The sequence below is a fragment of the Segatella maculosa DSM 19339 = JCM 15638 genome (assembly GCF_000382385.1).
GTDB lineage: Bacteria > Bacteroidota > Bacteroidia > Bacteroidales > Bacteroidaceae > Prevotella > Prevotella maculosa.
Genome location: NZ_KB908320.1, coordinates 230,686 through 288,356 on the forward strand (window position 1 = coordinate 230,686; position 57,671 = coordinate 288,356).

A 57,671-nucleotide genomic window follows, 5' to 3' on the forward strand; every position below is an offset into this window, starting at 1 on the left:
CTTCTTCCTCCTCGTCCCACAAACTGTTATGCTGCTTTGCCGGTGCCACCGTACTCTGGTCTCCAAAGAGTGCGGTTCCCACGTCGTGCTCTCCCTTGTCTTCGTAACCTGTCTCTACAGTAGAGGCATTGCCGTTGGGAAGGACGGAATTGCAGATAAAGTTGTCCTCTTCCATAGGAATAACCTTGCAGTGCGGAGCAACATAAGGTAATCTTTCTTTCTCTTCTTTGTTCATAATCTCTAATTTATAGGGTAAATATTCTTTTGCTTTGTTTTCTTTGTCTCGTTGCGTGCATGGTGCATGTAGGGACGCACGGCTCGTGCGTCCGCTCCAATAACCCACTAACTGCCAACTCGTCAACCGTGGTGAGCGGACGCACGAGCCGTGCGTCCCTACATTTTGCTCCCTTATTTCGTTCATTTTTTGCTCATAAAGGGACACGAATATGCGAACAAAGGGAACTCCGAGAAGCCCTTTGTTTATTAGTGTTACACGCGCTTCGCGCGCGCGTACGTGAAGACGTTTAAACGCCAGGTGCGCTAAGTGTGTGTGTGTGTGTGTGTGTGTGTGTGTGTGTTAGCAAATTATTTGGATTAACCAAATAATAAGCGTTAAAAGATGCAGAGAAATCAAAGTTTCTTTGCATCAAGCTCACACCTTTATAATATATATGATTACTTTTTATCATCGCGTGCAAAGGTAAGGCTAATTCTGCAAATTACCAAACTTTTCTTTGACTTTTGAACATTGAGCATTGAAGTTTGACCTTTGACCATTGAACTTTGAAGTTTATGATTAGCCCGGTATTAGCCCGCAAGCTCGCGTTCCCTCCTTGGATAATCTGGAGTAAATTCTTTTTCTCTCACGATATACCTTTATCTTTACAACAGGTTATTCGAGTTATGCAAAGCGCGGTCTGCTATTTCGGGCCGGTAATAGGCGTTACAGACGCACGGAACTGTAGTCGCTTAGGTATCTTCACCCATTTCCGGTTCACGGCAATCTTGATGGTGCAACCATCGTTTTGCTGTAATTCAAAACTACCGTCGGGAAGTCTCCTGAGTACAGCCTCAAGGTCTTCACTACCATAGTCGTTGGTAATCGTAAGCTTAGCCGTAATGGAATCTTTTAGTTCTGCGGTAACAAATAACCATTTGCGTCCATCGCGTTTCGAGCCGAAATATCCCGGAAGCTCACCGAAGATTTCTTGTCCCGGCACTTTTATGTTATTCCGATAGAAGTCCATGTTGATATAAACCTGATATTCGTCGTTATACAGATAACCCTTAAAGACGCTCATATGTTGTGCTTCTATTGAAAGGACGACCGAAAGGAGGAATGTCATCACCAAAGTTCTTTTCATCATTCGTTTTGTTTTTGTCGGTTGCAAAGATAAGCTATTTCAAAGAACTAAAAGAAAATATAACTGGTAAACTTTGCTTTTTGGAATATTTATATTATCTTTGCGCCGAATATATATTTTTGTATGGGAAGAGATTTGATTGTTCCGGATTACATTTTTGAATCAAGTTGGGAGGTTTGCAATAAGGTCGGTGGTATTTATACGGTACTGTCATCCCGAGCAAAAACACTACAAAATAATATGAAAGACCGAGTGATTTTTATTGGTCCTAACTGTTGGGAGCAATCCGACTGCCCATACTTCATAGAAGATTTAGCTCTGTTTCCCGATTGGTGTATTAAAGCTGAAAAAGAGGATAACCTCAAGGTGAAGGTCGGACGTTGGAATGTTCCCGGGCAACCGATAGCCATCTTGGTGGACTTCCAACCTTTTTTTGCTATCAAAGATCAAATCTATGGTCGGTTATGGGAAGACTTTAAGGTAGACAGCCTCCATGCCTATGGCGATTACGATGAGGCCAGCATGTTCTCCTATGCTGCTGCCAAAGTTGTCGAGAGTTTCTACCATCACAATATAGACCGTAAGGCCAAGGTTATCTATCATGGTAATGAGTGGATGACATGTTTGGGGTTGCTCTACATTCAGAAAGCAGTTCCGGAGATAGCCACTATTTTTACAACCCATGCAACCAGTATTGGGCGCAGCATTGCCGGCAATAATAAACCACTTTATGAATACCTCTGGGCATACAATGGGGATCAAATGGCCGGCGAACTCAACATGCAAAGCAAGCATTCTGTCGAAAAACAGGCAGCATGGCATGTGGATTGCTTTACGACCGTGAGCGATATAACGGCTCAAGAGTGCAGGGAACTGCTCGACAAACCGGTCGATTATGTTCTGCCCAATGGATTTGAAAATAACTTTGTGCCCAAGGGAGCCTCTTTCACGGCAAAGAGAAAGCAGGCTCGCAAAGCATTGTTGCAGGTGGCTAATGCGCTGACCGGTGACAAGTTTGATGATAATACATTGATTGTTTCGACCAGTGGGCGCTATGAATTCCGTAATAAAGGCATTGATGTCTTTATTGAGGCAATGAACCAGTTGCGCTTCTGTGACAGCTTTCATAAAAAGGTCGTTGCCTTTATCGAGGTGCCCGGGTGGGTGGCAGGCCCGCGTGAAGACCTTCAAGAACGATTAAAGAGCGGTAAGAGTTTTGAAACGTCGCTCTGCAATCCTACTTATACACATTGGCTCCACGATGCAGACCACGACAATGTGTTGTGCATGATGAAATATCTTGGTATGCATAACCTGCCTACCGACCGTGTTAAGGTCATATTCATTCCTTGTTATCTCACGGGGGAAGATGGTATCCTCAATCTTTCATATTATGATATGGTGCTGGGCAATGACCTATGCGTGTATCCTTCTTATTATGAACCATGGGGATACACACCGCTTGAGGCCATAGCTTTCAAAGTGCCTTGCATCACGACCGATCTTGCTGGCTTTGGGCTATGGGCCAATACCGTAAAGGGAGCTAATTGTGAGATAGAAGACGGAGTGAAAGTAATTCATCGCACGGATTATAATTATCAAGAGGTGGCAATAGCCATTAAAGAAACCATCTGCAAATATGCCACATTCACTGACAGTCAAGTGAAAGCTTGTCGTAGCAATGCTGATAAATTGTCAAAGAAAGCCTTGTGGAATAAATTTATTATTTATTATCAAGAGGCTTATGATTTTGCTTTGCGTAAAGCAGAAGCAAGAAACAATAAAATGAACTTATGAGATTAAAATAAATTGTGATTTATGAAAATTAAAGCTGATTACGTAAATACTCCTCAATGGAAGGAGTTGACTGTGAAGTCCAGACTTCCCGAACAGTTGAAATGTCTCGATGAGCTGGCACACAATCTTTGGTGGGCTTGGACTTACGAGGCAAGAGATCTGTTCAAGAGTCTTGATGAAAGTCTTTATGAAGAGGTGGGCCACAATCCGGTTGTTCTTCTTGAGCGTTTGAGTTACGAGCGCAAGGAAGCCATCGTGAAGGATAAGACCATTATGAAGAATGTGAAGGACGTCTATGCTAAGTTCCGTGCCTACATGGACGTAAAACCCGACAGCAGTCGTCCTTCCGTTGCCTATTTCTGTATGGAATTTGGACTTAGCCAAGTTCTCAAGATTTATTCGGGCGGTTTGGGTATGCTTGCCGGCGACTATCTGAAAGAGGCATCTGACAGCAATGTCAATATGTGTGCCGTAGGTTTTCTTTATCGCTACGGTTATTTCACGCAAAGTTTAAGCATCGATGGACAGCAAATTGCAAAATACGATGCCCAGAACTTCAACTCGCTTCCCATTGAACACGTGCTCGATGAGAACGGAAATCCTGTCGTTGTTGATGTTCCTTATATGAACTATCAGGTGCATGCCTACGTTTGGCGTGCCAATGTCGGCCGTATCAGTCTTTATCTGCTTGATACCGACAACGACTTGAACTCCGAGTTCGACAGACCTATCACTCATAGTCTCTATGGTGGTGATTGGGAGAATCGGCTGAAGCAGGAAATTCTTCTCGGTATTGGTGGTATTTTGGCATTGAAAAAGCTTGGCATTCAGAAGGACATCTATCATTGCAATGAAGGTCATGCGGCGCTTTGCAATCTTCAACGTCTTTGCGACTATGTCGAGAGCGGGCTTACTTTCAATCAGGCTATGGAACTTGTGCGCGCATCTTCACTCTATACGGTCCATACCCCGGTTCCGGCTGGTCATGACTATTTTGACGAGGCTCTTTTCGGTAAGTACATGGGCGGCTATCCTGCCAAACTCGGCATTTCTTGGGAGGAATTTATCGGCATGGGCCGTGAGAATCCTGACGACCATAATGAGCGTTTCTGTATGAGTACCTTTGCCTGCAACACCTGCCAGGAGGTAAACGGTGTAAGCAAACTCCACGGATGGGTCAGCCAAAAGATGTTTGCTCCGTTGTGGAACGGCTACTTCCCCGAAGAAAACCACGTAGGCTATGTAACCAATGGTGTGCACTTCCCGACATGGGCTGCATCAGAATGGCGCCATATCTATGACAAATATTTCGACAAGAACTTCATGAACGACCAAAGCAACGAGGAAATTTGGCATGCCATCAATACCGTTTCTGATGAGGAAATCTGGGAAACACGCATGACCCTGAAGCAGAAACTCGTTGATTATATCCGCGAGAAGTTCACCGAGTCGTGGCTCCGTAACCAAGGTGACCCCGCACGTGTGGTTTCATTGCTTCAGCGCATCAATCCCAACGCACTGATGATTGGCTTCTGCCGTCGCTTTGCAACCTACAAGCGTGCGCACCTCCTCTTTACGGATATTGAACGTTTGGCAAAGATTGTCAACGATCCTGAGCACCCAGTTTTGTTCTTCTTCTCCGGCAAGGCTCACCCGGCCGATGGTGCCGGCCAGGGACTGATCAAGAAGATTTATGAAATCAGTCAGCGTCCCGAATTCCTTGGAAAGATTATCTTCCTTGAAGACTATGATATGCAGCTTGCACGTCGCTTGGTTTCAGGCGTTGATATTTGGATGAACACGCCGACCCGTCCGCTTGAGGCTTCTGGGACATCCGGTGAGAAAGCAGAGATGAATGGTGTTGTCAACCTTTCCGTACTTGATGGCTGGTGGGTCGAAGGCTATCGTGAAGGTGCCGGCTGGGCATTGCCCGAGAAGCGCACCTATGAGAACCAGTCTTATCAGGACCAACTTGATGCCGCTACGATTTACGGCCTGCTGGAGAACGACATCATCCCATTATATTATAATCGCAACAAGAAAGGCTATAGTGAGGATTGGATAAGAGTGGTCAAGAATTCCATCTCCACCATTGCGCCTCATTATACCATGAAGCGTCAACTTGACGACTACTATGACAAGTTCTATAACAGACAAGCACTTCGTTTCAAGAAGTTGGCAGAGAACGATTGCCGTCTGGCCAAGGAAATAGCACAGTGGAAGGAAGCTGTGGCCGAACGTTGGGATGCGATTCATGTGGTCAGCAAGGATACCTCGTTTATTGACAACGGCGGTGAAACCGGTGTGAAATACACAATGACCTATGTCATCGATGAGCAAGGGTTGAAAGACGCCATCGGACTGGAACTTGTCACGCTGAAGAACAATCTTGGCGGTGACGACCGCGAGGTTTACCGTATCCACCCCTTCAAGATCAAGGCGCACGAAAGCAACCTATATACTTTCGAAGCCATCATCGAGCCTGATGAAGCCGGTGCGTTCCGCAGTTGCGTGCGTATGTATCCAAAGAATGCCAATCTTCCCCACCGTCAGGACTTCTGCTATGTGAAGTGGCTTGATTGACATGTCCTCGTATTTATGATGACACAGATAATAAATGGGAACCGCCTTTTGGTCGGTTCCCATTTTTATAAGCTATTCACTCCCGGCTAATAAACAATTTATTTCATTCCTTAGGGAGGAAAAGATATTTTCATACCACGCTACGGAAGCATATTTGTAAAAGAAACATCAAGGGCATCAAACAGATGTTTATCATCAATTATCGATACGTCAGTTCGGGATAAGAATATTTAGACGGAAACCTCGAAGAGGCGGCAGAACACAGGCGAGGGCGAGTGATGTGGGTAGCTCCCACTGTCGTGACCGGAGCGGCAGGAACCTTGAAGAGGTGACGGAACGAAGCAGGAGTTGTTTCCGCTGGTCCGTCACCCCATCGGAGGTCCCGCCGACACATTTTTTAACTTTTGACGGCGGATGGTGTATTCCATACGCAAGTGCAAAGTTAGGCAATTTTGTCGTTAATCATATCTGCTGACTTTGAAAATCCATTTTTCTTTCTGGGTCTGTTGTTGAGTTTCTCTACGATTTTCCTGACGTACCCCCTTGAAATCTCCCTGAAGTTTGTCCTTTTAGGGATGTACTGCCTGACAAGCCCGTTCATCTTCTCTATGGCTCCCTTTTCCCAAGAGCAATATGGATGTGCAAAGTAAACCGTGGCGCCCAATTCCCTTGCGATGATTTCATGTGCTGCAAACTCCGTCCCGTTGTCCATGGTTATGGTCCTTACGGGCAGCCCACTCCCTTTGAGTAGCCTTGCGACACCTGGCTTTCAACGTTGCCAGACGGCCGTCATACACTCCCTGCACATTGGAGTTGCGCCTTTTCTCCCGCGAAACCGTGCTTACACAAACACCGATGGTCTTGGCAATGAAACTAAGTGAGCATTTCTTTTGCAGCAACACACTAATTGTGTACCTTTGCTCCGAGGTTAATTGTTTATACATATGCAATACAAAATTAATTAATCTTAGGGAGGGGGACGAATGTTCTCCTCCTTTTTGCATTGCTTAGGTCTTTCGCCGGGCTCTTCGGGGGCTTCAGGCCCCCGGCCGCAAGGCAAGTCCCCGTGGTGTTTTTCATGGTGTCAAACACCACCAAGATTTTGCACTTCTATTTGAAAAGAGCCAGATGAATGTTTTCTGTTTCTTTTTTAATGTCTTCCATGGAAGACAAGGGGTATTTCTTGTTTTTTGTATCGTCATCCATGGAAGAAAAAAGGTGATTGTTAAAAAATCCTTCGTATTCTATGGAAGACGAACATTCTTTTTACATTTTTTTATTTCTTCCATGGAAGAAAATGTCTTCCGTTAAAATATCCTTCGTCGCCCATGGGCGACGAGCTTCTTTTTTACATTTTTTAGCTTCGCCCGCGGGCGACAGGCGTTCTTTTTTTTGTTTTACTATCTTCCGAGCCGTCGGACGGGCTTTCTTTTTTTGTTTTCCATTAATCCGATGCTTCAGAGACGCAGTTTTTCTTGTTTTTTCTCCATGGGGCTCATATCGAACTCGCATAGGGTAGAGCGCAGCACGAACTTCCTCATCATGGAAAAGTGCAAGTCATACTGCCGACCAAGACCGTGTGGAGGCTACTCATGCCCTGCATGGGAGAGCATCGCAAGACAAAGGCTGCGAATTTGCCGAGTGATTGCACGCAGGTTGGCACTGGATAGCTTCAGGCTAAAATCAACAGGAGACCAGGGGAAAAATTGAACTTCGCAACACCAAAACAGGAGTTTTACAAATATTATTCGTGATATTGCACTTGATGGTTGCCTCTTTAGTTGTCAGAATTCTATCATAAAATCAAAAAACAAAGAAAAAAATTTGGCAATATCAGAAAATGTTCATACCTTTGCCCCGCATTTAAGAACAATGCTTGGCAAGACTGAAACAAGCCATCTGAAGGAAGGATGGGTGAGTGGCTGAAACCAGCAGTTTGCTAAACTGCCGTGCGAATTTTCGTACCGGGGGTTCGAATCCCCCTCCTTCCGCAGGCAATGTTCATTCAAATGCAAGCTAATCGGTCGGTTCATCTAACGGTTAGGATACAAGATTCTCAATCTTGGCATACGAGTTCGATTCTCGTACCGACTACATCGGCATCCCGCAAATCATTGATTTGTGGGATTTTTTTATAGCCGGACGGAAATTCCGACGAGAGCTAAAAGTTGACATGAGACCTCTGCAAAACCTACCACCTCTCAATTTTCACCCATATACTCTTAGAAGAATGAATATTTTTAACCAAAAGATGCCGTTGGAGGTAATTTTTGAGTAGATAATAATCTTTTATCGGTGTATTTTCATGTTATCTGATACAATTTGACACAATAATCCCAGGTGTTCGGTATAAGTTGTAGGCAATGGATTCCATAATATGCTGCGCATGTGTTTTTGAAAGTCCGACGTATCTTGCTATTCCAGCACCAAACCATCTATGCATAGAACCAAAGGTACGTTCTACTTTGTAGCGTATCTTACTTATAGCAACATTGATACGCTGCTGCCTTTCTGTAATTTCATGTCCTCTTGCTCCCTTATGCATGATACGACTTTTAAGTTTCATACGTTTGAGGGTTTCTTTGTTCTCCATCGAGTCATATCCTTTATCGGCATAGACAAGTGCTTTCCGTGGCAATTCAGCTTTCTTCAGGGGTGTTTCTAAGTGTTTCATATCACTTTCATTGGCAGCTGTCGTTTCCTCGGCAAGCACCATTCCGTTTTCATCCGTTACCGTGTGACGCTTGCAACGCCGTTGCATTTAACTTTCCTTTTGGTTTGACATTTGCAACGCCGTTGCATTTAACTTTCCTTTTGGTTTGGCGTTTGCAACGCCGTTACATTTAACTTTCCTTTTGGTTTGATGTTTGCAACGCCGGTACATTTAACTTTCCTTTTGGTTTGATGTTTGCAACGCCGGTACATTTAACTTTCCTTTTGGTTTAGCGTTTGCAACGCCGGTGCATTTAACTTTCCTTTTGGTTTGACGTTTGCAACGCCGGTGCAAGCCTCCCGCCAGTTGTCGTGGCGTCCGACTAAGCGAAAAAAAAAGTATCTACGTTAGGCTTGACAACTTCTTTGAGCATGGCTTTCTCCGAAGCCTCTATGTGCTCATCCTCTTTTCTATCCTCAACGACCTCATAGCTCTTACCTCCGCGGGGGCGGCGGGGCGTATTCGTAATACTGGCATCAATAATGGCACCACGCTTAACAATGATTCCTTTAGCTTCCAATTGCCGATTAAACTCCGCAAGAAGCGTATCATACAAATCCGCTTCAACAAGAATATTGCGAAAACGGCACACGGTAGTACTATCAGGAACGATATCTTCCATGCCAAGACCTGCAAAGCGACTAAAAGACAGACGGTCGTTAACCTGCTCTTCAACTTCTCCGTCACTCAGACCATACCAGGTACGGAGTAATTCAATCTTGAATAAAACAAGGCTGTCATAGCTGGGCCGACCGGTAGACTTATAGCCTTTTGTATAAGCCACCTCTATTATAGCACGAATAGGTGCCCAGTCAAATGACGGTGTTTATTTGTGAAAAGAATGTCTGCTTGACCTTTCTTTGTCCAAGGAACAGGTCAGCAAAACTGGGAGAGGATAACTTCTGTTTCATGCTATAAAGGTACAAAAAATATTTAAGAAAGACAACTTATAGGAGGAGTTTTGCAGAGGTCTCGAAATGGTTATCGGCGGGGAAACCCGAAAGGCATACGGGAAGAAATCCTAAGGCTCGCAGAAGAAAAAAACCTCGGCAGACTTTACCACTTATTATATCCTATCGTCAATCGCTTGAGGTCGTAGAAGCTCCCATTGTAGATATTGAAATCTACATAACCTTTTATGCCCGGCAAACGCCCGGCATCTGTGTGCTGCCAAAACTTCCATGGGCCCTTATACTCTATTTTGTCTACGTAATAATGGGCTATCCAATAAGGATAATCATCAAAGACTGGAGCTGAAAGATAACTTTGTTTGAACTTATAATAGGTGTAAATGATGGGCTTCACGTGATACTTGTCCTCGACGATATGTAACCAAGTCAGCACATCGCGTTGAAAATCTTCCAAGCTTTGGTCTTTAGGTTTGTGTTCCACGTCAAGCACGGGAGGTAAGTCGCCTTCATTCAGATGCACTTTATCCAGAAAATAATAGGCCTGTTCGCGAGCCGAAGACTTCGTACTCCAGAAATGATAAGCGCCGCGAATGAAACCGTAATCGCCGGCACTCTGGTAATTCTCGTAGAATGCCTCGTCAAGTTTCCCTACCCCTTCCGTACTCTTCATGATGATGAAGCGGACGGGGCAGCCTTTAATCATTGCATTGGACAATTGCCCCCAATCAATGTCTGCCTGATAATGGGATATGTCTATGCCATGGATTTCATAGCCTTCCGGATATTTAGCATCCCCGTAAAGCGCGCGCCATCTGAAGCCCGTCGGACTTACAAAAAAATAATAGAAACACCAAATATAGAGCACAATCATGACAACAGCACCCAAGGCAACGGCCCAACGCGGATAGCGGTGCAGGAAAGAACGGCGCGAACGAACAGCCTTCCGCTTACGCTTTGTATGCGAAGTATGTGAGACTTTCTTAGCTATCGTTCGTTTCGTATTCGTCATATTATAGCGAAGAACATATAGGGATATGAGAATTATCGAATGATAAATCCATCTCCCTATATGTCTTATGTGTCGTTGAAAAATAGGTTGAGAAATCGTGCAGCCTATTCTTGCTCGAGTATCAAGGTCTTAGTCGGCTGGTCGCACACCTCCGTCGGTCCCCAATATTGGATAGGTCCGGGGTAGATATATTCCGTGTTCTTGGCCCACCCGTCACGCTTTGCAGCAAAACTTTTGAAAGGTTTTCCGTCTAGTTCTACAAGCGCCTTGCGAATAACAGGTTTCATCTCGCCGTTACGTCTCTCCATATTCATCATCATTGTGATTGGAACACCGCCTGCCCTCCACTCATCGGTTTTAGCAGTGGTATTCTTGACGATGGCCATATAACCCGTCTTGCCATTCGCAACAAGTTGAGCTGCACTTGTACCCAAAGCGTAGCAATAGTCTGCATCAAAATTAGAAGGAGCCGCACAACGGCCTTCGTAGCCAAAGAAATGGTGTTGAGCGGCAAAGTTTCCTTTAAACTTTCCTTCCTTAGCCCATTGTTCGAGTTTGGCAGCAACCATTTCAGAAAGTAATTTCTCGGTTTCAATCAATGAAACCTGCACATTTCCGTGAGGATCGCGGTCGAGACTCAATTGGCGTGCAACTCCTTCGGGCAATGTCTCAAATGTTGCGGCATTCTCTTTTGAAAGATGCGCAAGAATATATTTGTGCTGTGCCTCTTTGTCCAAATCTTTATAATCAGTACCATGAGCTGCAAGAAGATCGTTTAATTCCTGTATCAGACGTCCTATGGCAGGAATGAACTCAATCAATCCTTCGGGAATTAAGACAACACCAAAGTTGTTTCCTTGTGCTGCCCGATAGGCTACGGCTTCGGCAATGTTCTCGACAACCTCGTTCAAAGTCATATCCTTGGCTTCTATTTCCTCTGAGATAAGACAAATGTTTGGCTGTGTCTGGAGAGCACATTCGAGCGCGATGTGAGAAGCGGAACGCCCCATCAGCTTAACAAAGTGCCAATACTTGCGGGCAGAATTGCAGTCACGCTCGATATTTCCAATCAGTTCAGAGTAGGTTTTGGTAGCCGTGTCGAAGCCGAACGAAGTCTCAATCTGGTCGTTCTTCAAGTCGCCGTCGATAGTCTTTGGACAACCGATGACTTGAACGCCATACTTCTTTGCAGCATAGTATTCAGCCAGCACACAGGCATTGGTGTTGGAGTCGTCTCCCCCGATGATGACAACTGCAGAGATATTCAACTCGCGGATAATCTGAAGCCCTTTCTCAAACTGATCTTCTTTCTCCAGCTTCGTACGGCCCGAGCCAATCATATCGAAACCGCCCGTATTACGGTATTGATCGATAAAATCGGCCGTAATTTCTATGTAGTTGTGATCGACAAGACCTCCGGGGCCCATAAGGAAACCGTAAAGACGGTTCTCCGAGTTCAACTTCTTCACTGCATCAAACAAGCCACTGATGACATTGTGGCCACCGGGAGCCTGCCCACCTGAAAGGATTACGCCGATATTGATTTTCTTGTTGTTAGCTTCCTCTCCGGGAATAAACTCTATCAAAGGCATACCATAAGTATTAGGGAAGAGCATCTTGATTTCCTCCTGATTGTCAACACTCTTTGTGGGAGCACCTTCTGCGACTTTTACCGCACCTTGAAGAGCCTTTGGCAGCTTTGGCTGATAGGCGGCTCTTGCCTTCTGCAATGCACTGATTTCCATAAATTTTATTTGTTTTATTTTTGAATGACTATATTTCCTCCATAAAAGCAATTGCAAAAGTACGTCTTTTCAATGAAATATGGAAATAAATAAAGAGAGAATACAAGAATTATAGAAACTTTTTCCCTCAATATGCATCACTTCTCTTATTTTTTCCTATCTTTGGCATGTAGAACTAACATCCAATCATCAATATTATGGCAAATAAACGAGAATTAAAACGGTCTATCAACTACATTTGTAGTGATTTGTTTGCAGAGACTGTAGCTGCGTCCTTATATGACAAAAAGGCAAGCAAAGAAAACTTAGAGGCTTTATTGGCCTCTATCCTGATTATCCACGACGACTTTATCCGACGTGTATCGCATCCTGAACCGGGGCTGGCTCCTAAAGCATATTATAAAGCCATCATTGAGGACTTCAACAAGCAGGTAAGTGAAATCATAGACCACATACAGAATTTATAATGGTAAGGACTATCTGCAGTTGGCTTCTTTATAAAAAGATGGGTTGGAGCAAGAATGTCACAGTGCCCCACCCCGACAAGTTCATTATTTGTCTTGCACCACACACAAGTAACTGGGATTTCATCATCGGGCAGCTCTATACACAGGCTGAAGGACTGAAAACCAATTTCCTGATGAAGAAGGAGTGGTTCTTTTGGCCAATAGGAGTAATCTTCAAGAAGTTAGGAGGCATTCCTATTTGGCGTTCCAAGCATACCAGCATGACCGACATTCTTGCAGAAACAGCTGCAAGCAGAGCGTCTTTCAAGCTCTGCATCACTCCGGAAGGAACACGTTCGCCTAATGCCGATTGGAAAAAAGGCTTCTATTTCATTGCCTTGAAAGCCGGCATTCCTATCCTTCTATACGGCGTAGACTATGAGAAGAAGGAGATAACATGTACTGAAAGTTTTATGCCCTCGGGCAATGTCGAAGAAGACATGCCTAAAATCAAAGCCTATTTCAAGAACTTCAAGGGGAAAAGGCCCGAGAATTTCGCCTATTAAACCATGTGTTGAGATGAGAAGAAAAATAGTTACCCTCGGATTGACCTTGATACTATTGGCTCCGCTTGTTGCCTTTATGCCATCAGAGAATATGTCAGTCAAGAAGAGCATTGGTAACTATCTGATGAAATATTGTATAGAGAAGAAGTTTCTTTCCGATAAGCTTTATGTGAAAGGCTTGAAGTTCGACCATGATGCTGGGATTATCACTCTTTCCATTAGTAACGACTTTGCTGAATTGGAGTTTATATCAAAAGACATCAAGAAGCTGACCAAAGGTATCAAGAAGCTTATCCCGGCCCCTTACAATAAGTATCAATTATCCATTCTTACATGTGGTATACCCTTGCAATATCTTGCTGAAGACGCCGTCATTCCCGATAACGACGGACATCGTTTTTGGGGCGACATAGAATACAAGGACAAACCTTGGACGGTAAATGCCTCACGCCCATTCAGTATATCTCATGGGTTATGTAACAGACACCTGACCGTGTGGGCCAGTCATGGCAGATACTATGATTGGGATAAAGGACAGTGGAAGTGGCAACGTCCTAACCTCTTTGGAACGACAGAAGATTTATTCACACAGACAATTGTCGTCCCCTACCTCATACCGATGTTGCAGAATGCTGGTGCAGTAGTCTTTACGCCACGCGAAAGAGATTGGCAGACCGATGAGCAAATCGTAGACAATGATGTTTCTCCATGCCCTGCATATCTTGAAGAGAATATAAAAGGGGACTGGGAAAAGGCTCCGGAAAAAGGATTTGCCTTTCATGCCGGAACGTATGAGAATGGCGATAACCCGTTCATGGCAGGCACGGCACGAATGACAAAAACGACAAAAAGCAAGAACTATTCGTTCATATCGTATCAGCCGACGCTTGCCAACGAAGGCAAACATGCCGTTTACGTCAGCTATCAATCATTGGATAACAGCGTGCCCGACGCAGAATACGTCGTCTATCACAAGGGAAAAGCAACGCGTTTCACGGTCAATCAGACCATGGGAGGTAGCACGTGGGTCTATTTAGGGACATTTGACTTTGACAAAGGTTCAAGCCGAGAGAACCGTGTGGTGATAACCAACCGCTCCAAATATAACGGTGTCGTCACGGCCGATGCCGTCAGGTTTGGTGGAGGTATGGGAAACATCGAGCGCGGAGGGGCTGTCAGTGGCTATCCGCGCTGCCTTGAGGGAGCACGCTACTATGCGCAGTGGGCCGGCGCACCGGCGAGCGTCTACAACGGCAGACTGGGGCAGAACGATTATGCCGACGACATTAATGCACGCCCCAACATGAGCAATTGGCTGGGCGGCGGTTCTTGCTTTGCACCAAGTATCGAGGGGAAGAAGGTGCCTATTGAACTTGCACTGGCCGTGCATAGCGACGCTGGCTTCGACCAAGGCGGCGGACTCGTCGGCTCGTTGGCCATTTGCACGACGGACTTCAACGAAGGGAAACTGAACTCAGGCATCTCCCGCCTGACCTCAAAGGAATTCGCCCAAAGGCTCTTGGACGGTTTGGACAGGGACCTGCCTGCCACGGTCGGCAAGTGGGCAAGGCGATATCTATGGGATAAGAATTATTCCGAGACTCGTACACCCGAAGTGCCATCGGCCATCATCGAGACTCTGTCCCACCAAAACTTCCCAGACATGCTCTTGGGACAAGACCCCAATTTCAAGTTTGCAATGGCACGCTCACTCTATAAGACCATCGCCCGATTTGTCAATGAGGGGCATGGCAGGCCAACTTTCATACAACCGCTTACCCCTCATGCCTTCAGCCTCGGTTTCACTGCAGAGAACACCGTCCGACTGAAATGGCAGGCAACGGAAGACGCACTCGAACCGACGGCCCACCCCACAGCCTATGTGGTGTACACCGCTATGGGAAATTCGGGCTACGACAACGGGACCGTCGTCCATCAGCCTTCTTATGATATCAGCATCACCCCCGGCGTGCAGTACAACTTCAAGGTCACGGCTATCAACCGCGGCGGAGAGAGCTTCCCCACGGAGGAACTGTCGGCTTACAGGCAGGAGGGTGCAACGAAGACCGTCCTCGTTGTCAACGGCTTTGAACGCCTGTCGGGGCCGGCCGTCATCAACGACGAAATACAGCAAGGCTTCGACCTTGACAAAGATCCCGGTGTTTCTTACGGACTGACGGCTGGTTGGAACGGGCGGCAACAAAACTTCGACACTGCCCAAATGGGTATCGAAGGACCGGCTGGGCTGGGATACGGCGGAGACGAACTCGCCGGGCACTTCATCATGGGCAACGACTTCTCTGCCGTGAAGACGCACACGGAAGCCATTGCAAGCGCACGAAAGTACAATGTCGTCAGCTGTTCGTTACAAGCCATTGAGGCAGACCGCATAGACCTGCCAGCCTATCAGGCCGTTGACATCGTCCTCGGGCTGCAGAAAGACGACGTCCATGCACTGCAACATCACAAGACCTTCACGAAAGCACTGCAGCGTCGGCTCCGCGACTATGCCCGAAGGCAGGGTAGTCTTATCGTCAGCGGTAGCTACGTGGGCAGCGACATGCAGAACGACGACGAGCGACGGTTCCTGAAGGACGTGCTCAAACTCAGATACGAGCCGTCGGACTCGACCGTCAAGGGAGACACCATCAATGGCCTCGGCATGTCGTTCGACATCTGCCGACACCTCAACCCACGTCACTACGCCGCCACGTCTGTAGACCGGCTCGTGCCCACGGCAGGGGCCATCTGCGCCATGCTGTATGCCGACGGGACGAGCGCAGCAGTGGGCTATCAAGGCGATTACAATGCTTTCACCATGGGCTTCCCCCTGGAATGTATTACCTCGCCCGAAATACGCAATACCATTATGCGCGGTATTCTCAATTATATCATCAAATAATTCAATACAGACAACTATGTATAAAATTCAAGCAAACCCTTCCGGCACACGCACCATCATGGTCAGCGAACAGCATTTAGAAACGATTGAAAAGTATCAATTGATGCGCAATCTGGTAGATAGTAACGGTATCGTCGACGAGTCCGTACTGGACAAATTGAAGTTCAATGTCCGTTCACTTTTAGAGAGCGGGACAGGTAATGATAAGCAACTGCTCGACCTCTGCTTGGACGTGATTTACAATCCCAACATGAAGGCCTTCGGGCTGCAGCATCTCGTCGTGCTCTATGCCGATTGGAAGGACCGGAAACACACGAGAGAAACGCCTGAAGGCCCTGCAGAATAGCCCGCCACACGCCGTCTTTATCCCTGCACCATGAGCCTGAACGCCCCGTCGCATAGACGCGAACGAACAGTCTCATAGCAGGAGCACGTGTTGAGCTATAGCGTCTCAAGATTGTTCCAATGCTTGAAACACACAGTTCCTCCCTATGGAACGCACAGTTCCATATACTGGAACTCACAGTTCCATGTACTGGAACTCTGAGTACCAAGCCATGAAACGCTCGGTTTCATCTGATGGACACATGGCGCAACAGTTAGGAAGCGGGCGGCAACATGGTCATAACGCAATCACAAACCCTTATCAGATTGGAGACAGAAGCATATAAACTGACGGATTTCCTCCCTACGACGAAGAAGGAATGCGCATTGAGGGGGTGGGACGAGCTCGATGTCATCTTGTTCTCGGGCGATGCCTACGTCGACCACCCTTCGTTCGGCGTGGCCGTCGTGGGGCGTAGCCTCGAAGCCGCAGGCTATCGCGTGGCTATCGTGCCGCAACCCGACTGGCACGGCGACCACCGCGACTTCAAGAAGCTGGGGCGTCCGCGGCTCTTCTTCGGCATATCCCCGGGCTGCATGGACTCGATGGTAAACAAGTACACGGCCAACCGACGCCTGCGGTCTATCGATGAATACAGCCCTGACGGCCGGCATGACTGTCGGCCCGAATACCCCACGGTGGTCTATTCGCAAATTCTCAAACGGCTCTATCCCGACGTTCCGGTAGTGCTGGGCGGTATTGAGGCTTCAATGCGCCGGCTCACCCACTATGACTATTGGCAGGACAGGCTGCGGCGTTGCATACTGTGTGACAGTGGCGCCGACCTTATCTTATATGGGTCGGGCACGAAGTCGATTCTTGCGCTGTGTAAGCAACTCGAGGCCGGAAAGCCCGTCGGCGAGGTCAGGGACATACCGCAGACGGTGTACCTTGCCAAGGAGGAAGACGTGGAGGGAGGCATTGGGGCCGACGACATCGTGCTGCATTCGCACGAGGAATGCCTGCGCAATAAGCGGGCCGAGGCGGAGAACTACCGCCACATTGAGGAGGAGTCAAACAAGATACACGCCTGTCGCCTGTTGCAAAAGGTGGGCAATGTCTATGCGGTGGTCAACCCACCCTACCCCGTGATGACTACGGCCGAGTTGGACGCGACGTTCGATTTGCCCTACACACGGCTGCCACACCCGAAGTACAAGGGAAAGAAACTGCCGGCCTACGAGATGATCAAGTTCTCCATTAACATGCATCAGGGTTGCTTCGGGGGATGCGCGTTCTGCACCATATCGGCACATCAAGGTAAGTTCGTGGTGTGCAGAAGCAAGGAAAGCATCGTCAATGAGGCCAAGCGCGTCATTGCGATGCCTGATTTCAAGGGCTATATATCCGACCTTGGGGGGCCGTCAGCTAACATGTACGGCATGCGTGGGCACAATCTCAAGGCCTGCGAGCGTTGCAAACGTCCATCGTGTATTCATCCGGCAGTCTGCCCGAATCTTGATACGGACCACACAAAGCTGCTTGATGTCTATCATGCTGTAGATGCACTGCCGGGCTTAAAGAAGAGCTTCATCGGTAGCGGTATCCGTTACGACCTGCTGCTGCATGAAGGAAAGGACGAACGGGTCAATGCTTCGGCCCGGCAATACACGCGAGAACTAATTATGCGGCATGTCAGTGGCAGGCTAAAGATTGCGCCCGAACACACGCAGGACGACGTGCTAAGACTGATGCGCAAGCCGTCGTTCGCACAGTTCCATGCGTTCAAACGTCTTTTCGACCGGATTAACAAGGAAGCCGGACTCAAACAACAACTTATACCTTATTTTATTAGTTCGCACCCAGGCTGCCGCGAAGAGGATATGGCCGAGCTTGCTGTCATCACGAAAGCACTCGACTTTCATCTTGAGCAGGTACAGGACTTCACACCCACGCCGATGACCATCTCTACTGAAGCATGGTATACGGGCTACGACCCCTATACGCTTGAACCCGTGTATAGTGCGAAGACACCAAGGGAGAAGCTCGCCCAGCGGCAGTTTTTCTTCTGGTATAAGCCCGAGGAGCGCAGGAATATAGCGCGGGAACTCAGGCGCATCGGACGCGAAGACCTCATCACCCGCCTCTTTCCGAAAGGCGAGAGCACCGACGAGGCCCGGCGGCATGAGGTTCGCTATAGCGACAGGCCCGTGGGAAGCACTTTCGACATCAAGGGCAAAGGCAGGAAGAGTTTCAATCCCAACTTCGGCAAAAGCAACCGCAAGCACCGATGACACATCATTATTTGTAGGTATTTATGCCCGTCATGTACGGACAAAGGTTGATGCATTCCCCTACTATTTATACCTTTGCAGGAGATAGGTTAAACGACAAAAACATGAGATTATCAGATTTACACACCGGCGAACATGGCATCATCGTCAAAGTAACGGGACACGGAGGCTTCAGGAAGCGGATCGTGGAGATGGGCTTCATTAAAGGGAAAAAGGTAGAGGTGCTTTTGAATGCACCACTGATGGACCCTGTGAAGTATAAGATCATGGGGTATGAGGTCTCGCTCCGCAGGACCGAAGCCGAAATGATAGAGATTGTCTCTGAAGCAGAGGCAAAGGAAATCAACAAGCGGGCAAGCCATACAGAAAAGGGTTCCGAGATAACTCCTGTTGATGACCGTCCATTGACAGATAAGCAGCTGAAAGAAGCGGCTAAGATACGCCATCGCGTCATTAATGTGGCTTTGGTGGGTAATCCCAACTGCGGTAAGACCTCGCTGTTCAATTTCGCTTCGGGAGCTCACGAGCGCGTCGGCAACTACTCTGGCGTTACGGTCGATGCCAAGGAAGGATATGCCGAATTCGAAGGCTACACGTTCAACCTTGTTGACCTGCCCGGTACCTACAGTCTCTCGGCCTACTCGCCTGAAGAGCTGTATGTGCGCAAGCAAATCATTGAGAAGACGCCCGACGTGGTCATCAACGTGATTGATGCCAGTAACTTGGAGCGTAACCTCTATCTTACGACGCAACTTATCGACATGAACCTTCGCATGGTCTGTGCGCTTAATATGTTTGACGAGACCCAGAAACGTGGAGACAAGATTGATTACGCCAAGCTGTCGGAACTCTTCGGTGTCCCGATGATACCGACCGTCTTTAAGAACGGTACCGGCGTGAAAGAACTCTTTCACCAAATCATAGAACGCTATGAGAGCAATGAGGAAGAACTGCCTTACGCCCGCCATATCCATATCTATCACGGTCACGAGATAGAAGACGGCATCAGGCACATTCAGGAATATCTGAAGAAAGATGAGAGTGTGCGACGGTTATATTCCACCCGTTATCTGGCTATCAAGCTGTTGGAATATGATGCTGCTACGATGGAGTACATAGAGACCTTGCCAAACTCCGCAGAGATATTCAGGGTTAGAGACGTTGCGGCCCGACGCGTGAAAGAGGAGACCGGAGAGGACTGCGAAACGGCTATCATGGATGCCAAATACGGCTTCATCCACGGTGCACTCCAAGAGTCACAATATCAAACGGGAAAGAATAAGGACACGTATTTGATGACACATTATATAGATTATGTCATCACGAATAAATATCTGGGCTTCCCTATCTTTATCCTTATACTGTTCATCATGTTCTTTGCCACCTTTACCGTCGGACAGTATCCTATGGACTGGATAGATGCAGCAGTCGCTTGGTTCGGTAAAGTCATTTCACACAATATGCCCGACGGGCCGGTCAAAGCCATGCTCGTAGATGGCGTGATAGGCGGTGTCGGTGCGGTTATCGTGTTCCTGCCGCAGATACTCATTCTCTATTTCTTCATCAGTTTCATGGAAGACTCCGGCTATATGGCCCGGGCCGCATTCATTATGGACAAGCTGATGCACAAAATGGGGTTGCACGGCAAGTCGTTCATTCCGCTTATCATGGGCTTCGGTTGTAATGTTCCTGCCGTCATGTCCACACGAACCATCGAAAGCAGGCGTTCACGACTTATCACTATGCTTATTCTGCCCTTGATGAGTTGCTCGGCCCGTCTCCCCATCTACATCATGATCACAGGCTCTTTCTTTGCGCTGAAATATCGTTCATTTGTGATGTTGTCTCTTTATGTCATCGGCATTTCCATCGCCGTTATCCTCAGCCGACTTTTCAGTACATTCGTCGTGAAAGGAGAAGATACGCCTTTTGTCATGGAACTTCCTCCCTACCGCTTTCCGACGTGGAAGGCCATGGGGCGCCACACATGGGAAAAGGGAAAGCAATATCTCAAGAAGATGGGAGGTATCATTCTTTTTGCCAGCATCATCGTATGGGCCTTGGGCTACTTCCCACACGACGATGCGCTCGATGCCCGACAACAGCAGGAACAGAGCTACATCGGACGCATCGGAAAGTTCGTGGAGCCCGTGTTCCGTCCACAGGGATTTGACTGGAAGATTGATGTCGGTCTGATTTCGGGCGTGGGCGCAAAGGAAATTGTTGCAAGTACGATGGGCGTACTTTATAGTAACAACGACAGTTTCGGCGAGGACGACAGCTTCAACGACGAAGGCGGAAAATACCGGACACTACACCGACAGATGACAAGTGATCTGGCTCGACTACACGGCATCACCTACAAAGCAGCCGAGTCCGTCGCCACCCTCACCGCCTATTGTTTCCTGCTGTTCGTGCTGCTCTATTTCCCATGCATTGCCACAATCGCTGCTATCAAAGGCGAGACGGGGAGTTGGAAATGGGCCTTGTTTGCCGCCGGCTACACCACACTGCTTGCATGGGGCGTCAGTGCGGCCGTGTTTCAAATCGGACGTCTCTTCCTATAGATAAAACATGATGAACCGCAAAAGACTTCCAACTATTTCATTCCTGCTGTGCATGGCCCTGTCCTGTCTTGCACAGCGAAATGAGATTTTCTCACCCGACATCGCTACGCTGCAAGTAAACAACACGCGGCAAAGGCTGTCCGTGCTACCCGTCATTCAATTGGGCAGTGACGAACGCATTCAGATTTCGTTCGATTGCCTCGGCCATGAATATCGTCGTTTCACTTACAAAATCACACACAGCGAAGCCGATTGGTCACCCTCCACGCAATTGTTCGACAGCGACTATCTGGAAGGCTTCGGAAACAATCTTCTCATCGAAGACATCAAGGAGTCCGTCAACACAAACACGGAATACACCCACTATGCGTTAGCCTTGCCAAACGCCCAATGCCGCATGACCCTAAGCGGCAACTACAAGGTCAGTATCTATGACGAGGCTAATAACCTGCTACTCAACGCCAGTTTCATGGTTGTCGAACCGAGAATGCGCATTGGACTTTCATACATGACGAACACCGACATCGACATCAATCGGGCGCATCAGCAAGTAGAAATGAAACTTGATTACGGCACGCTTACCGTCACCGACCCCGGCCGTCAGATAAAGACCGTCGTTCTGCAAAACGGGAATTGGAACGACGCCCGTGTCAACGTGCAGCCGCAATACACGCGGCGCGACGGCCTACAGTGGCAGCACTGCCGCGGATATATCTTCGAGGCAGGAAACGTCTACCGCAAGTTCGAATGTCTCTCGCTCGATCACCCCACGATGGGCATCGCGTCTATCGATTGGGACGGCCGCAACTATCATGCCTGGCTGTGGCCCGACCTTCCGCGCCGTAACTACATACACGACGAAAGTGCGCAGGGAACCTTCGTCGTTCGCAACAGTGACAACCGTGGGAACGACTATCTCTCCGACTACGTGATGGTGCACTTCACCCTGCAGACCGACCCCACCGACGATAAAATATACGTCAGCGGAGGCTTCACGAACCACCTGCTGCTGCCCCAATATCAGATGCAACGCAATGCCGCTACCGGTAATTACGAACTCACACTACTGCTGAAGCAGGGTTATTATTCTTATACGTATGTGCAGGTCGGTGCCGACGGGTATGTCCGCAACCTTCCCTCCGAAGGCAATTTCTACCAGACCCAAAACCAATATCAGGCACTGATTTATTATAGAGGTCCGGGTGAGCGTACCGACCGTCTCGTGGCCGTGGTGCAATGACGAAACACGGTATAATGGACATTTGGTAGGCTGAAACCGCCATAAGATGAACAGCCCTCCCTGCGCAGGCATGAGGCCCCTGCTCCCCGAGTATCAGAAACAGCATACACGAACGCCCTCAAAGTAGACTGACGGTAGGCGGTTCGGAGATTGAAAGAGATTTCGATTGCCCCAGTTAAAAGATAAAAAACTCGTAGCGTATCAGAGATGAACTTGATTGTCGACAAGGGCGGCAATCAAATCCTCACGATGGTACGCCTTCAGAAGACCTTTTATCGCAAGTAAGGCAAAGGACAGCCATGCCACCCTCACGATGGTAGAGCGTAGCACGGGATAAAAGAACCTACCCGATAGCGCTACGGCGTCGGACGACAGTTCCTTTTAATATTTTTTATCATCGCCCACGGGCGACGAACGTTCTTTTTACATTTTTTAGCTTCGCCCGCGGGCGAAGAGCATTCTTTTTTAATTTTACTATCTTCGCCCGCGGGCGACAAGCGTTCTTTTTTTGTTTTCCGCTAATCTGATGCTTCAGAGACGCAGTTTTTCCTGTTTTTTCTCCGTAGGGCTCATATCGAACTCACATAGGGTAGAGCGCAGCACGAACTTCCTCATCATGGAATCAACAGGAGACCAAGGGAAAAATTGAACTTTGCAACACCGAAGTTGGAGTTTTACAAGTATTATTCGGAATGTTGCAGCTGGTTGACTCTCTACTCTTTTCGCTGGAAAATAAAGCGTCACGAGAAATAAAATGCGGTCTGATGTTTGCATATCCGAAGATTAATTTCTAACTTTGCTTATCTAAATGGAAAATTCAGGCAATAGCATAAAGATTTTTCAACGGTATAACTAAACAACGAGATTAAGTTATGGCTAAAATCAAAACGATTGGAATTCTGACTTCGGGTGGCGATGCACCCGGAATGAACGCGGCTATACGTGCCGTGACACGTGCCGGCATCTATAACGGCTTCCATATAAAGGCCGTCTATCGCGGTTATGACGGGCTTATCAATGACGAAATCGTGGATTTCACGACGGAGAATGTGAGCGGCATCATCAATCAAGGCGGCACAATGCTGAAAACGGTACGCTCGATGGAGTTCATGACCGCGGAGGGCATGCAGAAAGCTTATGACAACATCTTGAAAGAAGGCATCGATGCGTTGGTGGTGATCGGTGGAAACGGCTCTCTGACGGGTGCCATGAAGTTCGCGCAGGAGTATGATATCTGCTGCATCGGTCTACCGGGTACGATTGATAATGACCTTTACGGGACGGACAGTACGATCGGCTATGACACAACGATGAATACTATCGTGGAGTGCGTTGACCGGATCCGCGATACGGCCCAGAGCCATGAGCGTATTTTCTTTGTGGAAGTGATGGGGCGCGATGCTGGTTTCCTTGCACAGAACTCTGCGATTGCATCGGGTGCAGAGGCGGCCATTATCCCAGAAGATAGTACCGACGTGGACCAATTGGCACAATTCATGGAACGTGGCATTCGCAAAAGTAAGAAGAGCTGTATCGTGATTGTCAGCGAGAGTCCCAAGTGTGGTGCCATATACTATGCCGACCGCGTGAAGAAAGAGTTCCCGCAGTATGATGTGCGGATATCAATCCTTGGACATCTGCAGCGTGGAGGCCGTCCTACAGCCCGCGACCGTATCTTGGCAAGTTGTACCGGAGTGGGCGCCGTGGAAGCAATCATGCAAGGTCAGCGTAACATCATGGTTGGCGTGCGTAACAACGAGGTGGTTTATGTCCCCTTGAGCGAAGCTATCAGAAGTGATAAGCCTTTTGACAGAAAGTTGATAACGGTGCTTGATGAACTGAGTATCTAATATTTAAAAGGTATTAAAAGGTAGAAAATCCATAAATAAATCCCAAGGTAAATTTGCATTTTATATAAAATATAGGTACTTTTGCCCAACAGTTTTTGTAAGAATTTAAATACTCAAATAAAATTATGTCACAGATTATAGGACATATCTCGCAGATTATCGGCCCGGTCATTGATGTTTATTTCGACACCAAGGGGCAGGATGCGGAGAAAGTGTTGCCAAAGATTTACGAGGCCCTGAAAGTAAAACGGTCAGACGGTAGCGAACTTGTAATCGAGGCTCAACAGCATATTGGAGAAGACACTGTACGATGTGTAGCTATGGATAATACCGACGGCCTTCAGCGGGGTCTTGAGGTTGCTCCAACAGGAAGTCCGATAACAATGCCTGCTGGTGAGCAAATCAAGGGACGAATGATGAATGTTATCGGAAAGCCTATTGATGGTATGGAGGAATTGGATATGCAGGGTGCTTATCCTATTCATCGAGAAGCTCCAACTTTCGATCAATTATCTACACACAAAGAGATGTTGGCAACGGGTATCAAAGTCATCGACTTACTGGAGCCTTATATGAAAGGTGGAAAAATCGGACTCTTCGGTGGGGCCGGTGTAGGTAAGACAGTACTTATCATGGAGTTGATTAACAATATTGCAAAGGGACACAACGGTTATTCTGTGTTTGCAGGAGTCGGTGAGCGTACCCGTGAAGGTAACGACTTGCTCCGCGATATGCTGGAGAGTGGTGTTATCAAATATGGTGAAGCCTTTAGAAAAGCAATGGAAGAGGGTAAGTGGGATTTATCCTTAGTCGATAAAAAGGAATTGGCCGAAAGTCAGGCAACCCTTGTCTATGGACAGATGAACGAACCTCCCGGGGCACGTGCTTCAGTAGCTTTATCGGGTTTGACCGTGGCTGAAGAGTTCCGTGACCATGGAGGGAAAAATGGAGAGTCGGCCGATATTATGTTCTTTATTGACAATATCTTTCGTTTCACTCAGGCCGGTTCAGAAGTGTCTGCACTCTTAGGGCGTATGCCTTCTGCCGTGGGCTATCAACCAACGTTGGCCAGTGAAATGGGAACCATGCAAGAGCGAATTACCTCAACGAAAAACGGTTCTATCACCTCTGTGCAGGCTGTTTATGTGCCGGCAGATGACTTGACGGATCCGGCTCCTGCTACAACGTTCTCGCACTTGGACGCTACAACAGAACTCTCAAGGAAGATTGCGGAGTTGGGTATCTATCCGGCAGTAGACCCGTTAGGAAGTACTTCACGTATTCTTGATCCATTAATTGTCGGTAAGGCACATTATGACTGTGCACAGCGTGTGAAAGAGCTGCTGCAACGCTATAATGAACTTCAGGACATTATTGCTATTCTTGGTATGGATGAACTTTCAGATGAGGATAAGTTGATTGTGAACCGTGCGCGTCGTGTTCAACGTTTCCTTTCTCAACCGTTTACAGTGGCCGAACAATTTACCGGATTAAAAGGTGTAATGGTACCTATTGAAGATACAATTAAAGGCTTCAATGCAATTCTTGATGGAGAGGTCGATGACCTCCCAGAGCAGGCTTTCATCAATGTAGGAACGATAGAAGATGCAAAAGAAAAGGCAAAGAAACTACTTGAGGCCGCTAATGCTTAATGCACTGCGAGTAAAGTATCTGGTGAAGAATAACTAAACTTTAGAAAGCTTATGTTGAGATTGAAAGTCGTATCTCCGGAGAAAGTGCTCTTTGATGGTGAGGTGACTCGTGTCATTGTTCCCGGAACTGCGGGGGAGTTTGAAATCTTAGAGCATCACGCCCCAATCATCTCTTCGTTGGAAAAGGGATGTGTCAAGTATCAGGCTCAAGCCACTCAAGAGGAGAGACTTGATATTCTTGGCGGATTTGTCGAAGTACAAAAAGACGAGATACGCATGTGCGTCGAACTATAGACTATTTTGATGAAAGAAGTGGTAAATATTCAATCGGCAAGTAAAAGATATATCCAACAGGCTGTACAGATAGTCTTTGCTTTGTTCTTGTTGGAATTGTTGATTTTGCAAATGCTGGGTGCCGGTCTATTGCTGACTCCTATCCTCGTGAGTATGTGCTTTACATTGATTGTAGAATTAAGTGATGCTTTTATTTGGAAACGATTGGAAAATAAGACAGAGGAAACTAAGGCAACTTTCTTTATGGCTGTTTCAGGTTTCAGATTTCTTTTGTCATTATTGATGCTGTTCGTTTATTACTTTATGTCCGACCGTTCCGGAATGATTGCTTTCATTCTGTTGTTTGCACCATATTATTTGGCTGTATTGGTCCATCATTCCATATTTTTCTCACATCTGCGTAGTAAATCGTAGCCATTTATCAAGGGGGTTGATTAAATAAAATGAGACAAATAAAATCATTACTTCGTCTATTCGCACTTGCTATGTTTCCTTTGCAACTGTTTGCAGTTCATAGTACAGGAAAAGGAGAATTGAATATCTCAGAGATAGTGCTTGAACATCTCTCTGATGACTATGAGTGGCACATTGCCTCTTATGGAGGAAAGACCATCAGCATTCCACTTCCTATCATTGTAAAAAGTTCAGTCACGGGACAATGGTCTTTCTGTACACCAAAGACATTACCTTCCAACTTCTTCTTCGATAGCGCACATCATGGGAAGATTTTTGAGAAAATGCCTGACGGAAATAATGTCCGGCCAATAGATTTGAGTATTACGAAGGCTGTGGCGCAAATATGGATAGTCGTCTTTATTTTGCTTGGAATATTTGCCTATTGTGCACGATGGTATAAGCATCGTGACATGAAAAGTTTAGCTCCTGGAGGTTTTGTCGGTGCCATGGAGATGATGGTAATGACAATTAATGATGATGTTGTTAAGTCTTCTATTGGTGAAAAGCATCATAAGACCTATGCTCCTTACTTGCTTACTGTATTCTTTTTCATTCTCACAACTAATCTGATAGGTCTTATCCCCATATTCCCCGGTGGTGCTAATGTGACAGGTAATATCAATATAACTTTATTTCTTGCGGTCTGCACGATGATTGTTGTAAACTTGTTTGGTAATAAAGAATATTGGAAAGATATATTTTGGCCACATGTTCCTTTATTTTTAAAGGCTCCTATCCCTTTGATGCCGCTTATAGAGTTATTCGGTGTGTTTACAAAACCATTTGCATTGATGATTCGTCTCTTTGCCAACATGATGGCTGGACACGCTGTGATATTAAGTTTCACATGCGTAATCTTCCTTGGATGGTCTATGGGGGTAGGCTTTGGCTTGGGCCTGAATACGTTCAGTATTATCATGTTGCTTTTCATGAACTGCCTAGAGCTATTGGTTGCTTTTGTACAGGCCTATGTATTTACATTATTGAGTGCAGTCTTTATTGGATTGGCACATAAGGAGGAAGCGGCGGAATAAAAAAATAGTCCTTTTATAGTAAAGAAATAGAATTAATAGTAATAACAATTAAAAAGTAAAAATTATGATGATTTCAACTTTGTTGGCTGCAACAGGTCTGGCTCAGCTGGGCTGCGGTCTTGGTGCTGGTATTGCAACAATTGGTGCAGGCCTAGGTATTGGGAAAATTGGTGGTAGTGCTATGGATGCTATTGCTCGTCAACCGGAAGCATCTGGTAAGATTATGACCAATATGATTTTGACATCGGCATTTGTCGAAGGTTGTGCTCTGTTTGCTATTGCTGCTTGTGCATTTATCATTAAGTAAAAACAGGATCAATACGAATGGAGAATTTGCCATCAATATTAACGCCTGATCTTGGACTTCTGTTTTGGATGCTCCTTGCGTTTTTGGTGGTCTTCTTTTGTCTTGCCCGTTTTGGTTTTCCGGTCATCATCAAAATGGTTGATGAACGGAAACAATATATTGATGAGAGTTTAGGCAAGGCACATGAAGCTTCTGAACGTTTGGCACATATCAAACAAGAAGGAGAGGCTTTGTTACAAGAGGCTCGAGAGCAACAGGCTAAGATAATGAAAGAGGCGGCTATGACTCGTGATGCTATTGTTGAACAGGCACAAGATAAGGCACATGAAGAAAGTGCTCGTCTCATCTCTGAAGCAAAGAAGCAGATTGAGATTGAGAAACAAGCTGCAATCCGTGATATCCGCTCACAGGTGGCTGAACTTAGTATTCAGGTTGCAGAAAAAATCCTTCAAGAGAAGTTATCAAACGACAAATCTCAGATGGAATTGATAGACCGGCTATTGGATAAGGTTTCTAAAAGAGAGAATAAAGACTAAAAATTGTAGTTTATGGATTTAGGTGTAATATCAGTTCGATATGCTCGTGCCTTATTGAAGGGTGCTGTTGCTAGAAACCAAGAAGATGAGGTTTACAGAGATATGCAAATTCTTCTGCAAAATTATATCGCTGTGCCCGAACTGAGACTTACGATTGAAAACCCTATGCTTGCAAAAGAAAAGAAGCAAGAGGTTCTTGAAATTGCAAGTGGCAAGAATGTAACATTGCTAACGAAGCATTTTATAGCTCTTGTTTTGAAAGAAGATAGGGAGACTGCCCTGCAATTCATGGCTGCATCATACATTACTCTTTACAGAAAGCATAAGAACATCACCTGTGGTAAGCTTATTACAGCCACAGCAGTTACCCAAGAGGTTGAAACTAAGATGAAGCAGATGGTTGAGAATAGGACTCAAGGTTCTGTAGAATTCAATGTGGAAGTTGATGAAGGCCTCATAGGCGGCTTTATCCTTGAATACGATGATTGCCGTATGGATGCAAGTGTAAAAGGCAAACTGCGTAGTATTCTGTCAGAACTAAAGAAATAATAATTCAGTTTAATAAAAAGAAAAGATGTCAGATAAAATTAAACCAAGTGAGGTGTCAGAAGTACTTCTCAAAGAGTTGCAGAGCATCAACAGTGGAGAACAGTTTGACGAGGTAGGTACTGTACTTACTGTGGCAGATGGTGTAGCACGTGTTTATGGCCTCCGAAATGTTGAAGCGAGTGAACTTCTTGAGTTTGAAAACGGTACGATGGCTATCGTGATGAACTTAGAGGAAGACAATATTGGCTGTGTACTTCTTGGTCCGACGGCTGGCATTAAGGAAGGACAGACTGTAAAGCGTACACATCGTATTGCTTCTATCCGTGTGAATGATAACTTTCTCGGACGTGTTGTCAATCCTCTTGGGCAAGCCATTGATGGTCTTGGTGATATAGAACTGACGGATGCCTTTGAGATGCCTTTGGATCGCAAAGCACCGGGAGTTATCTATCGCCAACCGGTGAAAGAACCTTTGCAAACCGGCCTGAAGGCTGTAGACTCGATGATTCCTATTGGTCGTGGACAGCGTGAGCTTATCATCGGTGATCGCCAAACGGGTAAAACCGCTATCGCCATAGATACTATTATCAACCAGAAAAGCTTCTATGAAGCAGGTAGGCCTGTCTATTGTATTTATGTGGCCATAGGGCAAAAAGCCTCTACTGTTGCAGCTTTGGTACAGACACTGAAAGAATATGGTGCTTTGCCATATTCAATTATTGTAAGTGCAACAGCTGCCGACCCTGCAGCCATGCAGTATTATGCGCCTTTTGCTGGTGCAGCCATCGGAGAGTATTTCCGAGATCGCGGCTACAGTGCACTTGTTGTTTATGATGACCTATCGAAACAGGCCGTGGCCTATCGTGAAGTTTCCTTGATCCTTCGTCGCCCTTCAGGACGCGAAGCATATCCCGGCGATGTGTTCTATCTTCACTCTCGTCTGTTGGAACGTGCTGCACGTATCAATAATCAACAAGAGATTGCCGAGCAGATGAACGATCTTCCCGACTGTATGAAAGGCCATGTTCGTGGAGGAGGTTCGTTAACAGCCTTGCCTATTATAGAAACGCAGGCCGGTGATGTCTCTGCTTATATTCCTACGAACGTGATTTCCATCACCGATGGACAGATTTATTTGGAGACAAATCTATTCAACCAAGGTTTTCGTCCGGCAATCAACGTTGGTATATCCGTATCACGTGTGGGTGGTTCTGCGCAAATTAAGAGTATGAAGAAAGTTGCAGGTACGTTGAAATTGGATATGGCACAATACCGTGAGTTGGAGGCTTTCTCAAAGTTCTCCAGTGATATGGATGCCGTGACTGCAATGACTTTGGATCGTGGCCGTAAGAATAACCAATTGCTCATTCAGCCTCAATATCACCCAATGCCGGTAGGTGAACAGATTGCTATTTTGTATTGTGGCGTACATGGTCTGATGCATGACGTGCCCGTGGATCATGTCCGTGATTGTCAAGACCAATTCTTGGATGCCATGCGCTCATCTCATGCAGACATTATCAATGCATTGGCTGAAGGGCAGCTGACAGATGAGGCTGTCAAGGTCATTGAAGATACAATGGCAAATATTGTCGGACAATATAAGTAAAAAACCGTAGCAATGCCTTCATTAAAAGAAATCAAGACACGTATTGCTTCTGTCAAAAACACCCGTAAGATTACGAGTGCAATGAAAATGGTGGCATCAAGCAAACTGCATCATGCGCAGACCGCCATTCAGAACATGTTGCCTTATGAAAATCTGCTTGAGCATATTTTGAAGTCTTTTCTCATCACGGTTCCGGAAGTTCAGAATGAATTTGAAATGAAGCGTGAAATAAAAAGGGTGGCACTTGTTGTTTTCACCAGCAACAGTTCCCTATGTGGCGGTTTTAACAACAATGTGCTCAAGTTGCTTCAGAGCACTGTTGATGATTATACAGCCCAAGGCGTTGAGGACATTCTCATTTATCCGGTCGGGCGTAAAGCCGAAGAGTATGCCATCAAGCGCGGCTTTCGCATAGCAGGTAGTTTCCTTTCATTGGCAGAAAAACCGAAGGCGACAGACTGTGCGTTGATTTCGCAAGAATTGCAGACGAAGTTCGTCGCTCACGAGGTGGATAAGGTCGAACTTATCTATCATCATTTCAAGTCAGTAGGAAGTCAGGTCTTATCGCGAAAGGTTTTTCTTCCGATTGATTTGTCCACAGAGAATATCGGGCTTGAGAATGACCGCGATCTGTCTGGTAATGTAACTACGGCAAAAGCGCAAGAGTATATTAAGAATAAGGCAAAGGCAGAGACGAAAAAGAAGTCTTCGGCAGAGATGCTCAATGATAATTTTATTGTGGAGCCAAATTTGAATATGGTGCTCAGCTCCTTGGTCCCCAAGGAACTGAATCTACAAATCTACACAGCTTTGCTCGATAGCAATGCCAGCGAACATGCCGCACGTATGATTGCAATGCAAACGGCAACAGACAATGCCGACGAATTGCTCCGCGCCCTAAACCTCCAATACAATAAGAGTCGCCAGCAGGCTATCACCAGCGAGTTGCTTGACATCGTGGGCGGCAGCATCAATAACTAAGCGAGTTCGGGATAAATCCCAATGGAGGAAAAATTAAAAAAAGAGCTTCGGTGCCTCCGCCGAGACTTCGAGAAACAAAAAATACGTAGCGGAAACTCCGCCAGAAGCCAGGGGATAAAATACATATCAGTGGAAACTCCGTCGGAACTCAAAAGTTAAAAGACGTATCGGCGGAAGTTCCGCCAGGAGCCAAAAGTTAAAAGATGTGTTTGCGGAAGTTCCGCTATGAGTTAAAAGTTAAAAGATGTATCCGCGGAAATTCCGCCGAAAGTCAAAAGTTAAAAGATGTATTGGCGGGAACCCCGAAGAGGTGACGGACCAGCGGAAACAACTCCTGCTTCGTTCCGTCACCTCTTCAAGGTTCCAGCCGCTCTTGTTACGACAGTAAGGGCTACGCACAAGCCCCTTAATATCTTAGGTCTTTCAACAGTTCTGCCATCTTCTGCTTCGTAGTTATTGTAGTAGGCACAAGGGGAAGGCGCAACACGTTCTCTATCATTCCCATGTCGTTTAACAGCGCTTTGCAGCCCGCAGGGTTCCCATCTACGAAGAGTAACGAATAAAGTTCGGTAAACATGTGATGAATCTTGCGGGCCGGTTCATATTCCCCATTGAATTCCAATCTGATCATGCGGCTGAATTCTTTGGGCAAGGCATTGCCTATTACGGAGATTACGCCGGCAGCACCGCTGGCCACCATTGAAAACGTAAGTGCATCGTCACCGCTGATGACATCAAAGTTATCTGGTTTGTTCTTGATGATTTCATCTATCTGTTCCAAACTTCCGCTTGCTTCTTTCACGGCAACGATGTTGGGAAAGTCTTTCGCCAACCTGACCGTCGTCTCCGCCTTCATGTTGACCCCTGTCCTACCCGGAACATTATAGAGAACTACGGGCAATGGACTCGCTTCCGCAATGGCTTTAAAATGCCGATAAAGTCCTTCTTGCGACGGCTTGTTATAATATGGGCAAATACTCAGTATGCCGTCAATCCCCGACCAATCTGTCGTTTTGATTTCTTCAACGACGGCAGCGGTATTATTTCCACCACAATATTTGAGAATCGGAACCCTACCACCTACCAATTCCTTTATGAACACCGTCATCTCGTCTTTTTCCTGCTTAGACAAACAAGGGGCTTCGCCCGTAGTAGCCAAGATACAGAGAAAATCGGCCCCGTTGGTCAATTGATATTCTATAAGCCGCTTTAACGCCTTGTAGTCAATCTCGCCGTTTAATGTAAAAGGGGTTATCAGGGCTATACCAAGACCTTTAAAGATGTTATGTGCCATAAATGGTTCTTTTTACTTTCAATCTTGACCACAAAGTTACAAGATTTACATCAAATTGCAAAAGTTTTTAATAAAATAATTCCGGAAAGATATATGCATGAAAGCGGACGATAACACCTTGCCCGCCCTCAATCATCTTCTTTTCTTCATCAAAGAGTAAAGCAACAAATCTGAAACTCCATTCATAAGCCCTTTGCTAATATAAAAAGACATTACAAGTATAAAATAACAAAACAGGGTCGGAATGCTAACCATTCCGACCCCATCTTCATTTGATGTCTTATAACTTACAAAACATCTATGCTACGTTGCACTTTCTGTACTTCTTTAACAACTTTCGGCAAGTTTATTTCGAGCACACCGTCCGTCACCTTGGCCGAGATTTTATCTCTGTCTACGTCATCGGGCAGAACATAACTCTGCTGATAATTCGAATAAGAGAATTCACGACGCAAATAATGCTCCTTCTTACGCTCTTCCTTGTGCTCCAATTTGTTCTCGATGGCCACTTCAAGATTGCCGTTATCATCAATATTCACACGGCAAAACTCCTTTTTGATGCCCGGCACTGCAACCTCCATCACGTAAGCCTTCTCGGTATCTTTGACATTGACAGCAGGTGCTGTAGAGTTCATCTTCGACAAAGCAGCGTCACTAAAGAAATCATTAAATGCATTGTCCAACCAATTGTTATTTGTACGCATTACTGGAAACAACATCATAAAAACCTCCTAATTATATTTTAGTTCTACATTAAATTTCTTTTGGATCTTCATGCCTTTCGGTTTCATTATCCACCTCTACATTTGCAACAAACATACCGCCGGGTTGAACATGACAAAATGTCCCTATTGTAAATCAATTTTAACCATATTTGCTGACATAGTAAGTAAAATTGTCAGTAAATCTTAATTATTTTAAGCTTTATAGTCTCTAAGCCTGCAATTCCATTCCGTTGTATCAGGAAATGGAATCCTCAAAAACCGTTTTCTAATCTCAGCTATTTTCCGTTACAAAATCAGCCACTTTACCGCATAATATAGCTGAGATTGCGCGGTAAAATCGCTGAGATGGTTTTGCAGGTCCCTTCACCCCCCACCACTACTCCTTGTTTAATAGGCAAAGAGCGGGTAGTCTTTCATCGTTGCATTGACCTTTTCGCGAACTCGTTTTATCACCACTTCGTTTTCAGGATCATTCAAAACCTCTTCGATAAGACCGGCAATAAGGTGCATCATGTCTTCCTTTGCACCACGAGTTGTTATAGCTGCCGAGCCCAAGCGTATGCCTGAGGTTAGGAATGCACTGCGCGTGTCGAACGGAACCATGTTCTTGTTGACCGTTATATCAGCGGCAACAAGGGCATTTTCGGCTAATTTACCGGTCAAATTGGGATATTTCGCCCGCAAATCAACCAGCATTGAATGATTATCCGTGCCGCCACTGACAATCGTGAAGCCTCGTTGCATCAAATCTTCGGCCAAAACCGCAGCATTTTTCTTTACCTGCATGGCATATTCTTTCCATGATGGATCGAGATTTTCACCGAAACCAACGGCCTTGGCTGCAATGACATGCTCGAGCGGACCGCCTTGTGTACCCGGAAAAACGGCTGAGTTGAGCAACATACTCATCTTCTTCACTTCGCCTTTCTTCGTCGTCAGGCCCCAAGGGTTATCGAAATCCTTACCCATGAGGATAATACCACCACGTGGTCCGCGAAGGGTTTTATGCGTTGTACTGGTGACAATATGTGCATATTTCAGCGGATTGTCAAGCAAACCTGCGGCTATCAATCCGGCCGGATGGGCCATATCGATCAGCAATATGGCTCCAACCTCGTCGGCAATCTTACGCATACGTGCATAATCCCACTCACGACTGTAGGCCGATCCGCCGCCGATTATAAGTTTCGGTTTATGCTCAAGGGCCAATCGTTCCATCTCGTCATAGTCCACACGTCCTGTTTCTCGGTTTAGATTATAACCTACGGGCTTGTAAAGCAGACCCGAAGTGTTGACATGACTACCGTGAGAAAGATGCCCGCCATGGTCGAGATTCAATCCCATAAACGTGTCACCGGGTTGCAAAACGGCCAACAATACGGCGGCATTGGCCTGCGCACCGGAATGAGGTTGCACGTTGGCAAACTCTGCATCAAACAATTTCTTGACACGATTCCGGGCAAGGTCTTCGACCTCGTCAACGACCTGACATCCCCCGTAGTAGCGCTTTCCGGGAAGTCCTTCGGCATATTTGTTGGTAAGACAAGACCCCATGGCAGCCATTACTTCGTCACTAACAAAGTTTTCAGATGCAATCAGCTCCATTCCCTTCAATTGGCGTTGATGCTCTCTTTTAATAAGGTCGAAAATCTCTTGATCTTTTTTCATTGCAAAATGCTATTTTGTAGTTAATAATTCCTTTCTTTGATACTGATTTGCATCAGCAGAGTTTTATTTTATTTATATCTTGCTCTTTGTCGCAGTATCTGCATTTCAAAATGCCATGTGCTTTGTCTACAACATTGAATACGGTCATCATCGGTTCATTGTTGGTGATGCATTTCGGATTGTTACACTTGACAATACCTCTAAGCTCGTCGGGGGTCTCTACCGTCTTTTTTTCGACGACTTCATAGTCTTTGATAAGATTAAGTACAATCTTTGGGGCAACGACACTTAGTCGGCTGATTTCCTCATCAGAGAAGAACTTATCCGTGATTTTGATGATTCCTTTCTTTCCAATCTTCTCTGAAGGAAGGTTATAGCCAATGGTCACAGGCGTGGAAGAACCTCTTAATCCCAACAAATCAACAACCTGATAGGTCTTTTCGGCCGGAATATGGTCGATAACGGTGCCGTTCTCGATTGCAGAAACAAGCATTTCTTTCTTTCCCATGACTTAGAATTTAGAATGGATAATGGTTTTGTCATTCCTGATATCGTCTAATGTGATACCAAGACAATGACAGAAGATGGCCTCGCGTGCATAAAGTCCGTTCCGAGCCTGTTGGATATAATAGGCATGAGGATTGTCATCAACATCATAGGCAATCTCATTTACGCGGGGAAGCGGGTGAAGAATCTTCATATTGGACTTAGCAAGACTCAGCATTTTGTTCCTTAATATATACACATTCTTTACACGTTCATATTCCATCAAGTCGGAGAAGCGTTCCTTTTGTACGCGCGTCATGTACAGAATGTCGGCATCTGCAATCACTTTGTCATTGAATTCCGTATGCTCCTCGAACCTTATGCCATGCTCCTCACAATAGAGTTTGTATTCCTGCGGCATGGCAAGCTCTTCAGGCGCAATGAAATGGAACGTGGGATTGAAGTGACGCATGGCCATGATCAGCGAATGAACAGTCCGACCGTATTTAAGGTCACCGACAAGATAAATATTCAGATTTTCAAGTGTGCCTTGTGTTTGATAAATGGAGTAAAGGTCTAACAAACATTGTGAGGGATGCATGTGTGCTCCGTCTCCTGCATTGATAATCGGAACGGGTGCTATTTCCGAAGCATATTGCGCAGCACCTTCAATGTAATGCCTCATAGCGATGACGTCGGCATAGTTACTGACCATGAGAATTGTGTCTTTAAGCGTTTCACCTTTCGAAACACTGGAAGCCTTTGCATCGCTAAAACCGATGACTTTTGCCCCAAGTCGATTGGCAGCAGTCTCGAAACTAAGTCTCGTTCTGGTTGAAGGTTCATAAAAGAGTGTGGCAACAACCTTTCCTTTTAGCAACTCCCTGTCAGGGTGTTTTTCGAACTCTTGCGCCATTCGGATAAGATAAAGCAACGCATTTTTATCCAAATCGGCAATCGTTACAAAATCATGTCTCTTCATTTGTATATGGTTGATGTTCCGAATTCGTCTCCAAAGTTAAGCATTATTTCTGATTAGTGTGTGCTATTTGATGGAAAAATTGTATTTTTGCACCAAATATTGTCATGCTCGGCAAATGGTAAACGTGTCTACTTTGCACTTGCCGGTAATACTTTTGCTAAAAAATCAAGATGAGAAAGGCTTTTATTCACTTCTTATGGAGTGTGTTGATACTCTCAATATGTGGATCGGCATTAGCTTTCACCGCCATATGGAACGGTTGGATAGGCTACATGCCCCCGATAGAAGATTTGCAAAACCCGATAAATCGTTTTGCTACCCAAGTGTATTCCTCTGATGGAAAGGTTTTGGGAACCTACAATCTGAACAAAGAAAACCGAATAGTAATCCCATATAGCAAGATTTCCAAACATCTGATAGACGCATTGGTAGCAACCGAAGATGAACGTTTCTACGAACATAGTGGAGTTGACTTTATCGCATTGGGTAGAGCGATTGTTAAGCGTGGGCTCTTAGGACAGGCTTCTGCTGGTGGAGGCTCTACAATTACACAGCAATTGGCAAAGCAGTTGTATTCTGAACAAGTGCATAATTCCTTAGAAAGAATATTGCAAAAGCCGATAGAATGGGTTATTGCCGTGAAACTCGAGCGTAATTACACGAAAGAAGAAATCATAGCTTTATACTTGAACTATTTTGATTTCTTGCATAATGCGGTAGGAATAAAGACTGCGGCAAACACTTACTTCAATAAGGAGGCCAAAGACTTGAATATTGCTGAATCGGCCATGCTTATCGGACTCTGTAAGAACCCATCTCTTTTCAATCCCGTCAGGTTTCCTGACAGAGCACGTGACCGTCGTAATATTGTTCTGGGACAGATGCTGAAGGTCGGCTATCTTTCCCAAGCCGAATATGATGAATATAGTGCCATGCCCATAACGCTGCACTTTCATAGGACGGACCATAAAGATGGAAACGCAACCTACTTCCGTGAATTTCTGCGCCAATATATGATGGCCGAGAAACCGGATATCACCGATTATCCTTCGTGGAACAAACAACAATACACACTGGATTCGATTGCATGGGTGAGCGATCCGCTTTATGGCTGGTGTAACAAGAACTTTAAAAAAGATGGTAAGCCTTACAATATCTATACGGATGGACTAAGAATATTCACCACAATAGACAGTCGAATGCAGCTATATGCCGAAGAAGCAGTCTACGGGCATGTCACGAAATTCTTGCAACCAGCCTTCAATAAAGAGAACCGCAGCAAGAAGAATGCGCCATTTACCGGGGCACTCAGTGCATCGCAACTGCGTTCTATCTTGAACCGGAGCATGTATCAAAGCGAACGTTATCGCAATATGAAGTCAACCGGTGCAAGCGAGGAAGAAATCAGGGCTTCATTCAACAAACCTGTCGATATGACGATATTCACTTATCATGGCGATATCGATACCCTTATGACTCCAATGGACTCCATTAAATATTACAAAAGCTTTCTGCGCGCTGGTTTTATGAGTATGGATCCCAAGACTGGTGCCGTTAAGGCCTATGTCGGCGGTTTGGATTATAATCACTTCATGTATGACATGGTAACCGGCGGACATAGGCAGATTGGTTCCACGATTAAGCCGTTCCTCTATGCATTGGCTATGGAGAACGGATATTCTCCATGTGACATGGCCCCCAATGTACAAAAGACTTATATCGTTGCGGGGCAGACTTGGACACCACGTAATGCCTCACACGCACGATATGGACAAATGGTCACTTTAAAGTGGGGACTGGCACATAGTAACAACTGGATATCAGCCTACCTGATGAGCAAACTCAATCCGCAACTGTTTGTATCCACCTTACATGAATTCGGAATCAACAATCCGGACATACATCCCTCCATGTCGTTATGCTTGGGACCTTGTGATGTAAGCGTTGCGGAGATGGTGAGTGCCTATTCCGTATTTGCCAACCATGGTATACGGACAGCCGCAATGTTTGTCAGCCGTATCGAAGATAACGAGGGAAACGTTATCGCTAGTTTCCAACCACGTATGAACGAAGTCATCAGCGCAGAGAGTGCCAACAAGATGCTTGTGTTGCTGCGGGGCGTCGTCGATGGCGGAACTGCAGGAAGACTCCGCTATAAATATCACTTGGAAGGCGAAATCGGAGGAAAGACCGGAACTACCAATAAGAACAGCGACGCATGGTTTATCGGCTTCACGCCACAGTTGGTGACAGGGATATGGGTCGGTGGTGAAGACCGCGATATCCATTTCGACAATATGGCTATGGGGCAAGGTGCGACCATGGCACTGCCCATTTGGGCTTATTATATGAAGAAAGTCTACCGAGACAGGGCATTAGGCTATAATAACAAGGTCTCATTCGGGCTTCCCAAAGGTTTCGATCCCTGCCCGAAGCAGGATGCAGACAACACAGCGTATCAAATCGACGAAGTATATGAATAGGACTTTACTCGCAATTGCCCTTTGTTGCATTCAAGTAATCACAGGATATGCCCAAAAGACAAACCCTCTCCGCGACAGCCTGCACAAGGCCACGGAAGCATTGGCATACCACCCCGACAGCACAGAGCTGCGCTTGAAGAAGGCTTCATGGAACATGCTGCTGCAGGAATGGGAGTATGCCAAGGAAGAATACGACCGCATACTGTCGAGAGACGCAGACAATCCAGCCGCACTTTATTTCCGTGCCTATGTCAACGGCAAACTGTCGAGATACAATTTTGCACGTTTGGACTATCAACACCTGCTGTGTATCGTGCCTGGAAATTTTGAGGCACAGTTGGGACTGGCCCTTCTCAACGAGACCGACAGGCATTTCACCGAGGCGTTCGACGGCATCAACCGCCTGATTTCACAGTTCCCCGACAGTGCCGTTGCGTATGCCGCAAGAGCAAACATGGAACGTGAACGGAATATGCTCGAGCTGGCAGCGTTCGATTATACGGAAGCCATCAAGCGGGAACCCCATAACCGTGATTACCGACTGTCGAGGGCTGACGTCAGACTCATGCTGAAAAAGAAAGAAGAGGCCTTGGAAGACTTGGAATATCTTGTGTCTTCCTTGGGTGTCGCGAGAGCTTCGTTGAAAGAATTCTTCGAAAGAGCAAGAAAATAATTCACCAAAAACTTAACCCATACGTCGATTTTATGAAAATCTTAGAACCGTCATTCGAGATCTGGCAACAAGAAAGCGGCCTTTTAGGCATATACAAACAAATCGAAAAGGCCGGAAGAGTCTGTTACAAAAGTGAACAAAACGTCTCCGAGGGCTCGGCGAAACCCTTCGTGGAACGCATGATTACGGCCGAACATACGGCCATGCTGGAGCATGGCACTGTCTATATGACCGTAAAAGAAGGCGAACGATCGGACTATTACGTGCGTAACCGTTTCTCACATGTGAACATCATCGGCCACACAGCCTATATCACGACCAATCTTAGGGTGCTAGCCGAGAACAAACGCATGGCCGATTTGGAACTTCTCACGGAGCTTTCCGAGCATCATGAGCGGCGCGTCACCGTGCACTTCACCACCCAAGTGGCCGTCACCCGCGAGTTCAACAGGCACCGTGCCAACTCAATGGCCGAGCAGTCCACACGTTATTGCAACTACGGCAAAAACAAATTCGGCGGCGAAATAACCGTCAACCTTCCCGAGTGGGTGAAAAACGAGCCGGATTATTCTCAAATACCGCAAACGACGGGTACCGAGCAATTGAAACGACTATGTAAGGACATGATTACCGCGGGCGAAACCAAGGCATGGAACGCCGTCGATAACTGGCTGTTTGCGAATCTTGCCTGCGAACTTGCCTACCTCAACCTGATTTCGCTGGGCAAAAAGCCCCAAGAGGCACGCGCCGTCCTCCCGCTTGACGTGAACACCGAGCTGGTGCACACGGCTTTCGTCAGCGATTGGAAGCACTTTTTCGACCTGCGAGCTATTGGCACTACCGGCGCACCTCACCCCGATGCAAAGGCCATTGCACAGCCGCTCTACGAGGAGTTCGAGCGATTAGGGCTGCTATAGTATGGCGAACAGATTATTCTTCTGATAAGACGGGTGGAAAATCAGGCACAAAATACAACGAGTTTAACAAGCACCATGACCATGTCCCCTGATGAGTGCCCTTGATGTTTTCATGGTATTAGATTTCGTCCCATGAAAGAAAATCTTAACTTTGCAGCCGACGGGGCCACTTCCAAGTTGCATGTAAAGAAGTTTGACGACGTAAACCCTTTCAGGAAAGTCTCATGCAAACTGTAAACCCTTTCAGGAAGCAAGTAAAAGATGTGGAAACAATATCAGTAACAATAACCAAAAACGTGTAAAGAGAAATCAAGCTTAGTCAATCGGTTTGTCATATCAGCCATTTTGCATGCTAATATCAGCCACTTTACATTGTAATATGGCCCATATTACGCGGTAAAATGGCTGATATTGTAAGTCGAAATGGCCTATATTGGTTTATTTACCTGCCAATAATATACGAAGATTGCCTGAAAGCTTCAGCCCCGTATTCCCTACCCTATTTGATCGGATTTCCCTTCTTGTCTTTTCGTGACAGAGAGGCGACTTTGGTTTCAAAGTCCGTTTTGGTGTTATCATCGTCAACGAACTTCCTTCCATCCCATTTCCGAGTGAGTGCCAAGCCTGAATAGGTGGGCAAGTCGGATTGTTTGATGCTCGAAAAGTCAACGTCCGTGACAGCATTGTAGCCTTTATCGAGTTTACTGGGGCGCATTTGGAAACGGCTTCGTGGGCAAACAGTGATACAATCTATGACGTTGGCAAAGGGAATCTCTATGGCATAGAAGTCGGCAAAGGCACTGCTTGTGACCGTGATGTAATGCAGATAGCCCTTTCGGTCTTTGGTATCAAGATAATTGGCCTTGAAGTCTTCGGGCGTCCACGGCAACCTGATGAGCGCAATTCCGTTGTGTTCGGTAATGTCGGCTATCTGATGCTCCGGTCCTTTCTTTCCTTTCTTATCGGTGACGATGAGTATCGGCTGCATATCTGGTACGTTCGGATTGTTCTTCCCGCCCCATGTGAACTCCTGCTGTGTCCATTCAAAGTCAGCCTTTGAAAGATCAAGGAAGGCATCAAGCCCTTTATACATCGACAAGTCTATCTCTTCTCCATATTCTTTGGCCGAAGCGACAAGGTCATCAATGAATTTTGCCTTGTGATCGATAGCATATTTTGCCACAACGATTTCCTGTCCGGGCCGCACGGGGTGCTCGGTTCCTTTGCCAGGAAAGTAAGATACCGCAGCAGCACCATAGTAGCGACCGACGAAATCGTCCTTTGGAGCGAACTGAATGGAGTTAGTGGGATCGATAGCATTGGTGCAGAGGGCCAATCCGTCAAGGTATTTCACTTCGCTCGTTGGGTTATAAATGATGATATATTGGTCGTCATTATACATTTGATAGAGGTTTTGGAGCCCCCATTTGTGTACGTCGCGCACCCAGTAGTGGCCTGCATAGAAGACTTCTTTGATCATAAGGTGGTCGATTTTCGTCTTCGAGGTAGACCGCTTTTCGGGCAGTTCGTTTCTTACACAGCCCGTCAATAAGGCACAAGCCATGAGCAATAAGCCGTATTTCTGAAAATTTCGAATGTTTGTTTTCATTATATTCATTTGAAAGAGTGATTATAAGAACCAGTTGCCCAAGCCCGAACCACCACCAACACCATGGGTCTGGAGGTTTTGAGAGGCTTCAAGGGCATCAAGGGGAGAGAGTCCTATCTCAAGACCCAAGTAATAATACAGTGGATCGTTGGGGTCAATGGTAGTCGGGTCAGTGTCAAAACTACTGCAAAACACCTTGATTGGGATATTGAAACGAATGACTTCCTTCCACTCTGAGTCTGCGCCATAGTCCTTGGCTTCATCGGGATTGTAGGCTTCGGCACAGATAAAAGGACTCAAGAACTCATAAGTGGAATGCCGCCGTAAGTATTCATCGCGTGGAATAAGTGCTTTCTTACCTTTAGGACACTTCATTACGCGCACCGAGAGATAGAACTTGGGCAACAGATAGGACGGACGCGTGTATTTTCCAGCCTCACCTGTAACAGGATTCACGCGGCGTGTAATTTCAAGTGGCCATTCCGTGTGTCTTGAATCGTTTTCGTCGGCTTCAATATCAAAGTTGAAATGTCCTTTCAGTCCCACACGGTCTTGGTCATAAGGGGCTACTGCCCAGTCGGCATCAGTGCGTCCAAGGGGTGGAAGTAGCCGTTGATTAAAGAGTTCACGGGCACCATCGGCCATGGCATCATGGATCCAAGTGTCGCGATAGGTGTACTCGAAGATGCGGGGCGTAGCATCGGCACGCTGCTTCCATGAAATCTTGTCAGCAAAGAACGGAGACGGAACAGGCTTTGTATCTATTGTTCCGCCCGCTTTCCACTCACCATACTTATCTTTCTTTGGATACCATGTGCCACGGCAGTCGGTAACGGTGTAAGCCTTGCCCTTATCGTCGACATCACTCACGCTGAAGAAAATCTGATATTCATCGGAATGCTCCAAAATATCATCGTTCAACAGCCTCCCATTTCTGTCGAAGAAGTAGAGACAAAGGCCCCAACGTTTCAGTCGCCCACCGATGATTCGGATGTAATCGGGGCCTTTCTTGCCGTCGTTCTGTTCAAGATAGGTGACAGTGCTCTCTCTTTGCACTTCCACCGCAGGCCATTTGTCGTTATTATTATGAATAATGACGAACTCTTCTTGCTTCCAAGGTGCGTTACGATAAACAAAATTACCGTGCATCATGCCATCTCCGTGAGAATGTCCCTCCTTGAACATGGCCAAACAAGTGGCCCAGTTGTTGAAAGCACCTTGAGGGTCTGGGTTCTGCAAGCTGCCTTCGATTTTGATTTTCTTCAGACTGTCCACGTAGCGATCTGCTCCACTATGGGGAATAGGCTTTGCCGACAGCGGATTTTCGTCGTAGTTGATGTTCACGTTGCCGAAAATGAAATCGTCACACGATATGCACAGTGCCGAGAACGCTGTGACAAGCGTCATTATCTTTAGTTTATTACTCATATCTTCTATGTTACTTGGGTATATTTTCCTTGTTTCTCCATACGTATTCCACCTACATCACGACAATATTTCTGCGATATTTCCAAAAATAGTCGCCAGGACGGCTCAGCATCTCCCACAAAGTAGCCGCATCGGCATGGGGATAGAAGCGTTTTACATCGCTCACACATTTCTCCTGACCGTCATTGGTGTTGCCGATGACACGAATTGAAATCGGATAATCAATGTCGAAACTGTCCCAACCGGGCTGTATTTGGTTAAAATCCCACATATAACCATGCTCACTATTATTGGTGTTGCAGTATTTTGCTGGACGTTCCGCCTCACCTGCATGCTGTTGCCCCTTATTAAGAATGTGACAGATTCTTACTTGCAGCTGAAAAGCAAGGTCAGCCTTGTGAAATTGCAGGATACCTTTGAAACCTAACCGGTCATATGGTGTATTTGATTCCAAACTTCTGTTTTGTCGTAACAAGCCAACAGTTTCACCATAGCGTTGACGAGGTGCTTCGGTATCAGGATCTATGAAATCGTCATTGTAGGAATCAACAAAAAGCTTACCTAATTCTTCTTCAACGGGATCGGTATCGCGATAATCATAGGTGAAGATTTCGGGTGTCAGTTCGTTGAGACGCATCATATCGATGACTCGGAAAAGTCTATATCTCTTACCATCCGATGCAACATAGGGCTGTAAAGCCTCGGGTTTGCCAGATATTTCAATAGCTTTCCAAGCCAAGTCTTCATCATAAGGCACTTGGTTCTTACCGAAATTAAAGCCCTCAGGAGCAAAGATATTGGAAGCAGAAAATTTAGTTGCAGGCTCAACACTTCCTCCTTTTTCCCGAAAAGTATAGCGATCATAATAAGTAGAAGGAGTCTGGAGCGAACGCGGATAGGCCAATTGAATGCCTTTCACGGCCGCTTTTCCCGATTGATGAGCCTTATCAAGCGAACCGTTCCCCACACCAAAGAAGTGCTGATGAACTAACAATGTTGCATTATCTTCATCGGGAATATTCGCCCCCTCTTTATCTTTCTTATAAGGATAGCCTGCAAACTGGTGATTGATGATGAGTCCGTTCTGATCGTAATAGAGCAGTTCCAATCCATAATAGATATTATCAGAAGCGATGACGTCGAAATGGTCTCGCTCGGTCGTGATGGTCATCTGGCCGTCATCGTCCTTTGCCATGTCTATTTCTTGCATGATGGGAAGCAAGGTTGAGTCGCCTGCCACATGATACATCGTGTAGCTGTCCACGGAATCAGTACCGTTGGGACCGACACCAATCAGTCCGCCTTTGTACCCCATACGTAGGATGGCATGAACGGCATATATTTGGTCGTGTCCTTTCACATCTCGATCGATGGATGAGGGAGGTGCCTTGATAAATTTCTTAAAGAAGTCGTCTACTTGGTCGTTGCTGCAGCCCACACAGAGCAATGCTGCGCAGAAAAGTATATAGAATTGTCTCATATCGTTATCGTTTATATAGGATTGACATACTAAAACCTGAAGATGGTACGAATGGAATAGTTGGCCCCACGCTCATGTGCATAATATCTAAAGCGGTCGGTATACTCCTTATAAAGCGCGTTAAGAATGTTCTCTCCCACCAACATGACCTTCCATTGTCGGCCGTGGGGCAGTCTAATAGAATAATCTGCCGTACCGTTCAGCAAGAAATAAGCCTCAGGTGAGTCACTGACGAGGTCCTTATCAGGGTCGAATCGAGTCTGTTTAGTAACATACACACCCGAAAGCGAAAGCGAGACCTGATGCTTTTTCGCTGTATCCAAGGGACGAACATAGGTTGCCGAGAGCCCATAACGATCGGATGGCATGAAAGGAAGCCAGTCGTGGCGCGTAATGTTGCGTGCAAACATCCATTCACCTTTCCCGACCAACGTGAGTTCTGCTATCGGATGAACCGTTGCCTCGATGTCCCCGCCATAGAGTTTCACGTCATCTTGGTCGTAGATGAACTTGGGATATTTCCCACTGGGGTGATTGTGGAAGCGGTCTTTACCTGTTCCGATATGATCGTAGATATAACTATCGATACGTTGATAGAAAGCACTCGGCTCAATAGAGAACCATGCATTGCGATAGCGTGCGCCGATGACCGATTTATAGCCGCGTTCACTGGCCAAATGCCGGTTACCGACCACCCAATAGGAGCCGTCTTGGAGCCCGATAGCATAGAGTTCATTGATATCTGGAGGCCGCCACGACCAACCGATATTAGCCCGCACGTCCCAATTCGCATTCAATTGATAATGGGCGGCAAGACTTGTGGTGAAATTGCTGTAGAGTTTGAAGTCATCATAGTAGGTGTAGTTGCTGAGACTCGTGTAACCGTTGACCGACATGACACGGAAGTCATAACGCATGCCCAATGCACATTGCAATTTGCCGAACTGCGCCTTGTGAAGGAAGTAACCTCCCATCGAAAGTGCGGCGAAATTCGGGACGAAAGCGGGCTGTTTGGTACCCGGATAGTTGTAGTTGGTCTGATAAGTATTGGAAAGTCCGGCATCGGTAGTCATATTCCACAGCTTCCATTTCGCATGCCAGAGCACGTCGAACTTATAGGTTTTCAAGATGAGGTCCTGCACAGGAATCCAACTCCATTGCGTTTTCTTTCGGTTTTCGAACTCTTGTCTGAGGTTCTCTTGAAAGGAAAGTGTGAAGTCAAGCCGGTGATTGGCACTGATGTCCCATTTCAATTCACCCTTGAAAGTCACGTGTTGCGACTGCTGGAAAGGTGGTTTGATGCGATAGGAGAACGGGAAGAGCGTCTTAGGGTCGGGCCGACCGTATTCAAAACGCTTGAGCAGCTGGTCCAAATCAGATATCTTGCTGGCATAATAGATGCCACTACGCTGATAATAGATACTCGAAAAAAGAGTTACTGTGAGATTTCTACCTTGCCAACCGGCCTGTCCCGAGAGGCTGATCGTATTATAGCCCGTGTTATTAAGGATATAGTCGGCAGTGCGATAGTCCCCACCTTTGGTGTACATGCCATGCAATCGCAGGCCGAATTGCTTGTAGCCGGCCTCGATACTACCGCTGCCACTGCCACCGCGGGCATTGGTGTCATAGCCCATATTGACATTACCTTTCACATTGACGTGGTGATGTCCATAGGGCAAAGGGGCATCATTGAGCAGCACCACACCGCCCATGGCTCCGAAACCATAGCGGATACACTCGGCTCCTTTCACCACTTCAACCATACTCGAGCCCGTATAATCAAGCTCAGGGGCATGGTCGGCCCCCCAACTCTGGCTTTCGAGTCTCACACCGTTGTTCATCAAAAGGATACGACTACTGTGCATGCCTTGTATGACGGGCTTGGCAATGGTGTTGCCCGTGCTGATGGAACTCACGCCGGGAACGGTCTCAAGCATCTTAGCCAGCGAACTTGCACCGCCTTTCTCCAATTCTTCTGAACCAATCGTAGCCGTTTGTTGCAGTACGGACGTATGCCGTTTCTGTGCCGTAACGACCACGTTGTCGAGCATCTTGGCATCATCAGTCATCAGAATCACGACGGGTTTGTCGGGCGTAACGGCGATTTGCTTTGAAACTTTCTTGTAGCCGATGTAGGAAACCTCCACCCGGACGCTCTTCGCACTACCTTTCAGTTGCAACGTGCACTTGCCTTGCGCGTCGGTAGCAGCTCCCATGACGGCTTTGTCGCATCGCACCGTAGCGCCGATGACGGGCTCTCGGGTGGTTGAAGATAACACAATAAACGCGACTTGCGTCGTTTCTGCTTGTTGATTGTTTTGTGGAAACTCGTCTGTCGAAGCCTTTCCGGGCGGAATTCCGGCGATGAACAGTAGGACCAACATGACTGTTTTGAGTTGTAGGCGGCTGCACCACGCAGCGCTTTCCAACATAATACAGGGTATCTGCATTTCGCTAATAAGTTTGAATATAAAAATTGTTTAACAAGGTTGCCCTACGGGAATTGTCTTTTCTTGTTTTCCGGCAAATGCTCGCAGACAATCATTTTTGTGAGTGCAAAATTAAAACGAACAAATAAAACAGGCAATACCTAAATTTAAGTAATCGAAGCACGCCCGATAAGCGGGGTGATACTGCCCCACTCCCATCTTCGTGCCCCATAAATACTATAGTTCTGTGCGAAAAGTAGTATCGTTTTCATCAAAAGATACTGCCGTTTTATGGAAAGCTATACCCTCCCTTTTAAAAAGGTGCGTACTTTTAACTGAAAAGGTATATACTTTTAATTGGAAAGGTATATACGTTTTAACGAAAAGGTATATACCTTTTTGAGGAAAGATACTGTTGTCTTTTTGATAAGGTGCTATTGTATCATTTAAAAAGTACTATCCCTTCATCAAAAAAGTTTTATCGTTTTACAAAAAACTGTTATCGTTTTCTCCGGCTTCTCCCATCATGTTTGAGAAAACGGTGCATCTTCCCCGGAAAAACAACCTCCGGTTATATATAATAAGGTACTTATAATCCGAAAGCCACACTATTGATTTATGTCAATAAAAGCACCTGTTTGCGCAAACAATCTTATATTTGCTTGCAGATGTTGTGTTTCTGTCATACCTTTGCAACGTCTTAAGGAAACAAAAAGACATTTTAGGATAAACATAAAAAGTATAACAGGACCGAAAAGAAAAGGGTCCACAAACAAAGAAAGGTAAAAAGATTATGAAAAAGATGATTTTGACACTCGTTGCAGTTATGAGTATGACAATGGCTTTTGCCGAGGGTGAGAACACAAAGGCAGCCAACACGGTTGCTGCTTATGACATGACTGTTAACTATGGCAAGCTGGCTCAGGCCCTTGGTCTCTCAAGCGACCAGCTCGAAAGTGTGGAAGATGTACACAAAACTTTCTGCATCGAGATGATGAACGCAGCCAATGCACCCAAGGACGAGCGCAAGGCTATGGTCGACAAGGCCATCGAGAAGAACCTCAAATACATGCACTACATTCTGAACAACAGCCAGTACAGCAAGTATCTTCTTCTTCTGAACACCACAATGAACAACCGTGGTCTCAACATGTAATCTGAATATTGAAGAGAGCATATAACAAAAAGCTGCATATCCATCGTGGATATGCAGCTTTTTCGTTATGTTTCTTCTAACAAACTGCCTGGTGGAACGGCAGAAGAAGGACTTTGTAGCCTTCTCGGTTCCCTGTAGTGATAGATTGGTCCTATCTCGAAACAGAACTTTTAGCGGAGCTACAAATATCTTGCAGAACTTCCCGATTCCATTCTGAACGTTCCTTATCAAAAAACCATCCCCATTTATTGAAATAGCTAATAGCACTTTTAATATGTATCTTAAGGAGTCTCCGGTTTTTATAAGACTCTCTTTTATGATTATGTACGATTGTAACTTTCGGCCAAAAGATTGTTTTTGCGCTCTTATGGATTCTCCTTGTTAAATCAACATCTTCCATATACATAAAGAAAGTCTCGTCAAAGCCTCCTGTTTTTTCTAAACTACAGTTACGAAAAAACATGAAGCATCCCATATGAAATGGAACATTGAGTATAGAATCATGTTTCCAGTCCTTCAAAAGAAACCTGTCATTCTGTTTCTGAAACCACGATTTGGGTAGGAATCTCCTAAAAATCAAAATCATTGGTGTTGGCAATAATCTAACTACATATTGTATATCATCATTGGGATATATCGTGTTTGGTATCAATTGCCCGACATCAGGATGTAAATTCATATAGTTTTCTATTTCATTGATAACATCAGGAGAGAAGTAAACGTCACTATTTAGAACTAAATGGTAATCTGCATTCAGTGCTATTGATTTTCTAATTGCAATGTTATGTGCTGCCCCATATCCTATATTCTTTTGTGGAATATATTCAACATTTGTCTTGGAGAAACAAAATCGCCTAATAGCTTCATCCTTAGAATTATCTATTATAAAAATCACACTTATGCTTCGCGACTCTAAAGCTTTTAAGCATTGGGTGAGCTCATTTAAATCGGTATGAAAGGTAACTATCGATACTGTTATCATAGCTTATATGCATTTTATATATTACTAAAAATTTTTTCTAAGTTCATAAGATATACTTGCATTGAGAAAGTGGGTAACTTTGATGCTTTCATTTTTGTAGCCCAGTCTGATATATCAATCTCTTCGAACTGCTTAATGGTATCTTTTAATTGGACTAGATTCCCCATTTCATAATTTAGTCCATTCACCCCATTTTTAATAAGTTCAGCAGCTCCACAACCTAAAGGCACAATGCATGGCACACCCATCGACAGCATTTCGGCCACGCTCAGCCCAAAAGTCTCATTCACTTTTGACGGAAAGACGAGGCATTTAGCCTGTTTTAAATAGGTCATCTTGTCGTTTCCATTCACCCAACCCGCAAAGGTGATGTTGGGATATTGATGTTTTAAGTCGTCAAGCAAATAGCCATCGCCCAAGACAATACCCTGTAATTGCAGTTCAGTCATCACCTTACAAAAGTCATGGATTCCCTTTTCTTCGGACAACCGCCCAATGTATAAGAAGGCGTTATTGCGAGAAATATCTATGGGGTGGTCTAAAAGGCGTATCACCGGGTTATAGAGCACGCCGCTTTTTGTGGCAAACTGCGTTACATAGGGGCACAACTTTTCTTCGCATAACTTCGAAACAGCGTAGGCATGGATATATTTTTTCGCACGACGTAGACAATGGTTTAACACGCTTTGGCGCACACATCGATAGAGCTTATAGGCGTAATTGCGCGAATCACAATGGGTTAACACGCAGCGAGTGGACATGGCTTTGCAGGTGCAACATGCATTTTTTTGGTAGTTAAAGAACCCACCATTGGGGCAAGCCGTGAAGTAATCGTGCAGGGTCAGAATGGTTTTAAACTGCCGTTTTCTAAAGGTTGAGAAGATAGATGCCGACAAAGTCTTTACATAACCATGCACCATCACCACCGTGTCTTGTGGACTATATTGTGCTAAACATTTGAGACTCTCGCGATAGGCCTTGCGGTTCCAAATGTTTCTACATGCAGAAGCCATTTTATTTTTATCGGAAAGGGCATCGGCTTGATTTAGGAAAACCACCTCAATGCCGTGTACTTCGAGCTGTGACTCAACGGGACCTGTGGCGCAAAAGAACACCACATGATAGCCTTTCTGCGCCAACGCAAGGGCGCTATCGAATGCAATTTTGCCCGCACCCCCATAAATATGTCCATAATCATTATAGACAATGATATTTTTTACTTGCATGATGGCGTGGCGTTAGTGCATCAATCGGTTGCGGGTAATCGCTCCTATGCCTTTGCAAAAATAGAAAAGGTTGAGTGGAAGCGATAGGGAATGGTGTAGTTTGCGCACTTGAAAGGCCTGGAAAATGGCTTGATAAGTGGTGCTTGCACCGCGATCTTGCATGCAAAGGACGGTCTCATTGACAAACAAACTCTTGAGCTTCTTTCGTAAAAGAAATTCATAATCGGCGCAGATGGAGTAGTGTAAGCTAAACAAACCTACCTCTTGAAAGAGCTTTTTATTGTGGAGTGATGCCCCATGGGCTATCAACATTTGCTTGCGAAAATCGTCCCAATGATAGGGTTTTCCAATGGTTTTGAGCACTTTCCCCGACGCATCTACCAATAGTTCCTTGGCACAAATGAGGTCGTATGAGGTGTAATCCTCTTGTGATAACAGGCTTAAATAGGTTGATAGCCCGCCATTCATCAGATAATCATCGGCACCGATAAACATCATCCAATCGCCTTTGGCATGGGCAATGCCCTTGTTCCAAGCATCATAAATACCTTTGTCGGGCTCGGAGCAGCTGTAATCAATGGTGTCTTGATAGGTGTTGATGATATCGAGAGTATTGTCTTTCGACCCGCCATCTATCACAAGGAGTTCAATCTCGTTGGTCTTTTGTTCGCGAATGCTTTGCAAACAGCGTGCAAGCGTTTTGCCTGCGTTGTAAGTTGCAATGATAATCGAAATCTTAGGGCTCATTTCTTTTCGTTTCTTAGTCGTAATCGTTGTGTTATTTTGGCTTCTTTATAGGAGAAATAATAAAGCATATTGTAAAAAATCATGCCATAAACAAAGTAGTTTCCTCCGCGGATAAAGGTGCCCAACAGATAGAAGAGCACGCAGGTGTTAATCATAGATTGCTTGCTCCTGCATTTGAATAGGAACACGATATACACGAGGAGACCGAGAATTCCCGTCTCCGATAGCAAGCGATTGAACAGCGAATAGCCATCCTCTTCGTTGAGACCATAGAGTGGTCTGTTGGATTGATACACCGCATGGTAGTTGAGTTTGTGCGTACCTAAGCCTGTTCCCGTCCATCGCAGCGGTGCATGTGTGGCCACATAGGTATTGGCTAAGAGGGCATACGACGAGTTATTCAAACTTTCTATGACATAAATGTTGTTCAAACTCGACAAGGCTGTGACCGTTTGTTGAAGCCTAAGCATGATGCCACTAAACCCTTTTTCAGAATCGCTTTGCTTTGTTGTTGAAACAAAGAAGATGACGATTCCTATAGCACAAGCACCAATCATCTTGAACAAAATGCCTTTGTTCACCCGTTGGTAGAACCATTTGAACAGGCAAATGGCGGCTGTAATGAATGCAATGGTCGATAAAGAGCATGCTAAACTCGTGAAGATGAGCACCAATTGCCACCGTTTGAAAAGATGGAATTTATCTTTATAGAGGATGATATAGGCGATAAACGGGCTTAGAATGGTGCCATAATAACCGCCTTCGGCTAAGGTGCTATGCACACGAATGATGTGTGGCGCCACCTCGGTATTGGTTTTTGCCCACAAGGTGAACGAGAAAATATCGATATGTGTGGCAGCATAGGCGCAAAGTTCGATGAAACCGAGCAGACCAACCACCTTGGCTACCTTCAAATAGACGATGAATAGCCCCTCGATATTGGCCTTTTGCTGTGACAAGAGACTATAGTAAATCAGGATGTAGAGGGTGAGTAGCACATATTGCTGCAAGCCCTTGCTTATGGGATAGCCCAAGATGGTGGTTGCCACCACGACAGAATAGGCAAAGAACAGCGTTAAATAAACCAGCACATGAGGCGCTCTCACCAGCGAATGGCGAATGAGATAAAGCAGCGTCAGCAGCAAAACACCAAGTTCTATGGTGCTATAGCAGAAGGTGCTAAACACCACAATATAGAGCCAGTTGGCTTTGATTTTATGTAATAACATCGTTGGTTCCGCTGTCTTCTTATGTGGTAGTTGTTGAGACTATGCCTTTAAAGACTTGCATGACCTTGTGTCTCAGTTGGAAAAAGCGTGTGAATTGATACTTAAAAGCTATTCTATTTGCAGGCAATTTGCACGATAAAGCGTGATAATTACGTATGAATTACTTTGCAGGTAGTATCACCTTTATGGAATGTATACCATCATCCATGCGGCCTTTTACGCTTTGTCGTAATAGGCTTTGAGCTTATCGATGTCGCAAAGCAGTGACCAATGCGCTCTAAACCAGGCAATAGGGTTGTTCCACCATTGCACGTTGAGTAGCCATTCTATCGTTGCTTCGTCATAGCGGTAGCCGATGATTTTAGCAGGGACACCGCCCACGATGGCATAGGGTGGAACATCTTTCGTGACAACGGCGTGGGCAAGCACCACCGCTCCGTCGGCAATGTGAATGCCACCATTGATGAATACTTCCTCGCAAATCCATACATCGTTACCGATTTCACAACCAAAACGTTTGTCATCATCGGTTGTTCGCAATTCAGTAAACATTTGTTGGGTAGCGAAAGTGGCTCCGTTTTGCTTACGAAGAGAGAAAAAGCAGGGCGAAGTAGTGGCGAAAGGTGCTTGGAAAGGGTGGATGCCGTGGTTGCAAATCACGTGGTTAGAGATGGAACAAAAGCGACCTATTTTGGCCGTTAGGCTCGAATGATGGCCAATATACGAGCCATAACCGAGGATTCCGCCAAAGGAACTGTGGCTATAAATCTTGTTCATGCCTTCGAATTGAGCCTGTAAAGCAATGTCGCAACCCTGCTCAAACTGAAGTTTCCCGTGCCATTTCAGACGGAGAAACCATCGTTTGAGCAACTGTTTCATCCAGCAATGCATCATTTTATGAGTTTTTTACACCATCGTTTGCACCCCATCATGACGAGATTGGCGATGCCAACGGCCTTCAATAAGGATAGTATCTTGAACCGATAACTATATTGCAGCAAGGTAATGGGCTTTATCGTTTTCGGTTTTTTGCCTTTGGTGTGTGTGTCGTAAAGATAGATTTCTTGCCCTTTCTCTTGCAGCATGATGTTCGTTTCCATCGGATGATAGCGCAAACCAAAACTGTTGACGACCTTCAAAGGAAGCGACCGGGTGGTTAAAAGATAGCGCTTGACGTGTTGGAGTTTGCGTTTCCCCCAGAAATCTACTGTCAAATCGTCTTCTGAAAGCTGGAGATAGTGGGCTAAAAAAGTAGGTGAAAAGAAACCATCATATTTCACTATGCCCTCATCAAGCGCAGGCAATCGGTAGGTCTTTTGGGGCAAAACCTGCAGCGAACTGGCAAAAATATTGGTCTCTTCTTGTGCCACATGTGTGCCTGCATCATTGTTATTGGAGGACAATGCTTGGTAGGGATAGACGAAATATTTATTTTCTTCGATGCAATAGCGTGTGTGATATTTTAGCCAAGAGCTCTTGGGCCAGTCGTTAAGTGCCTGTGGAAGGTAATCGAGTTGAAATTCATCGTGATGCGTTTCATACCAGGTCATGAAGGTTTGCCATTGCTTTTTCAGCCAAATTTGTCCCCACGATTGTGCACAATTCATGAAATAAACATCGGCATCTGCCTGCAAAGGTGTGAACGGAAGACCGTTCTGATAGTCCACAGGGAAGTTGTATAGGCTGATACCCGCTATTCTTTCATCATCCTGATACTGGGCAATGGTTTGGCAAGCATATTGATAATAATAGGGCGAAACGGTGATGTCGTCTTCTAAAACAATGAGCGCGTCATAATCATTCAGTAGTTTTCCCACCTCCATGACATGTGCTCGGAGCCCTAAATTGTGTGGATGCTTGATGGCTTTGAGTGTTCCATGTGCCCAATGGTAGGCCTCAACGAAGTCTTCAATGGCCGTCGTTTCGCTCTTGTCAATGCTGATGATGAGTGGAATGGGGGCATCATAATGTGCCGCTTCCAACGATTTCAGCACGCGTTTTAAGGGTGCTATGCGATTATAACAGATGACGCAGATGGCTAAAGACATGCTGTTTGATGAGTTTTTATGAATGTTACTGCACAGAAAGTGGCAGATTTTGTTGCAAAATTCGGTGTGCATAGTGTCTCACGAGCACTAAGATGACGGCTTGAACCAGCACGTAGATGATGGCCGTTAGATAGAGCGAATATTGCGTAAGCAGCAGAGATAGTGCGAGATGCAGCAGGGATGAGCCAAAGGTGATATACATCAGTTGCTTTGTTTCTTTATAGAAAAACATGTAGTTGCAATAGAGAAAATAGAAACATTGCAAGAGTCCGTAGCCACAAAGAATAAGAAAATAGGGGATGGCTGGCGTGTATTTGGGTAGTGCCAGATAGCAAATGGGGACAATACATAGCACATAAGCCGCACTTGCTGCAATATAAACGAGGGCAATCGTCTTGGTTTGCCGGCGCAACGCCATGTGCTTCTCTACGTTTGAAGTTGTTTTGTTGCCCAAAATCTGATAGAGTGTTACGGAATTGGTGGCATTGAATGCCGACCCAATCATGACAATAACAGTAACCAAGTTAATGGCAAAACTGAAGATACCCACCTCATAAGTAGAGTAATGATAATTGATAATATAGCGGTCTAAGCCCTGTTTTATCCATAGACTTGCGAGATGTGGTATCATGGGAAGACCGAAAAGGAGAATTGTCCGATAGCGCTTCCATGAATAATTTACATGAAAAAGTCGAGTATGATAAAACGAAATGAGAGCCAATGTCGCAAAGATAATCATACAGACTAACTGCGCATTAATACGTCCAAGCCAACCTTGTCGGAACGAAATCACAAAGATGATGGTAAGAATAAAGTTCAAAAGTGCATTACCAACGCTCCAGATGCCATAGCCTTTGAGCCTTTCCTTAATACGAAGATAGTCCTGATGAATGTTGAACATCAGGTTTCCGAAAGAGATAATTAACGCATAATAAAGTAGAGGACGCGTAGTTTCCAAAGCTTTAACCATATTTTCGGTCAGCAATGAGGCTACCAAAGTGAGCACAAGGAACGACAAAGCGTGAATGAAAATAATAGCCGTAAAGTCCTTTCTGAATACAGAATAGGTCTCTCTGAAATAGGAAATCGATACATATCCATAGGTAGAAAGCCCGATAAGATAGCCGGAAAAGGTCGCAATGGTATTAAAAATGCTGAGTTTTCCATAATCAGCAGGTAAGATATAACCAGCAACCAAGATAAGAATAAGGAAATTACAGCCTTGTCCAAAGAATGAAAATAGCGAATAGAGCGAGCCGTTAATTAACGTTTTATTGTTTGTAATACGTTCAAACTTTGTGGAAAATATCATAAGATGGGTAGAATAATCCTTAAATACTGGCCTAATTAATCAAAAATCTCATAACCGATTGCTTGCATCGTCAGTCATTTCTATTCAGCATATATGGTTTTTATCCCATGTTCTTCATAGTAACTGGTGACGATTTCTATTTGTTTGATAAAGTCATTTGTAGCTTTCACATTAAAAACTACATTTTCTATGATAGTTGTTGGAAACAATAATCTGATATTATAAAGTGCTGTTGAGGTATAACCCAATACACAATAGGGTTGGTATCCAAGGTTGGAAAGGAATAGCTCAACGGTCATTTCCGGTCGAATATATTGCACATTATACTTTGAACACAATGATTTGGGAAGTTCATGTGTATCTCTTCCATGTGGAATATAGTAAATGTTGTGTTGGCTTCCATACCGTTCTTGCAGTTCTTTGAACGTAGCTTCTAAGTTATTCATCACCCTATCAAAAGGCAGATTGCCCGGTTCGCAGAAGCGATCGTAGTTGGTTCCGATGAAAAAGACGTTGCGCAGGTCGCCATGATTCTGCTGACGGGCCACCTGTTGGAAATCGTTTTGCCGAATATGGAAGGCAGGATTGGGAATATCTCCATAGACGGTGTAGATGTTGTTGTGGTTGTTAATGCCCCGCACTTTGCATGCCCATGCGAATAAAGATTGGAATAACTGCACTCGTTTCTCTACTTTGGGCTGATGTCCTTTCAGCAGAAAGATGTTGTCGTTGCCATCATCTAAATAGACCATACAGCCACCATTGCTCACTTTCGACAGGCCAATGAAGTATTGAGAGATGTTGCGTGCGTCTCCAATAAACAATCTTTTGTATCTTGAGAAGTGTGGTAAAAGGAACTGTAAGCGGTCTGATCTCGTTAAATTTTCGATGTTTACGACCTCATAAGCAATGCCTTGCTGTTGGAAAAGCGTAAAGAGTTGCTCATTACGAATGTCTTCTATGAGTGCTAAGTAGAAGCGATAGTCGGTGATTTCAAATGCTTTGATGGCATTAAATGCACAAAGCGCTTGAAAAGGGGAGGTGACAACGAAGATAGAAGGCGT

At 45.6% G+C, this 57,671-nt stretch carries 46 protein-coding genes, 2 tRNA genes and 3 pseudogenes (2 of these 51 only partly in view); 25 read left to right on the plus strand and 26 right to left on the minus strand.

Annotation, left to right across the window (positions count from 1 at the left end; translation table 11 throughout):
* Both H164_RS15830 and H164_RS0103055 read right to left on the minus strand, forming a co-directional pair.
* On the minus strand, positions 1–421 hold the 5' portion of the coding sequence (locus H164_RS15830) for a hypothetical protein (RefSeq protein ID WP_019967253.1). 5 nt of this gene lie to the left of the window's left edge; the window shows 421 of its 426 coding nt (coding positions 1–421); it begins with the start codon at positions 419–421; the stop codon falls past the left edge of the window.
* A 499-nt stretch (positions 422–920) separates the two neighbouring features.
* Positions 921–1,364, minus strand: a complete 444-nt coding sequence (locus H164_RS0103055; protein WP_025830025.1) for a hypothetical protein — start codon at positions 1,362–1,364, stop codon at positions 921–923.
* A 123-nt stretch (positions 1,365–1,487) separates the two neighbouring features.
* Here H164_RS0103055 and H164_RS0103060 point away from each other — a divergent pair, with 123 nt between their 5' ends.
* Together H164_RS0103060 and glgP are read left to right on the plus strand one after the other, a co-directional pair.
* A complete protein-coding gene (locus tag H164_RS0103060) occupies positions 1,488–3,161 on the plus strand; it encodes a glycogen/starch synthase (protein ID WP_019967255.1) in 1,674 nt (557 codons plus the stop codon).
* Positions 3,162–3,182: 21 nt separating this feature from the next.
* Positions 3,183–5,744, plus strand: a complete 2,562-nt coding sequence (gene glgP, locus H164_RS0103065; protein ID WP_019967256.1) for an alpha-glucan family phosphorylase — start codon at positions 3,183–3,185, stop codon at positions 5,742–5,744.
* A 442-nt stretch (positions 5,745–6,186) separates the two neighbouring features.
* On the opposite strand, the pseudogene H164_RS15835 reads toward glgP, so the two are convergent.
* The 3 genes and pseudogenes from H164_RS15835 to H164_RS0103080 all read right to left on the minus strand — a co-directional run.
* Positions 6,187–6,471: pseudogene (locus H164_RS15835) on the minus strand (IS30 family transposase); the annotation flags it as partial.
* Positions 6,425–6,748, minus strand: a complete 324-nt coding sequence (locus tag H164_RS15840; protein WP_320055088.1) for a helix-turn-helix domain-containing protein — start codon at positions 6,746–6,748, stop codon at positions 6,425–6,427. The pseudogene H164_RS15835 and the gene H164_RS15840, both read right to left, overlap by 47 nt.
* A 262-nt stretch (positions 6,749–7,010) precedes the next feature.
* The gene (locus H164_RS0103080; protein ID WP_019967259.1) at positions 7,011–7,256 is read right to left on the minus strand and encodes a hypothetical protein; all 246 of its coding nucleotides are present in this window, start codon (positions 7,254–7,256) and stop codon (positions 7,011–7,013) included.
* A 392-nt stretch (positions 7,257–7,648) separates the two neighbouring features.
* On the opposite strand from H164_RS0103080, the gene H164_RS0103085 reads away from it, so the two are divergent.
* Together H164_RS0103085 and H164_RS0103090 are read left to right on the plus strand one after the other, a co-directional pair.
* Positions 7,649–7,735 (plus strand) — tRNA-Ser (locus tag H164_RS0103085).
* 31 nt (positions 7,736–7,766) lie between these two features.
* Positions 7,767–7,838 (plus strand) — tRNA-Glu (locus tag H164_RS0103090).
* Between the two features lie 214 nt (positions 7,839–8,052).
* Here H164_RS0103090 and H164_RS14360 read toward each other — a convergent pair.
* From H164_RS14360 to H164_RS0103105, 4 genes and pseudogenes are all read right to left on the minus strand, one after another.
* Positions 8,053–8,496 (minus strand): annotated as a pseudogene (locus H164_RS14360) (transposase); the annotation flags it as partial.
* A gap of 297 nt (positions 8,497–8,793) precedes the next feature.
* Positions 8,794–9,368, minus strand: a pseudogene (locus tag H164_RS14365) (transposase); the annotation flags it as partial.
* A gap of 145 nt (positions 9,369–9,513) precedes the next feature.
* Complete coding sequence (locus tag H164_RS0103100) at positions 9,514–10,377, minus strand: glycoside hydrolase family 25 protein (protein ID WP_019967260.1); 864 nt, start codon at positions 10,375–10,377, stop codon at positions 9,514–9,516.
* A gap of 104 nt (positions 10,378–10,481) precedes the next feature.
* Positions 10,482–12,122, minus strand: a complete 1,641-nt coding sequence (locus H164_RS0103105; protein ID WP_019967261.1) for a diphosphate--fructose-6-phosphate 1-phosphotransferase — start codon at positions 12,120–12,122, stop codon at positions 10,482–10,484.
* 197 nt (positions 12,123–12,319) lie between these two features.
* Here H164_RS0103105 and H164_RS0103110 point away from each other — a divergent pair, with 197 nt between their 5' ends.
* The 17 genes from H164_RS0103110 (at position 12,320) to H164_RS0103190 (ending at position 31,730) form a co-directional block, all read left to right on the plus strand.
* Positions 12,320–12,589: a hypothetical protein gene (locus tag H164_RS0103110; protein ID WP_019967262.1), complete on the plus strand. Its 270-nt coding sequence runs from the start codon at positions 12,320–12,322 to the stop codon at positions 12,587–12,589.
* Positions 12,589–13,134: a 1-acyl-sn-glycerol-3-phosphate acyltransferase gene (locus H164_RS0103115; RefSeq protein ID WP_025830021.1), complete on the plus strand. Its 546-nt coding sequence runs from the start codon at positions 12,589–12,591 to the stop codon at positions 13,132–13,134. Before H164_RS0103110 ends, H164_RS0103115 begins: the two co-directional genes overlap by 1 nt.
* A 13-nt stretch (positions 13,135–13,147) precedes the next feature.
* Positions 13,148–16,036, plus strand: coding sequence for a golvesin C-terminal-like domain-containing protein (locus H164_RS0103120; RefSeq protein ID WP_026356212.1), 2,889 nt, complete (start codon positions 13,148–13,150; stop codon positions 16,034–16,036).
* A 16-nt stretch (positions 16,037–16,052) separates the two neighbouring features.
* Entirely contained in the window at positions 16,053–16,382 is a 330-nt protein-coding gene (locus H164_RS0103125; RefSeq protein ID WP_019967265.1) for a hypothetical protein, read from the plus strand.
* 272 nt (positions 16,383–16,654) lie between these two features.
* Positions 16,655–18,655 carry a YgiQ family radical SAM protein gene (locus H164_RS0103130; RefSeq protein ID WP_019967266.1) on the plus strand — a complete coding sequence of 667 codons (2,001 nt, stop codon included), beginning with the start codon at positions 16,655–16,657 and terminating at the stop codon, positions 18,653–18,655.
* A 104-nt stretch (positions 18,656–18,759) separates the two neighbouring features.
* Positions 18,760–21,222, plus strand: coding sequence for a ferrous iron transport protein B (gene feoB, locus H164_RS0103135; RefSeq protein WP_019967267.1), 2,463 nt, complete (start codon positions 18,760–18,762; stop codon positions 21,220–21,222).
* A gap of 7 nt (positions 21,223–21,229) precedes the next feature.
* The gene (locus H164_RS0103140) at positions 21,230–22,462 is read left to right on the plus strand and encodes a type IX secretion system plug protein (RefSeq protein ID WP_019967268.1); all 1,233 of its coding nucleotides are present in this window, start codon (positions 21,230–21,232) and stop codon (positions 22,460–22,462) included.
* Between the two features lie 872 nt (positions 22,463–23,334).
* Entirely contained in the window at positions 23,335–24,312 is a 978-nt protein-coding gene (gene pfkA, locus H164_RS0103145) for a 6-phosphofructokinase (protein WP_019967269.1), read from the plus strand.
* 125 nt (positions 24,313–24,437) lie between these two features.
* Positions 24,438–25,964 (plus strand): F0F1 ATP synthase subunit beta, encoded by a 1,527-nt coding sequence (gene atpD / locus H164_RS0103150; RefSeq protein ID WP_019967270.1) that lies wholly within the window; start codon positions 24,438–24,440, stop codon positions 25,962–25,964.
* A 51-nt stretch (positions 25,965–26,015) separates the two neighbouring features.
* Entirely contained in the window at positions 26,016–26,258 is a 243-nt protein-coding gene (gene atpC, locus H164_RS0103155; RefSeq protein WP_026356214.1) for an ATP synthase F1 subunit epsilon, read from the plus strand.
* Positions 26,259–26,267: 9 nt separating this feature from the next.
* Positions 26,268–26,672: a hypothetical protein gene (locus tag H164_RS0103160; RefSeq protein WP_019967272.1), complete on the plus strand. Its 405-nt coding sequence runs from the start codon at positions 26,268–26,270 to the stop codon at positions 26,670–26,672.
* 29 nt (positions 26,673–26,701) lie between these two features.
* The gene (gene atpB, locus H164_RS0103165) at positions 26,702–27,748 is read left to right on the plus strand and encodes a F0F1 ATP synthase subunit A (protein ID WP_025830019.1); all 1,047 of its coding nucleotides are present in this window, start codon (positions 26,702–26,704) and stop codon (positions 27,746–27,748) included.
* A gap of 64 nt (positions 27,749–27,812) precedes the next feature.
* Positions 27,813–28,055, plus strand: coding sequence for an ATP synthase F0 subunit C (gene atpE / locus H164_RS0103170; RefSeq protein WP_008564022.1), 243 nt, complete (start codon positions 27,813–27,815; stop codon positions 28,053–28,055).
* A 17-nt stretch (positions 28,056–28,072) separates the two neighbouring features.
* Positions 28,073–28,591: a F0F1 ATP synthase subunit B gene (atpF, locus tag H164_RS0103175; protein WP_019967274.1), complete on the plus strand. Its 519-nt coding sequence runs from the start codon at positions 28,073–28,075 to the stop codon at positions 28,589–28,591.
* Between the two features lie 12 nt (positions 28,592–28,603).
* On the plus strand, positions 28,604–29,140 hold the full coding sequence (locus H164_RS0103180) for a F0F1 ATP synthase subunit delta (protein WP_019967275.1): 537 nt from the start codon (positions 28,604–28,606) through the stop codon (positions 29,138–29,140).
* 25 nt (positions 29,141–29,165) lie between these two features.
* On the plus strand, positions 29,166–30,749 hold the full coding sequence (atpA, locus tag H164_RS0103185; RefSeq protein ID WP_019967276.1) for a F0F1 ATP synthase subunit alpha: 1,584 nt from the start codon (positions 29,166–29,168) through the stop codon (positions 30,747–30,749).
* 12 nt (positions 30,750–30,761) lie between these two features.
* The gene (locus H164_RS0103190) at positions 30,762–31,730 is read left to right on the plus strand and encodes a F0F1 ATP synthase subunit gamma (RefSeq protein WP_019967277.1); all 969 of its coding nucleotides are present in this window, start codon (positions 30,762–30,764) and stop codon (positions 31,728–31,730) included.
* 406 nt (positions 31,731–32,136) lie between these two features.
* On the opposite strand, the gene dapA is transcribed toward H164_RS0103190, so the two are convergent.
* The 5 genes from dapA to pyrB form a co-directional block, all read right to left on the minus strand.
* Entirely contained in the window at positions 32,137–33,024 is an 888-nt protein-coding gene (gene dapA, locus H164_RS0103195) for a 4-hydroxy-tetrahydrodipicolinate synthase (RefSeq protein ID WP_019967278.1), read from the minus strand.
* A 287-nt stretch (positions 33,025–33,311) separates the two neighbouring features.
* Positions 33,312–33,743: an Hsp20/alpha crystallin family protein gene (locus H164_RS0103200; protein WP_025830016.1), complete on the minus strand. Its 432-nt coding sequence runs from the start codon at positions 33,741–33,743 to the stop codon at positions 33,312–33,314.
* 393 nt (positions 33,744–34,136) lie between these two features.
* Entirely contained in the window at positions 34,137–35,417 is a 1,281-nt protein-coding gene (gene glyA, locus H164_RS0103205; protein ID WP_019967280.1) for a serine hydroxymethyltransferase, read from the minus strand.
* A gap of 52 nt (positions 35,418–35,469) precedes the next feature.
* Positions 35,470–35,925: an aspartate carbamoyltransferase regulatory subunit gene (pyrI, locus tag H164_RS0103210; RefSeq protein WP_008564031.1), complete on the minus strand. Its 456-nt coding sequence runs from the start codon at positions 35,923–35,925 to the stop codon at positions 35,470–35,472.
* A 3-nt stretch (positions 35,926–35,928) separates the two neighbouring features.
* Positions 35,929–36,885, minus strand: coding sequence for an aspartate carbamoyltransferase (pyrB, locus tag H164_RS0103215; protein ID WP_019967281.1), 957 nt, complete (start codon positions 36,883–36,885; stop codon positions 35,929–35,931).
* Between the two features lie 170 nt (positions 36,886–37,055).
* Between pyrB and H164_RS0103220 the strand changes: the two genes are divergently transcribed.
* Genes H164_RS0103220 through H164_RS0103230 form a run of 3 tightly spaced genes read left to right on the plus strand, consistent with a single transcriptional unit; the run spans position 37,056 to position 40,958 of the window.
* Positions 37,056–39,368, plus strand: coding sequence for a penicillin-binding protein 1A (locus H164_RS0103220; protein WP_019967282.1), 2,313 nt, complete (start codon positions 37,056–37,058; stop codon positions 39,366–39,368).
* On the plus strand, positions 39,361–40,041 hold the full coding sequence (locus tag H164_RS0103225; protein ID WP_025830014.1) for a tetratricopeptide repeat protein: 681 nt from the start codon (positions 39,361–39,363) through the stop codon (positions 40,039–40,041). The genes H164_RS0103220 and H164_RS0103225 overlap by 8 nt, the downstream gene beginning before the upstream one ends.
* Before the next feature lie 32 nt (positions 40,042–40,073).
* Complete coding sequence (locus H164_RS0103230; protein WP_019967284.1) at positions 40,074–40,958, plus strand: FAD-dependent thymidylate synthase; 885 nt, start codon at positions 40,074–40,076, stop codon at positions 40,956–40,958.
* 499 nt (positions 40,959–41,457) lie between these two features.
* Here H164_RS0103230 and H164_RS0103240 read toward each other — a convergent pair whose 3' ends face one another.
* Genes H164_RS0103240 through H164_RS0103255 form a run of 4 tightly spaced genes read right to left on the minus strand, consistent with a single transcriptional unit; the run spans position 41,458 to position 47,928 of the window.
* Positions 41,458–42,567: a DUF4876 domain-containing protein gene (locus H164_RS0103240; RefSeq protein WP_008564037.1), complete on the minus strand. Its 1,110-nt coding sequence runs from the start codon at positions 42,565–42,567 to the stop codon at positions 41,458–41,460.
* 21 nt (positions 42,568–42,588) lie between these two features.
* Positions 42,589–43,995 carry a hypothetical protein gene (locus H164_RS0103245; protein WP_026356215.1) on the minus strand — a complete coding sequence of 469 codons (1,407 nt, stop codon included), beginning with the start codon at positions 43,993–43,995 and terminating at the stop codon, positions 42,589–42,591.
* A gap of 52 nt (positions 43,996–44,047) precedes the next feature.
* Positions 44,048–45,475: a hypothetical protein gene (locus H164_RS0103250; RefSeq protein ID WP_025830012.1), complete on the minus strand. Its 1,428-nt coding sequence runs from the start codon at positions 45,473–45,475 to the stop codon at positions 44,048–44,050.
* A 29-nt stretch (positions 45,476–45,504) separates the two neighbouring features.
* A complete protein-coding gene (locus H164_RS0103255) occupies positions 45,505–47,928 on the minus strand; it encodes a TonB-dependent receptor (protein ID WP_019967289.1) in 2,424 nt (807 codons plus the stop codon).
* A 772-nt stretch (positions 47,929–48,700) separates the two neighbouring features.
* Here H164_RS0103255 and H164_RS0103260 point away from each other — a divergent pair.
* A complete protein-coding gene (locus H164_RS0103260; protein WP_008564116.1) occupies positions 48,701–49,063 on the plus strand; it encodes a hypothetical protein in 363 nt (120 codons plus the stop codon).
* A 151-nt stretch (positions 49,064–49,214) separates the two neighbouring features.
* Here H164_RS0103260 and H164_RS0103265 read toward each other — a convergent pair whose 3' ends face one another.
* The 8 genes from H164_RS0103265 to H164_RS0103300 all read right to left on the minus strand — a co-directional run.
* A complete protein-coding gene (locus H164_RS0103265; protein ID WP_019967291.1) occupies positions 49,215–50,045 on the minus strand; it encodes a glycosyltransferase in 831 nt (276 codons plus the stop codon).
* A 14-nt stretch (positions 50,046–50,059) separates the two neighbouring features.
* Positions 50,060–51,271, minus strand: a complete 1,212-nt coding sequence (locus H164_RS0103270; protein ID WP_019967292.1) for a glycosyltransferase family 4 protein — start codon at positions 51,269–51,271, stop codon at positions 50,060–50,062.
* Positions 51,272–51,283: 12 nt separating this feature from the next.
* Positions 51,284–52,018, minus strand: a complete 735-nt coding sequence (locus H164_RS0103275) for a glycosyltransferase family 2 protein (protein WP_019967293.1) — start codon at positions 52,016–52,018, stop codon at positions 51,284–51,286.
* Complete coding sequence (locus tag H164_RS0103280; RefSeq protein WP_019967294.1) at positions 52,015–53,247, minus strand: hypothetical protein; 1,233 nt, start codon at positions 53,245–53,247, stop codon at positions 52,015–52,017. Before H164_RS0103280 ends, H164_RS0103275 begins: the two co-directional genes overlap by 4 nt.
* A gap of 216 nt (positions 53,248–53,463) precedes the next feature.
* The gene (locus H164_RS0103285) at positions 53,464–54,141 is read right to left on the minus strand and encodes a CatB-related O-acetyltransferase (RefSeq protein ID WP_373278007.1); all 678 of its coding nucleotides are present in this window, start codon (positions 54,139–54,141) and stop codon (positions 53,464–53,466) included.
* Positions 54,138–55,295 carry a glycosyltransferase gene (locus H164_RS0103290; RefSeq protein ID WP_019967296.1) on the minus strand — a complete coding sequence of 386 codons (1,158 nt, stop codon included), beginning with the start codon at positions 55,293–55,295 and terminating at the stop codon, positions 54,138–54,140. The genes H164_RS0103285 and H164_RS0103290 overlap by 4 nt, the downstream gene beginning before the upstream one ends.
* A gap of 25 nt (positions 55,296–55,320) precedes the next feature.
* Positions 55,321–56,607 carry a lipopolysaccharide biosynthesis protein gene (locus H164_RS0103295; RefSeq protein WP_019967297.1) on the minus strand — a complete coding sequence of 429 codons (1,287 nt, stop codon included), beginning with the start codon at positions 56,605–56,607 and terminating at the stop codon, positions 55,321–55,323.
* 80 nt (positions 56,608–56,687) lie between these two features.
* On the minus strand, positions 56,688–57,671 hold the 3' portion of the coding sequence (locus H164_RS0103300; protein ID WP_019967298.1) for a hypothetical protein. 24 nt of this gene lie beyond the right edge of the window; only the last 984 of its 1,008 coding nucleotides appear in the window; its start codon lies off the right edge, out of view; it ends in the stop codon at positions 56,688–56,690.

Coding starts and splice junctions, on each gene's coding strand:
- H164_RS0103055 (WP_025830025.1), bottom strand. CDS start 1,364: ATGAAAAGAACTTTGGTGATGACATTCCTCCTTTCGGTCGTCCTTTCA.
- H164_RS0103060 (WP_019967255.1), top strand. CDS start 1,488: ATGGGAAGAGATTTGATTGTTCCGGATTACATTTTTGAATCAAGTTGG.
- glgP (WP_019967256.1), top strand. CDS start 3,183: ATGAAAATTAAAGCTGATTACGTAAATACTCCTCAATGGAAGGAGTTG.
- H164_RS15840 (WP_320055088.1), bottom strand. CDS start 6,748: ATGCAAAAAGGAGGAGAACATTCGTCCCCCTCCCTAAGATTAATTAAT.
- H164_RS0103080 (WP_019967259.1), bottom strand. CDS start 7,256: ATGCGAGTTCGATATGAGCCCCATGGAGAAAAAACAAGAAAAACTGCG.
- H164_RS0103100 (WP_019967260.1), bottom strand. CDS start 10,377: ATGACGAATACGAAACGAACGATAGCTAAGAAAGTCTCACATACTTCG.
- H164_RS0103105 (WP_019967261.1), bottom strand. CDS start 12,122: ATGGAAATCAGTGCATTGCAGAAGGCAAGAGCCGCCTATCAGCCAAAG.
- H164_RS0103110 (WP_019967262.1), top strand. CDS start 12,320: ATGGCAAATAAACGAGAATTAAAACGGTCTATCAACTACATTTGTAGT.
- H164_RS0103115 (WP_025830021.1), top strand. CDS start 12,589: ATGGTAAGGACTATCTGCAGTTGGCTTCTTTATAAAAAGATGGGTTGG.
- H164_RS0103120 (WP_026356212.1), top strand. CDS start 13,148: ATGAGAAGAAAAATAGTTACCCTCGGATTGACCTTGATACTATTGGCT.
- H164_RS0103125 (WP_019967265.1), top strand. CDS start 16,053: ATGTATAAAATTCAAGCAAACCCTTCCGGCACACGCACCATCATGGTC.
- H164_RS0103130 (WP_019967266.1), top strand. CDS start 16,655: ATGGTCATAACGCAATCACAAACCCTTATCAGATTGGAGACAGAAGCA.
- feoB (WP_019967267.1), top strand. CDS start 18,760: ATGAGATTATCAGATTTACACACCGGCGAACATGGCATCATCGTCAAA.
- H164_RS0103140 (WP_019967268.1), top strand. CDS start 21,230: ATGATGAACCGCAAAAGACTTCCAACTATTTCATTCCTGCTGTGCATG.
- pfkA (WP_019967269.1), top strand. CDS start 23,335: ATGGCTAAAATCAAAACGATTGGAATTCTGACTTCGGGTGGCGATGCA.
- atpD (WP_019967270.1), top strand. CDS start 24,438: ATGTCACAGATTATAGGACATATCTCGCAGATTATCGGCCCGGTCATT.
- atpC (WP_026356214.1), top strand. CDS start 26,016: ATGTTGAGATTGAAAGTCGTATCTCCGGAGAAAGTGCTCTTTGATGGT.
- H164_RS0103160 (WP_019967272.1), top strand. CDS start 26,268: ATGAAAGAAGTGGTAAATATTCAATCGGCAAGTAAAAGATATATCCAA.
- atpB (WP_025830019.1), top strand. CDS start 26,702: ATGAGACAAATAAAATCATTACTTCGTCTATTCGCACTTGCTATGTTT.
- atpE (WP_008564022.1), top strand. CDS start 27,813: ATGATGATTTCAACTTTGTTGGCTGCAACAGGTCTGGCTCAGCTGGGC.
- atpF (WP_019967274.1), top strand. CDS start 28,073: ATGGAGAATTTGCCATCAATATTAACGCCTGATCTTGGACTTCTGTTT.
- H164_RS0103180 (WP_019967275.1), top strand. CDS start 28,604: ATGGATTTAGGTGTAATATCAGTTCGATATGCTCGTGCCTTATTGAAG.
- atpA (WP_019967276.1), top strand. CDS start 29,166: ATGTCAGATAAAATTAAACCAAGTGAGGTGTCAGAAGTACTTCTCAAA.
- H164_RS0103190 (WP_019967277.1), top strand. CDS start 30,762: ATGCCTTCATTAAAAGAAATCAAGACACGTATTGCTTCTGTCAAAAAC.
- dapA (WP_019967278.1), bottom strand. CDS start 33,024: ATGGCACATAACATCTTTAAAGGTCTTGGTATAGCCCTGATAACCCCT.
- H164_RS0103200 (WP_025830016.1), bottom strand. CDS start 33,743: ATGTTGTTTCCAGTAATGCGTACAAATAACAATTGGTTGGACAATGCA.
- glyA (WP_019967280.1), bottom strand. CDS start 35,417: ATGAAAAAAGATCAAGAGATTTTCGACCTTATTAAAAGAGAGCATCAA.
- pyrI (WP_008564031.1), bottom strand. CDS start 35,925: ATGGGAAAGAAAGAAATGCTTGTTTCTGCAATCGAGAACGGCACCGTT.
- pyrB (WP_019967281.1), bottom strand. CDS start 36,885: ATGAAGAGACATGATTTTGTAACGATTGCCGATTTGGATAAAAATGCG.
- H164_RS0103220 (WP_019967282.1), top strand. CDS start 37,056: ATGAGAAAGGCTTTTATTCACTTCTTATGGAGTGTGTTGATACTCTCA.
- H164_RS0103225 (WP_025830014.1), top strand. CDS start 39,361: ATGAATAGGACTTTACTCGCAATTGCCCTTTGTTGCATTCAAGTAATC.
- H164_RS0103230 (WP_019967284.1), top strand. CDS start 40,074: ATGAAAATCTTAGAACCGTCATTCGAGATCTGGCAACAAGAAAGCGGC.
- H164_RS0103240 (WP_008564037.1), bottom strand. CDS start 42,567: ATGAAAACAAACATTCGAAATTTTCAGAAATACGGCTTATTGCTCATG.
- H164_RS0103245 (WP_026356215.1), bottom strand. CDS start 43,995: ATGAGTAATAAACTAAAGATAATGACGCTTGTCACAGCGTTCTCGGCA.
- H164_RS0103250 (WP_025830012.1), bottom strand. CDS start 45,475: ATGAGACAATTCTATATACTTTTCTGCGCAGCATTGCTCTGTGTGGGC.
- H164_RS0103255 (WP_019967289.1), bottom strand. CDS start 47,928: ATGCAGATACCCTGTATTATGTTGGAAAGCGCTGCGTGGTGCAGCCGC.
- H164_RS0103260 (WP_008564116.1), top strand. CDS start 48,701: ATGAAAAAGATGATTTTGACACTCGTTGCAGTTATGAGTATGACAATG.
- H164_RS0103265 (WP_019967291.1), bottom strand. CDS start 50,045: ATGATAACAGTATCGATAGTTACCTTTCATACCGATTTAAATGAGCTC.
- H164_RS0103270 (WP_019967292.1), bottom strand. CDS start 51,271: ATGCAAGTAAAAAATATCATTGTCTATAATGATTATGGACATATTTAT.
- H164_RS0103275 (WP_019967293.1), bottom strand. CDS start 52,018: ATGAGCCCTAAGATTTCGATTATCATTGCAACTTACAACGCAGGCAAA.
- H164_RS0103280 (WP_019967294.1), bottom strand. CDS start 53,247: ATGTTATTACATAAAATCAAAGCCAACTGGCTCTATATTGTGGTGTTT.
- H164_RS0103285 (WP_373278007.1), bottom strand. CDS start 54,141: ATGATGCATTGCTGGATGAAACAGTTGCTCAAACGATGGTTTCTCCGT.
- H164_RS0103290 (WP_019967296.1), bottom strand. CDS start 55,295: ATGTCTTTAGCCATCTGCGTCATCTGTTATAATCGCATAGCACCCTTA.
- H164_RS0103295 (WP_019967297.1), bottom strand. CDS start 56,607: ATGATATTTTCCACAAAGTTTGAACGTATTACAAACAATAAAACGTTA.